Here is a 53,532-nt window from a genome sequence, read left to right on the forward strand (position 1 = left end):
CGACAACGCGATCAACTACACGCCCTCGACGTCCGAGCGCCCCGGCCTGATCACCGTACGCGTGCTGGCCGACCCCTTCGGCCACGTGCTGCTGCTGCAGGTGGAGGACAACGGCCCCGGCATCGCCGAGGCCGACCGCGAGCTGGTGTTCGAGCCCTTCTATCGCGTGCTCGGCAACGAGGCCGACGGCTCGGGGCTGGGCCTGCCGATCGTGCTGGAGATCGCGAACCAGCACCGCGCGCAGGTGAAGCTGGAGGACGCGCATCCGGGCAGGCATCCGCCGGGGGCGCTGTTCACGGTGCGCTTCGAGAGCGAGCAGCCCTCCTGAGGCGGGCGCGGAAACTGACTACGGCGCCGGCGCGGCGGGCTTCGCCGCTTCCTTGCGGATCTGCAGCCACTCGGGGTGGATCTGCCGCGCCATGCGCTGCGGCTCGCGCTCGCTGAGGCCGGCCGGCGCCAGGCCGAATCCGGCAAGGTCGCCGCGCGCCCAGAGAAAGTAGCCGGCATTGGCCAGCAGCAGTACGACGAGGATCAGGCGCAGCTTCATGGTGGCGAAGATCAGAAAGCCATGCCGCGGGGGCGTACGCTCACTTCGTCGCTGGAGATCAGCTGCAGGCCTGCGTCGGTGCGCACCTGCAGCTCGCCGCCCCAGGCCACGCCTTCGCACAGGCCTGCGGTGCCATCGCTGAGCGTCACCTCGCGCCCGCGCAGCACATCGCGCGCGGCAAAGCGTTCGGCAAAGGGCGCGAAGCCGCGGGATTCGAAGTCGAGCACCGTGCGCACCAGCGGCCCGGCCAGCTCGGCCAGCACTTCGGGCGCGGTGGCGCCGGGGCGCCACTGGTGCAGCCATGCCGGCGGCGTGCGCATGCCGTCGCCCTCGCGCGCGCCGATGTTGATGCCGATGCCGATCACGACGTAGCGCGACGCGTCCGGGCCGCCGTCGGAGGGCAGGGCGGTCTCGATGAGGATGCCGACCAGCTTTCGGTCGTCGACCCAGATGTCGTTGGGCCACTTGAGGCCGACCTTGTGCGCGCCCGAGGGATCGAGCCCCTCGGCCACCGCCACGCCGACGGCCAGCGACAGGCCCGACCAGTCGGCGGGCGCCAGCGGCATGCCGAGCGAGAAGGTGAGCGATGCGGCCGCATCCTGCTGCGCGCCGCTCTGCCATGGGCGCCCGAGGCGGCCGCGCCCGGCCGTCTGGCGCTCGGCCACGAGCAGCACGGGCTCGATGCGGCCCGCGCGCGCACGGCGCATCAGCTCGGTGTTGGTGGAGTCGATTTCCGCCACGGCCTCGACCGCGAAGCCGGGCAGCAGCGGCGCGACCGCCGCGGCGATCCGGTCCTGGAACCAGTCGGCGGTGCTGCTGTTGCTCATGGTCAGCCCTTGGCGGACTTGTCTTTCTTCGCGGATTTCTTTTCCGCTTTCTTTTCAGCCTTTTTTTCGGCCTTCTTTTCCGCCTTTTTTTCGGCCTTCTTGGTTTCCTTCTTCTCAGCCTTTTTCTTTTCGGCTTTTTTCTTTGCCTTCTTTTTGTTCTTTTTTTCCTCGTCCTCATCCTTCGGTGTCAGCAGCGTGCCGCGGCACTGCTCCGAGCCGCACCAGCAGGGAAATTCGGAAAGAAGCTTCGGCGTGTACGGCTCGTCGATGATCAGGCCGTAGTCGTAGTTGAGCTCTTCGCCGGCTGCAATGTTGCGCAGCGCCTTGATATAAACGCGCCCATCGACTTCGTCGGCTTCGCAGTTCGGCTCGCACGAGTGGTTGATCCAGCGTGCATCGTTGCCCTTGACGTTGCCGTCGATCACGCGGCCGTCGTCGATGTGGAAGTAGAAGGTGTGGTTCGGCTGGGTGGGGTCGTGCGGATGGCGTCGCAGCGCCTCCTTCCAGCTGATGACTTCGCCCTTGTATTCGATCAGCGTCTCGCCTTCGGCCAGATCCTGCACGGCGAACACGCCGTTGCCGTGGACGTCGGAGCGCCGCATCTGGATGCGGCGGCCGCCGGAACGCTCCTTGGCTTCCGCCTCGGGGAGCGCGGTGGCCTGCGAATCACGACCGGCCGGAAGTGGGGATTTGGAAGGCATCGCCGAAGTCTGTTAGTTTGAATATGCACACACATGCGCGTGTGCGCGTGCGCACGCGGAAGCCGCAGATTGTATGTGGCCCCCACGCTCCTGCACTGCGTGTCGTCGCTGCCCCCCGAGGGGGCCGCAGGCCGCCTCGGGGCGGCCCGGCGCCGGCCCGAATTTTTTTAGGAACTGTTGATGAAGACGTTGGTAATCGCAGAAAAGCCGTCGGTGGCGCAGGACATCGTCCGCGCTCTCACGCCGGTGGCAGGGAAATTCGACAAACATGACGAGCATTTCGAGAACGACAGCTATGTCGTGACCAGCGCTGTCGGTCACCTGGTCGAGATCCAGGCGCCCGAGGAATTCGACGTCAAGCGCGGCAAGTGGAGCTTCGCCAACCTGCCGGTGATCCCGCCGCACTTCGACCTGAAGCCCGTCGACAAGACCAAGACGCGCCTGAACGCGGTGGTCAAGCAGGCCAAGCGCAAGGACGTGACGCAGCTCATCAACGCATGCGACGCGGGGCGCGAGGGCGAGCTGATCTTTCGGCTCATCGAGCAGTATGCGGGGGGCAAGTCGGGGCTGAACAAGCCGGTGAAGCGGCTGTGGCTGCAGTCGATGACGCCGCAGGCCATCCGCGACGGCTTCGACGCGCTGCGCACCGAGAAGCAGATGCAGGGCCTGGCCGATGCCGCGCGTTCGCGCTCCGAGGCCGACTGGCTGGTGGGCATCAACGGCACGCGCGCGATGACGGCCTTCAATTCGCGCGACGGCGGCTTCTTCCTCACGACCGTGGGCCGCGTGCAGACGCCCACGCTGTCGGTGGTGGTGGAACGCGAGGAGCAGATCCGCAAGTTCGTCTCGCGCGACTACTGGGAAATCCACGGCACCTTCGGCGCCGAGGCCGGCGAGTACCCGGGCAAGTGGTTCAACCCCGACTGGAAGAAGGCGAACGCGCCGCTGCTGCCCAGCGGCGAGCCCGACCCCGAGCAGCGCGCCGACCGCGTGTGGAACGAGCAGGAAGCCCGCGCCATCGCCGATGCCGCGCGCGGCAAGCCCGCCACCGTCACGGAAGAGAGCAAGCCCACCACGCAGGCCTCGCCGCTGCTGTTCGACCTGACCTCGCTGCAGCGCGAGGCCAACAGCCGCTTCGGCTTCAGCGCCAAGACCACGCTGGCGCTGGCGCAGAGCCTGTACGAGCGCCACAAGGCGCTGACCTATCCGCGTACCGATTCGCGCGCGCTGCCGGAAGACTATCTTCCTGTCGTCAAGCAGACGATGGGCATGCTCGCCAACAGCGGCATGAAGCACCTCGCGCCCTTCGCCCAGCAGGCGATCGACGGCAACTACGTGAAGCCCAACAAGCGCATCTTCGACAACGCGAAGGTGTCGGACCACTTCGCCATCATCCCGACGCTGCAGGCGCCCAGCGGCCTGAGCGAGGCCGAGCAGAAGCTCTACGACTTCGTGGTGCGGCGTTTCCTCTCGGTGTTCTTCCCGAGTGCCGAATACCAGGTGACCACGCGCATCAGCACGGTGGAGCAGGGCGGCAGGAAGTACCCGTTCCGCACCGACGGCAAAGTGCTGGTGAAACCGGGCTGGCTCGCCATCTACGGCAAGGAAGCCCAAGATGATGAAAAGGAAGACGACAAGGACGGCAAGCGCCTCGTGCCGGTGAAGCCGGGCGAGATCGTGAAGGCCGAGGCGGTCGACACCAAGGGCCTGAAGACGCGCCCGCCGGCACGCTACTCCGAAGCCACGCTGCTCGGCGCCATGGAAGGCGCGGGCAAGACCATCGACGACGACGAGCTGCGCGAAGCCATGCAGGAGAAGGGCCTGGGCACGCCTGCCACGCGCGCGGCCACCATCGAAGGGCTGATCGCCGAGAAATACATCCTGCGCGAAGGCCGCGAGCTCATCCCCACGGCCAAGGCCTTCCAGCTCATGACGCTGCTGCGCGGCCTGGGCGTGGAGGAGCTCTCCAAGGCCGAACTCACGGGCGAGTGGGAATACAAGCTCGCGCAGATGGAGAAGGGCGCGCTCAGCCGCGACGCCTTCATGCGCGAGATCGCCGAGATGACGGAGCACATCGTCAAGAAGGCCAAGGAATACGACCGCGACACCGTGCCCGGCGACTACGCCACGCTGCGCACCCCGTGCCCCAACTGCGGCGGCATCGTGCGCGAGAACTACCGCCGCTACGCCTGCACCGGCAAGAGCGGCACGGGCGAGGACGCCTGCGGCTTCTCGTTCGGCAAGTCGCCGGCCGGGCGCACCTTCGAGGTGGAAGAGGCCGAGGCGCTGCTGCGCGACAAGCACATCGGCCCGCTGGAAGGCTTCCGCTCCAAGGCCGGCTGGCCCTTCACCTCCGAGATCGTCATCAAGTACGACGAGGAGGCGAAGAACTGGAAGCTGGAGTTCGACTTCGGCGACGACAAGAACGAGGAAAGCGGCGAGATCGTCGACTTCAGCGACCAGGACACCGTGGGCCCCTGCCCGGTGTGCGGCGCGCCGGTGTTCGAGCACGGCAGCAACTACGTCTGCGAGAAGTCGGTGCCCACCAATTCGCAGCCCACGCCGAGCTGCACCTTCAAGACCGGCAAGATCATCCTGCAGCAGCCGGTGGAGCGCGCGCAGATGGAGAAGCTGCTGGCCACCGGCAAGACCGACCTGCTCGACAAGTTCGTGAGCATGCGCACGCGCCGTCCCTTCAAGGCCTTCCTGACCTGGAACGCGGAAGAGGGCAAGGTGACCTTCGAGTTCGCGCCGCGCGAGGGAGGCAGCAAGTTCCCGCCGCGCAAGACCTTCGCTGGCAAGACCGCCGCCGCCAAGAAGACGGCAGCGGCGAAGAAGACGCCCGCGGCCAAGAAGGCACCGGCCGCGAAGAAGGCCGCAGCCCCGCGCAAGCCCGGCGCGGGCCTGAAGCCCAGCGACGCGCTGGCGGCGGTGATCGGCAACGAGCCGGTCGCGCGCACCGAGGTGGTCAAGAAGCTGTGGGACTACATCAAGGCCAACGGCCTGCAGGACGCCAAGGACAAGCGCTCGATCAACGCCGACGCCAAGCTCAAGCCGGTGTTCGGCAAGGACCAGGTGACGATGTTCGAACTCGCGGGCATCGTGGGCAAGCACCTCTCGGCGCCCTGAACCATGCTGCGCAGGCACTTCGCCACGAGCGTGGCACTGTCGATCGCGGTGCTCGGCGGCATGGGCACGGCGCACGCCGCCGCGTGGCCCGACAAGCCGGTCAAGCTGGTGGTGCCGTTCCCGCCCGGGCAGGCCACCGACATCTTCGCCCGCGCCCTGGCCGAACAGCTCGGCAAGCGGCTGGGCCAGCCGGTGGTGGTCGACAACAAGGCCGGCGCCGGCAGCAACATCGGCACCGAGTTCGTGGTGCGCTCGCAGCCCGACGGCTACACGCTGGCGGTGGCCGGCAGCGCGATGGCGGTGAACCAGACGCTCTACGCCAAGCCGGGCTTCGACCCGCGCAAGGACCTGGTCGGCATCTCGCTCGTCGCCAAGGTGCCGCTGGTGTTCCTGGCCACGCCCGAGAGCGGCATCCGCACCCTGGCCGAACTCACCGCGCGCGCCAAGGCCGAACCCGGCCGGCTGAGCTACGCGAGCGCCGGCATCGGCGGCACGCAGCATCTGTCGGGCGAGATGTACAAGGCGGCGGCGCATGTGTTCATCACGCACATTCCGTACCGGGGCAGCGGCCCGGCGCAGTCGGACTTCCTGGGCAACCAGGTGCCGCTGATGATCGACTCGGTGACGGCCGCGCTGCCGCACATCAAGTCGGGCCGCGCGGTGGCGCTGGCCGTGACCTCGGCCACGCGCTCCTCGCAGCTGCCCGACGTGCCCACCGTGCGCGAGAGCGGCGTGGCCGGCACGAAGAACTTCGAGGCGGTCGGCTGGCTCGGCCTGATGGCGCCGCGCGGCACGCCCGGCGAGATCGTCGAGCGCCTGAACCGCGAGGTGACCGACATCCTCAGGAGCGAGCAGATGGCCCACTTCATCCGCGAGCGCGGCTCCGAGTCCGCACCGACGACGCCGGCCGAGTTCGACCGCTTCGTGGCGAGCGAGATCGGCGTGTGGGGCGCAGCGGTGAAGGCCTCGGGCGCCAAGCCCGAGTAGGGCAAGGCTTCCCGGCCCGGCGCCAACAACCCTGTCGGCGCCGGGTGTGCTGTTACAGGCCGCTTTACGCGGTCGGCCTATAGTGGCCCCGGTCCAACCATCCAGGAGATTCCGTTGAAGTCGTCTTTCATCGCCGCCGCATTCGCGATCGCCATGGGCGTGCTGGCCACGGGTTGCGCCGGCACGGGTTCGGCCGGCAACGGCAATGCTGGCTCCTCCGCCGCCACGCCGACCAGCGGCAGCGGCGTCACGGTGTTCGGCACCATCGACGCGAGCGTCAGCGGCTACAAGAACAGCAGCAGCGCGCGCTGATCGCCGGCAGTTCGCGGCATGCATTCGTTCTAGCATTTCCGCCCGATAGCGTTCGACTCATGAAGGCAACCGCAGGCGAACATAAGCCGTCCTTCGTCATCCGGTATCTGGGTCCATTACTGCCGATCGGCTCCGCGCTCTTCGGCATTTGGATACTCTTTTCGGGCAGCTACACCTACAGGCCGGGGCGCGGCAGCCAGACAATCACACTACTGCCGCCGGACTCACAGTTGATGGGTCTGTTTTTCCTGTCCCTCGCTGTGCTGGTTTCGGCATTGGGCGCGTCCGGACGCAGGGAGCGCTGGCTGTTCTGGGGAGGGCTCACCGGAGCCGTGGTGTTCTTGGTCGCCGAGGGTCTTCGGCAATTGCTGAAGCTGGCGGTCTACGACCGATAGCGCCGGCTCGCCTCAGGCCACGCCCTTCAGGTAGCCGTGCAATGCGGCACGCAGCTGCCGTGACAGCGCCTGCAGGTCGGGCCGCCCGCCCGTGCCGATGTGCAGGTGCGCGAACAGGCCGTAGATGATGGTCTGGCACACGCGGGCGACTTCCTTCTTCTGGCAGTCCGGCGACAGGTCGATGGCCGCGTCGAGCACGCCCACCCACTCGGCCACGAAGCGGTCGTACATCTTGCGGTAGGCCTCGGGGCCCGAGAGGTGCCGCTCCAGCAGGTAGTGCGCGCCCCAGGCCAGGGGCTGCGCGCGGTGCGCCTCCAGCTGCGCGTCGATCACCGCGTCCACGATTTCCGCGAGCGGCCGGCCGGCATGCGCGGCGACTGCCGCGCGCATGTCCAGCAGCAGTGCCTTGGAGCGCAGGTGCAGGCACACGCGCGCCAGGTCTTCCTTGCTCGCGAAGTATTCGTAGAAGCTGCCGAGCCCCGTGCCGGCGACCGACACGATCTCGCGGATGGTGATGGCGGCGTAGCCCTTCTCGACCAAAAGCCGAACAAAGGCTTCCTGCAGCGCCTGCGAGGTGTGGCGCGCGCGGGACTGGCGCGGCTTGCGCCTGGGGGCGACGGCCGGGGCGCGGGCGGTCGCCATCAGCTGCACCGAACCCGAACACCTCGCGGGCGGGTTGTTCCTAGAATTTTTGGACCCATCGAACGGCATTCTGCAATGGCACACGACGAAAGCAACCAGCACGAATCCCATCCAGCCCATCGAGCCGTCTACACCGCGCAGGGCGAGGACGCATGGCTGCCCGGCCCCTCGTCGCGCGGCCCCTGGGACCCGCGCGCGCAGCACGGCGGCGCGCCCGCCGCGCTGCTGGTGCACGTGGCCGAGCGCGCCGCGCCGGGGCCTGGCTGGCAGCTGGCACGGCTCACGCTCGAGCTGGTGAAGCCGGTGCCGCTGGCGCCGCTCGTCACGCGCACGCAGGTGCAGGCCTCGCGCTCCACGGTGCGCGTGGGCATCGACCTGCTGGCGGGCGAGGTGCTGGTGGCGCGGGCGCACGCGCTGCTGCTGGCGAGCCAGTCGCTGGCGCTTCCGCCCGGCCTGCCGGGCTGGCCGCAGGAGCCGCTGCGGCCGCTGCCGCGCGACTGCACCGAACGCGTGCGCATCCCGGGCCTGCCCGAGGGCGTGTCGTTCTACGCCACGGCCATGGAAACGCGCGTGGCCGAGGGCGACTCGACCCGGCCGGGCCCATGTTCCGCATGGTTCCGCCTCGCGGTGCCGCTGCTGCACGGCGCGGCCACCTCGCCCGCCATGCGCGCCGCGGCGGCGGCCGACTTCGGCAACGGCCTGAGCTGGGTGCTGCCGGTCGATCGCTACCTGTTCACCAACGCCGACCTGAGCATGAACCTGTTCCGCGTGCCGCAGGGCGAGTGGATCGGCCTGCGCTCGGCCTCCGAGGTGCACGGCGGCGGCGCGGGCCTGGTCGTGTCCCACCTCTTCGACGAGCAGGGCGCGATCGGCATCGCCACCCAGACGCTGGTGCTGCGCGAACGGCCCGCCGGCGGCTGAATCGCCCACGCGGACAGAACCCAAGGAGACACACGCATGACCACCACCGGCATCCACCCCGACAACCAGGTCCCCGAACTCAAGGACTACAACGTCTACACCAGCGACCCCACGCTGCGCGGCGCGGTGGCGCGCGGCGGCGCGGCCTGGCGCGACGAAGAGCTGGTGCGCCAGGGCGCGGAGTACGGCGCCGAGGCCACGCTGCGCGCGGCTGAAGACGCCAACCGCCACGAGCCCGAGCTGCACACCCATTCGCGTACCGGCGAGCGCATCGACCAGGTGGCCTTCCACCCCGCCTGGCACACGATGATGGCCGTCGCCCGGCGCAACGGCATCGCCAACCTGCCGTTCTTCGACGAGCGGCCTTCGGCCTGGGTGGGCTACGGCGCGTCGCTGTACATGCACAGCCAGATCGAGTCGGGCTCGACCTGCCCGACCACCATGACCAAGGCCTGCATCCCGGTCGTGCGGCGCAACGCGGCGCTGTATGCCGCGCTGCGCGACAAGCTCGCGTCGAACGAACACGATGCGCGCGACATCCCGCTGGAGGGCAAGACCTCGATCACCGTCGGCATGGGCATGACCGAGAAGCAGGGCGGCAGCGACGTGCGCACCAACACCACGCGCGCTATGCCAGCTGGAAGTGGCCCGTGGGGCGAGGAGTTCCTCATCACCGGCCACAAGTGGTTCTTCTCCGCGCCGATGTGCGACGGCCACCTGGTGCTGGCCAAGACCGACGAGCATGGCTCCTCGTGCTTCTTCGTGCCGCGCTGGCGGCCCGACGGAAGCAGGAACGCAGTGCACATCCAGCGGCTGAAGGACAAGGTCGGCAACCGCTCCAACTCGAGCAGCGAGGTCGAGTTCAAGGACGCCTGGGGCGTGCTCGTGGGCGAGGAGGGTCGGGGCATCCCGACCATCATCGAAATGGCGACCGTGACGCGGCTGGACTGCGCGCTGGCCAGCGCCGGCTTCATGCGCCAGGGCTTCGCGCAGGCGCTGCACTACGCGCGCAACCGCCACGCCTTCGGCAAGGCGCTGGCCGACCAGCCGGTGATGACCGCGCTGCTGGCCGACATGGCGCTCGAATCGCAGGCCGCCACGCTGCTGGCGATGGGGCTGGCCTCGCGCTTCGGCTCGGCGGCACCGCTGGACACGGCCTGGCGCCGCCTGCTCACGCCCGCGGCCAAGTTCTGGAACTGCAAGCGCGCGGTGGCCTTCACCGGCGAGGCGATGGAGGTGTTCGGCGGCAACGGCTACGTCGAGGAGAGCCCGATGGGCCGGCTGTTCCGCGAGGCGCCCGTCAACTCCATCTGGGAAGGCTCGGGCAACGTGATGTGCCTCGACGTGCTGCGCGCCGTCTCGCGCAACCCCGACGACGTGCACCTCGTGCTCGACCAGCTGCAGGAAGTCGCCACCGGCGAGCCCCGCGTGCTGGACGCGCTGCAGTCCGTGCGCCGCATGACGCAGCTGCCGCCGCAGGAGCTGGAGCCGCAGGCCCGCCGCTTCACACAGCGCCTGGTGCTGGCCGTGCAGGCCTGCCTGATGCTGGAGCATGCGAGCGCGGAAGAGTCGGCCGCGTTCCTGTCGAGCCGCTTCGATCCCGACTGGGGGCCGGTGACGGGCATCAGTGCCGGCACTTCCGATCCGGCAGCGCTGCTGCGCGCCGCGTGGCGTTGAGACGCCGGCTCCAGCCGCCGAGAATCGCGCCCATGACCATTGCGGCAAGACCTGGACTTCTGGAGCGGGCGTATTTCAACCTCGTCGTCGTTCGCGCACCCTTGAGCGAGGTGGCACGCGCCTTCGACGACCATCCGCCCATGAAGGTGAAGGTGGCAGCCACGCCCTTCGTCTTTCCATCCCAGTCGTACAGCGGCGAAGGCTCGACCATGCTGCTCTGGGTGCCGGAAGCGGCGCCCCATCTCACGGCGTTCATGCCGCACGCCGCGTCGAGCGACTACTTCTTCCGCTCGTACTGCACCCGTTTCCTGTTCGATGTCGCCGAGGTGCGAAGCACCTCGCCGCAGGCGCAGGAGCCGATCAACTCGTTCGAGGTCGATGCGGACGGCAAGCCGAGGCGCATGGTGCGCGCGATGAAGGACGATCGCTGGGACTTCTTCCAGGAAGGCAGCCCGCTCGGCTTCGAACGGACCGAGCGCTATGCATCGAGGCTCATCAGGGACCGCCTGACGCGAGAGCTGGTGCTCGACTATCTGGAAGCCTGGGGCGCTCCCGTTCGCGACGAGGCTTTCTGGCGGACGAACATGCCGGCGGCCACCTTCGTCAGCCGGACCGAGTAGCCCGCCGATTTCCTCTTCAGCGCCGCAGCAGCGCCTGCCGCAGCACCCGCGCGGCGCGGTCGCGGATCTTGCCTGGGCCGGAGCGCGGCGTGGTCTTGGGCGCGACCTTGGCGGTGGCGCAGGCCCACAGGAAGTCGTGCAGGATGGGCGTGTCGTCCACCGTCTCGGTGCTGCCGTACTTGTGGAACTCGGGGTGCCACTGGGTCGCCGAGATGTAGCTGCGGCCCTTCTCTGGGCGGCGGCGGATGGCCTCGGGCACGCGGTCGGGCAGGCTCCAGGCCTCGATCTCGAAGCCCGGCGCGAGGCCCTTGATGCCCTGGTGGTGGATGCTGTTGACGCGCGCGGTGCGCACCTCGGGGTAGAGCTTCGACAGCCGCGTGCCTTGCACGATCTCGATCTCGTGGAAGTTCTGGTCGTAGGTCACCGGGTCGCGGTGCTTCAGCGTCTGGGGGTGGCCGTGCTGCTCCTCGATGTCCTGGTAGAGCGTGCCGCCGAAGGCCACGTTGATGAGCTGCAGCCCCCGGCACACGCCGAAGATGGGCTTGCCGGCCTGCTCGAAGGCCTCGACCAGCGCGAGGTCGTAGAGGTCGCGGATGCGGTCGCCGATCCAGGCGTCCTTCAGCGGCACCTCGCCGTAGCTGCCGGGCCAGACGTCGGCGCCGCCGTGCATCACCACGCCGTCGAGCCACTCGGCGTAGTGCGACAGCTTGGTGTCGCCGCGCGCGGTCTCGCCGGTGGGGCAGGGCACCATCACGACCATGGCGCCGGCGGACATGAGCCAGTGCGCGATCGACTGTTCGACGTACTGCAGGGTCTTGTTGGTGAAGAGCGAGCGGGCCGGGTCGGCATGCGAGAAGCAGGCGGACAGGCCGATCTTGAGCCTGGCGGAAACAGGTTGTGTCATCGCTGGACTGTCGTCGGTGGCAACCGGACGGATGATGCGGAAAGGAAAGTCCATTTTGGCTCGTTGGCCTCTCGCACGGGGTCGGACGACACGCCAAGTATGCTTTCAACGCTGCCCCAACGTACAAGGAAGACAAGCCGATGAAAACCATCAAGGGCCCAGCCATATTCCTGGCCCAGTTCGCGGGAGACACCGCCCCCTTCGACACGCTAGACGGCATCGCCGGCTGGGCCGCCGGCCTGGGCTACAAGGGCGTGCAGATTCCCAGCTGGGACGCCCGCCTCTTCGACCTGAAGAAGGCCGCCGAGAGCAAGACCTACTGCGAGGAAGTGAAGGGCACGCTGGCGAGCCACGGCCTGCAGATCACGGAGCTCTCGACCCACCTGCAGGGCCAGCTGGTGGCGGTGCACCCGGCCTACGACGCGGGCTTCGACGGCTTCGCGGCGCCCGAAGTGCGCGGCGACCCGGTGCGGCGCCAGAAGTGGGCCGTCGAGCAGATGCACTTCGCGGCCAGGGCCTCGGCCAACCTCGGGCTCACGGCGCACGCAACGTTTTCGGGCGCGCTGGCCTGGCCGTATCTCTACTCATGGCCGCCGCGCCCGCCGGGACTGATCGAGGAAGCCTTCGACGAACTCGCGCGCCGCTGGCGGCCCATCCTGGACGCCTTCGACGCCGCCGGCGTCGACGTGAGCTACGAGATCCACCCCGGCGAGGACCTGCACGACGGCGTGAGCTACGAGATGTTCCTGGAGCGCGTGAACAACCACCCGCGCGCCTGCCTGCTGTACGACCCGAGCCACTTCATGCTGCAGCAGCTCGACTACCTGGCCTACATCGACCACTACCACGAGCGCATCAAGATCTTCCACGTCAAGGACGCCGAGTTCAACCCGACCGGCAAGCAGGGCGTGTACGGCGGCTTCCAGAGCTGGATCAACCGGGCGGGGCGCTTCCGCTCGCTGGGCGACGGGCAGGTGGACTTCAAGGCCATCTTCTCGAAGATGGCGCAGTACGACTTCCCTGGCTGGGCGGTGCTGGAGTGGGAGTGCTGCATCAAGCACCCCGAAGACGGCGCGCGCGAGGGCGCGAAGTTCATCGCCGACCACATCATCCGCGTGGCCGACCGGGCGTTCGACGACTTCGCGGCGGGCGGGGTGGACGTGGCGGCGAACAAGAGGATGCTGGGGATCGGCTAGGCATCAAGCATGGTCGCCCTGCCTGGATGGGCGACCATCAGCCATCCGCAAACTCTCCCAGCGCCAGCAGGACGTTTTGCACCGCGTTGTCCTGATTTTTGGTTGCCCGATGGGCCAGACCGAGGGGGCGGGTGAGTTGCGGCTGCAGGTGCCGCGTCACGTATTCGCTGCGTTTGTCGCTCCTGGCATGCGGCTCCAGAGGAAGAATGGCGGCCGCGTGCCCTGCTTCGACCAGACTCTTGATGGCCTCAGGGTAATTCAGGTGCATGCGCGCCCGAGGGCTCAATCCGGCCTGGCCGAACCATGTGGCAATGAGCCGGTACATCTGCGTGGCCGGGTCGAAAGAAATCCATGGGCGCTCGGCGAGCCACTGCGGCGTGATGAGCTTGGGAGATTTCCAGCTGCAAGGCACGATGGCCACCATGGGGTCGTGGCGCCACGGCGTGATCTTCACGCCCGCGCAAGGGGCCTGGGGCATCGCGATGATGCCGACATCCAAAGTGCCCGCCTGCAGCCGCGCGATGGCCTCGACAGAGCTCAGGATCTCCACCGTGATGTCGACGCCCGGACTGCGCATGGCCAGGCGCGCCAGTAGCGCAGGCAAAAGATGAGCGCTGACACCGGCCGATGAGCCGATGCGAACGACAGCTTCGCGGCCTTCCGACTTCCGACGAACGAGGTCACTCAGTTCGTCTGCGCTGGCGAGCAGCTTGCGGCCCCCCTCCACCAGCGCCATCCCTGCGGGAGTCAGACGTAACTGCCTTCGCCCGCGCTCGATCAGTGAAGCGCCCAGCCTCGACTCCAGCTCCCGAATGTGGAGGCTGATCGTCGGAGGCGCCAGGTGCAACGCCTGTGCCGCCGCGGCCAGCGTCCCGAGATCCGCGATGGCCACGAGGGTCTGGACCTGATCCAGATTGAGATTTCTCATTCAGTTTTTCTGTGACTAGGCGATAGGAAATTCAACTTTACAAAGCAATCGCCCGAAATTGACACTACCGCATGGAGAAGAGGAACGGGGGGCGGCGTGAGCACTGATGTGTTTCTGGCGATTCTGCTGGCCGCGCTGATGAACGCGGCCTGGAACAGCGCGATCAAGATGGGGGGCGACAAGGTCGCGGTGATGGCGATGACGACGCTGTTCGGCAGTGTCATCTCTTTATGCGCGCTGCCTTTCATCGGCCTGCATGCTTCCACGGAATGGTGGCTGCTGGCGCTCTCGATCTGTATTCACACGGTCTACCACTTCGTGCTGCCCCTGGCCTACAAGCACGGTGACCTGGGGCATGTCTATCCGATCGCGCGCGGCGGCGCCCCCGTGCTCGTGACCCTGGCGGCCGCGATGGCGCTCGGAGAGCTTCCACCGCCCATCGGGGTCGTCGGCATCCTCTGCCTCAGCATGGGTGTGCTGGCTTTCGCCTTTCAGCACCGCGCCCAAGGAATCGGCCATCGAGGAACGACCTACGCCTTGGCGACCAGCCTGCTGATCGCGTCCTACACAGTCGTGGATGGCCTGGGCGCGCGCGGATCGGAGTCTGCGCTGGGTTTTGCGGTCCTCCTGACCATCGGCGACGGCCTGGCCACGGCGCTCGTGGTCCTGTGCTGGAAAGGGCAGGCCGCCTTCCGCGTTGACCGGCGCACGCTTTCGTTGAGCGCTGTTGCGGGAACCCTGCAGATAGGGGCGTACTGGATCGCGGTATGGGCGCTTGCGCAAGCGCCGATGGGACTCGTGTCCGCCTTGCGCGAGAGCAGCGTGCTGTTCGTCGCACTGATTTCCACCTATCTGCTCAAGGAACGGCTGGGGCTGCATCGCATTGCGTGCTCAGCGCTGGTCTTCGCGGGCATTTTGCTGGTGAAGCTCGGTCAATAGCCTGCACGGCCTTACTTGGCAAGGTTGAAGTGCAGCCTCCGTTGGAGGCGCGTGCAGCGGCTGCGGTGCGCAGACTGATCCACGAGGCGATCCAGACTTTCAGCTGAGCGATGCGCAGCGCTGAAGAACTATGGGAGCGACAACGGTACTGTCGACCACCAAGTTCGCCGGCCTGCAGCGGTGTATCGGGCCCTCGCGCTACAGCAGCCCGGCCAGCCGCCCGATCGCCCCGTCGATCTGCGCCTCGCCGATCAGCCCGTAGCCGAAGGCCAGGCCGTTGGGCGTGCCGGCCGCCAGCGGATCGAGCGCGAAGCGCGACAGCGGCGGCAGCGTGATGCCGGCCGCCGCGGCGCGCTCGACCACCGCATCGGCGCGCGTGCCGCCATGCAGCCACGCCGACAGGTGCAGGCCCGCGCTGGAGGGAATCACTTCCAGCCGGCCCGCGCCGTGGCGCGCCAGCGCGTCGAGCAGGGCGGTGCGCCGCGCGCCGTAGAGCTTGCGCATCTTGCGGATGTGGCGCGCGAGGTGGCCTTCGGCGATGAAGGCCGCGAGCGCGTCTTGCCCGAGCACGGGGCCGTGCCAGTCGGCCAGCTCGCGCGATCGCACCAGCGCCGCGCGGGCCCAGGGCGGCGCGACCACGAAGCCCAGGCGCAGCGCGGGAAAGAGGCTCTTCGAGAAGGTGCCGACGTAGAAGACCGACTCGGCGCGGTCCAGCGTCTGCAGCGCGTCGAGCGGGCGGCCGGCGAAGCGGAATTCGCTGTCGTAGTCGTCCTCGACGATCACCGCGTTGCGCTCGCGCGCGAGGGCCAGCAGCGCGGCGCGGCGCTGCGGCGACATCGCGACGCCGGTCGGGAACTGGTGCGAGGGCGTCACGCAGACCACGCGCGCCTCGGACGGGATTCTGTCCACGCACAGGCCCTCGGCGTCGGTGGGCACCGTCACCACCCTCGCGCCCGCCGCCAGCATGGCCTCGCGCAGCGATGGATAGAAAAGCTGCTCCACCGCGACCACCGTGCGCCCCGGCACGACCAGGATGCGCGCGAGCAGCCCGAAGGCCTGCTGGGCGCCGGCCGTGACCACGATGTCGTCGGCGGTGCAGCCGACCGCGCGGGTGAACGACACATGCCCGGCGATCGCCTCGCGCAGCGCGGGCTGGCCCTGCGGGTCGGCGTAGTCGGCCGTCTGATGCGCGATGCGGCGCAGGGCGCGGTCGCTCAGGCGGCGCCAGATGTCGAAGGGAAAGAGGCTCACGTCGGGCAGGCCGACGCGGAAGTCGTCGCGCGCGGGCTGCGGCTGCAGGGTGGGGGCGAGGTCGGCGCCGGGGACGCTCGCGGGCACGAGGCGAGGGTCGCGGCCGGCAGCCAGGGCTCTTTTGGGAGCAGCGCGCCGCCGGGACACCGGCAGCGTGTCGGCCACGTAGGTGCCGGCGCCGGGCCGCGCGAGCAGGTAGCCCTCGCCCAGCAGCAGGTCGTAGGCCGCCAGCATGGTGTTGCGCGACACGCCCAGCCGCTGCGCCAGCGCCCGCGTGGCGGGCAGGCGCGCGCCGGGCTGCAGCCGGCCGTCGAGGATGGCTGCGCGCAGCTGGCGGTGCAGCTCGCGCAGCAGGTCGCGCGAACCGGCGGGCGGCAGGCGGATGGCGAGTTCGAAAAGTGGCTCCATGAACTTTGCCGATTGTGGTTCTTTTGAAGAGCCAGTTGCAAACCTATTCTGGAGGCACTGAACACACTCGCCACGGAGTCCATCGTCATGAACAACACGGCTCTTTCCTCTTCCGCCCCTTCATCCTCGCCGCAGCCGGCCGGGCGCCTGCCGCTGAGCCTGGGCTGGCTCGCACTGGGCGCCTTCGCCATCGGCACCGAGAGCTTCATGGTCGCGGGCCTGCTGCCGGTGCTCGCGGCCGACCTGCGGATCGGCCCCGCGCACGCCGGGCAGCTGGTGCTGCTGTTCGCGCTGAGCTATGCGATGGGCTCGCCGCTCATGGCGGCGCTGCTGGCGCGCTTCGGGCGCCGACGGCTGCTGGTGGTGAGCCTCGCGGCCTTCTCGGGGCTGACACTGGCCGCGTCGATGGCGCACGGCTTCATGCAGCTGGCGCTGGCGCGCGTCGCGCTGGGGCTGGTGGCCGGCGTGTTCCTGCCGACGGCGAGCGCCGTGGCGGCGGTGATGGTGTCGCCCGCGCTACGGGGCCGGGCGCTGGCGATCGTGACCGGCGGCGGCACGGTGGCGGTGGCGCTCGGCGTGCCGCTGGGCGCGTGGATCGCAGGCTGGGGCGGCTGGCGCACGGCCTACCTGCTGATCGCGGCCGTGGCGGCGCTCGCCACCTGGGGCCTTGCGCTGGGGCTGCCGCGCGAGCTGTCGCAGGCGCCTGTCGAGCAAAAGCGCGCACCGGCCTTCGCCGTGGCGCGCGAACCGGGTGTGCTGCCGGGGCTGCTGGTCAGCCTGCTGTGGGCCACGGGCGGCTTCAGCTTCTACACCTACATCGCGCTTTTTTTCTCGCACACGCTGGGTTTCGGCGCTGAAGGCACGGGCGCGGTGTTCTTCGCCATCGGCGTGGCGGCGGCGATCGGCACCGCGGCCGGCGGCTGGGCCACCGACCGCTTCGGCGCCGACCGCATGGCGCAGGGCTTCGCGCTGATGCTGGTGCTGATCCTGGGCGGGCTGTCGTTCGCCGCGCAGATGCTGCCGCGCGGCCTGGCGCTGCCGGCGATCGTGGGGCTGTCGGCGCTCTGGGGCTTCGCGGGCTGGGGTTTCGGGCCGGCGCAGGCGGTGCGGCTGATCCGGCTGGCGCCGGAGCGCGCACCGATGACACTGTCGCTCAACGCCTCGGCGATCTACCTGGGCATCGCGGCGGGTTCGGGGCTGGGCGGGGTGGCGATCGACCTGTTCGGCGTCGGCACGGTGGGCTGGGTGGGTGCGGCCTGCCAGTTTGCCGGCCTGATGCTGCTGCTGCGCGCCGCACGCCGGGCGCGCGTGTCCGGCGCCGCTTCGTCAAAGCTATGTTTTCGATAGCAAAAAGCGTTTGCACCACGGCCCTTCGGGGCCTTTTTCTTTTCGGCGTTGTTTTAAGACAAGCAACTGTCATGCCCCGCAAGCTATAATGTCGGGTTCGTTTCGATACCACGGCGAAGAATTTCGTCAATCCCGCCTGCAAGCTGCGCTGCTTTCCGGATTCTCCGGCCTCCCGCTCGGCAAGCCGGCATTCACAGTGTGTTGGAGTGCCAGACCGGCGCCCATGATGGCCACCACTGCCGTCGTTCCTGTTGAAGCGAATCGCGCGTCCGTCTCGCGCTCCCGTACGCGGGCTGAAACAATCACACCAATTCAATCTCCAACACACATCGAACGAACGATTCAGAGGTAAGCACAGATGCCAAAGGAAGAACTGATCGAAATGAACGGCGCGGTAACCGAAGTCCTGCCGGACTCGCGCTACCGCGTCACGCTGGACAACGGCCATCAGCTGATCGCCTACAGCGGCGGCAAGATGCGCAAGCACCACATCCGCATCCTGGCCGGCGACAAGGTGTCGCTCGAGCTCTCGCCCTACGACCTGACCAAGGGCCGCATCACCTTCCGTCACCTGGAACGTCGCGGCCCGCCGCCGACGAACTCCGGCGGCTCCGGCAACAACAACGCACCCCGCCGCTGATACGCCACCGACACAAGGCCTTGCGACGCTCCCCAGGGGCGCCGCAAGGCCTTTGTCATTCGTGCGTCCTGCCGGCCACCGAACCATGACCACCCCCGACTCCACGGCCGACAACGGCAACAACGGCTTCGCCGCGCTGGCGCTCTCGCCGCAGATGCTGGCCAACCTCACGCAGCTCGGCTACACGCAGATGACGCCGATCCAGGCGGCAGCGCTGCCGCCGGCGCTGCTCGGCAAGGACCTGATCGCCCAGGCCAAGACCGGCAGCGGCAAGACCGCCGCCTTCGCCCTGGCACTGCTTTCCAACCTGAACCCACGCCGCTTTGCGGTGCAGGCGCTGGTGCTGTGCCCGACGCGCGAGCTGGCCGACCAGGTCACGACCGAGATCCGCCGCCTCGCGCGCGCCGAGGAGAACATCAAGGTGGTCACGCTCTGCGGCGGCGTCGCGCTGCGCGGGCAGGTGGCCAGCCTGGAGCACGGCGCGCACATCGTGGTGGGCACGCCGGGGCGCATCATGGACCACCTCGAGCGCGGGAACCTGGACCTGGAAGCGCTCAACACCCTGGTGCTCGACGAGGCCGACCGCATGCTCGACATGGGCTTCTTCGACGACATCGTGAAGGTGGCGCGCCAGTGCCCTTCGGCCCGCCAGACGCTGCTGTTCTCGGCCACGTACCCGGAAGGCATCGCCAAGCTCGCGCAGCAGTTCATGAAGAACCCCGAGCAGATCGCCGTGCAGTCGCAGCACGAGGGCAGCAAGATCCGCCAGCGCTGGTACGAGGTGGCCGACAACGAACGGCTGCATGCCGTGAGCCTGCTGCTCGACCATTTCCGCCCCGTCAGCACGCTGGCCTTCTGCAACACCAAGCAGCAGTGCCGCGACCTCGTCGACGTGCTGCGTGCCCAGGGCTTCAGCGCGCTGGCGCTTTTCGGCGAGCTGGAGCAGCGCGAGCGCGACCAGGTGCTGGTGCAGTTCGCCAACCGCAGCTGCTCGGTGCTGGTGGCCACCGACGTGGCGGCGCGCGGGCTCGACATCGCGCAGCTCGAAGCGGTGATCAACGTCGACGTGACGCCCGATCCCGAAGTGCACATCCACCGTGTCGGCCGCACCGGCCGCGTGGGGCAGCAGGGCGCATCGGAAGGCCTGGCGCTGAACCTGGCGAGCATGGACGAGATGGGCAGCGTCGGGAAGATCGAGCAGCTGCAGGGCCGCGAATCCGAATGGCACCCGCTGGCCGAGCTCACGCCGGGCAAGGGCGCGCCGCTGCAGCCGCCGATGGCCACGCTGCAGATCGTGGGCGGGCGCAAGGAGAAGATCCGCGCCGGCGACGTGCTGGGCGCGCTCACCGGCGACTGCGGCTATGCGAAGGAGCAGGTCGGCAAGATCAACGTCAACGAGTTCTCGACCTACGTGGCGGTGGACCGCGCGATCGCGGCCGAGGCGGTGCGCAAGCTCTCCGCCGGCCGCGTGAAGGGCAAGTCGGTCAAGGTGCGGCTGCTGGAACAGTAGCCGCCTGCGGCGAGGTCGGCGCCACGGGCGCATCGAGCGCCGGGGCCGTGCCGGCAGGAACCTCCTGCCGCGCCAGCTTCGCGGCCAGCCGGAACGCAACCATCACCGCCAGCAGCCCGAAGATCGACGAGCCCACGGCCTGGCCGATCAGCACGCCGGCCGCGCCGTAGTGCGAGCCCCACCAGGCGAACGGAATCGTGCCCAGCGTGGCGCGCCCCCAGTTGAACGCGGTCGACAGCAGCGGGTGCCCGAGGTTGTTGAACGATGCGTTCGCCACGAACAGCCCGCCCGCGAAGAAGAAGCTCGCGGCCAGCCAGCTGCAGAAGAGCGAGATCAGCTGCGCCGCCTGCCCGTCGGCCGAGAACGCCCGGATGATCACGCCCTGCCCGAGCGCGAGCACCAGCCACGCCACGGCCACCGACACCACCATGAAGAGAAGGCTGTCGCGCAGCCCCTCCTGCACGCGGCGGAACTGCCCCGCGCCCAGGTTCTGCGCGAGGATCGGCCCGACCGCGCCGCTGAGCGCATAGACCAGCCCGAAGGCCACCGGCGTCAGCCGGTCGATGGTGGCCGCGCCCGCCACCGCCGAAGGCCCGAACTGCGCGACCGAATGCGTGACGAAGGCCGCGCCCACCGGCGTCGCGAGATTCGTCAGCACCGCCGGAGCCGCCACCGTGCCGAGCGCGCGCGCATCGTCGGCGAGCCTGCGCGGCTCGAAGCGCCCGAGCATGCGGTGCCGCACGGTCACGCCGTGCAGGCCGACGGCCGCGAGCACGACGCGCGAGACCACCGCGCTGATGGCCGCGCCGTCGAGCCCCAGGCCGAAGCCGAAGATCAGGATCGGGTCGAGCGCCGCCGTCACGAAGGCGCCGCCGAGCGTCACCGTCATCGCGCGGCGCGCATCGCCGATGGAGCGCAGCAGCGCCGAGGTCGCCATGCCGATGCCCAGCAGCGGCAGCGTGTGCACCGTCACCGAGAGGTAGCGGTGCGCGAGCCGCGCCGTCTCGCCCTCGGCGCCGAGCGCGTGCAGCGCCGGGTGCAGGAAGAACGCGGTGCCCGTGCCCGCCACCACGGCCAGCGCCGTCATCAGCACGAGGCTCGACGTGGCGATGCGGCGGGCGTCGTCGCCTCGGCCGGCGCCCACGGTGCGCGACACCACCGCCGCGATGCCGATCGTCAGCCCGATGCACAGCGACGCATGGAAGAAGCCCACCACGCCCGCGAAGCCGATCGCCGCGGCGATCTCCTTCTCGCCCAGCAGCGAGATGTAGAACAGGTTGATGAGGTCGACCGCGAACACCGCGATCAGCCCGATGGCGCCCGTGCCGGCCATCACGCAGACGTGGCGCATCAGCGAGCCCGAAACGAAGCGCGCGCGCCCGATACCACCCGCCGTTGCGGTTATTGGCATGTGAAATTCCCGATGTGGCCTAATTGCAGGTTCGAACATCACTTTTACCCGAGCTTTTCATGCCCAAGACATTCCGTACCGAAGCCGAACGCGTTGCCACCCCGAAGCCGACGCCGCTGCCCGGCTACACCGTGCCGCGCTCCGGTGGCGGCCAGAAGGTCAGCCTCGAACGCGGCACCGCCACGCGCAGCAAGAAGAACCCCGGCAAGCGCGCCAAGAAGGGCGGCTGATCCGGCCTTCGGCCAGCCGGCTCGCCGAAAGAGCCACCACGAACGCGCCCCGGGCGCGTTTTGTCATTGGGGCGCACCGCCCCGAGCCTTCCCCCGAGACTCGCGATGTCCGACGACAACCAGATACTCATCCCGCCCTCGTTCTTCGCGGTCTACACCGACGCCCGCCAGCGCCTGAGCGAGCCCATCGGCGTGGTGCGCGAGCGCTACGAGATCTGCGAGGACCTCGCCAGCCATCTCGTGGGCCATGCGCAGATCCAGCACCACACCGAGGTGCCGGTCGAAAACGAGATCCTGCGCCGCATCCACGCCGGACTGGCCGCGCCCGAATCGGGCGTCTCGCCAACCGAGGCCACGTGGGTGGTGCGGCGGCTCGCAGAGTTGCTGGGCTGGGAAGATCCGGAACTGCCCGAGCCCGGGTCAGAAGCCGGCTGAGTCCGTCCGGCGCTCAGCGCGCCGCGAAGCGCTCCACCAGAAAGTCGACGAAGGCGCGCGTCTTGGCTGCGAGGTGACGCGAGGGGTACACGGCGTACACGGGCGTGCGGTCGGCCTCCCACTCCTGCAGCACCGCCTCGAGCCGGCCCGCGGCCAGCTCCTTCTCCACGTAGATACGCGGGATCAGGCTCAGGCCGAAGCCCGCGAGCAGGGCGTCGCGCACGGCGATGCTGGAGCCGACCTTGTAGCGCCCGTCGATGGGCACCGCAACGCTGCGGCCGGCGCGCGTGAAGGTCCACTTGTTGGCGTGGCCGGAGAGCGTGAACTGCACGCACTCGTGGCTCTTCAGGTCGGCGGGCTGCTGCGGCCGGCCGGCAGCGTCGAGGTAGGCGGGGGCGGCGCACAGCACGTGGTCCATGGTCATGAGCTCGCGCGCGACGAGGCTCGAATCCTCCAGCCGGTCGCTGCCGCGGATGGCCAGGTCGTAGCCCTCGCCGATGATGTCGACGCGCGCGTCCTGCAGGTTCAGCTCCAGCCGCAGGTTGGGGTGCCGGCCCATGAACTCCGGAATGGCCGGCGACAGCAGCGTGAGCGCGAGGGTCAGCGGCGCGCTCACGCGCAGCACGCCGCCGGGGCTGCTGCCCATGGGCGCGAGTGCGGCATCGGCCTCGGCGAGCTCGTCGAGGATGCGGGAGAGCCGCTCGTGGTACGCGGCGCCGGCCTCCGTCAGGCTCATCTGCCGCGTGGTGCGATTGATGAGCCGCACCTTCAGGTGCGCTTCCAGCTCGGCGATGTTCTTGCTCACCGCCGCGGGCGAGAGCCCCATCTGCCGCGCGGCGCCTGCGAAGCTGCCCGTGGCGGCGGCGGTGCGGAAGACTTTGAGCGCGGTGAGGTGGTCCATGCCTGATTGACGACTGACGGTAAAGAATCAATTCATTATTCGAACATTCACAACCAACGGTCAACTCACTAGATTCGAGGCATGACCAGCCGCACCACCGACATCCTCCTGACCGCCACGGCGCCCGCCATCTGGGGCAGCACCTACATCGTCACGACCGAGCTGCTGCCGGCGAACTACCCGCTGACGGTGGCGCTGCTGCGCGCGCTGCCCGCGGGCCTGCTGCTGCTGGCGATCGTGCGGCAGCTGCCCGGGCGCGCGTGGTGGGGGCGCATCCTGCTGCTCGGGGCGCTGAACTTCTCGGTGCTGTGGGCGATGCTGTTCCTCGCGGCCTACCGGCTGCCGGGCGGCGTGGCAGCCACCATCACCTCGGTGCAGCCGCTGATGGTGGTGTTCCTGGCCAGCGTCTTCCTGGGCTCGCCGGTGCGTGCGCTGTCGGTGGTGGCGGCGATGGTCGGCATTGGCGGGGTGGCGCTGCTGGTGCTGACGCCGAACGCGGCGCTCGACGCGCTCGGCATCGCGGCCGCCATCGCCGCCGCGGTGTCGATGGCCTTCGGCACGGTGCTGAGCCGGCGCTGGCAGCCACCGGTATCGGCGCTGACCTTCACAGCGTGGCAGCTCACAGCGGGCGGCCTTCTGCTCCTGCCCGTGGCGCTGCTGCTGGAGCCGCCGCTGCCCGCGCTCACGCTGCACAACTGGATCGGCTTCGGCTGGCTGGGCCTGGTGGGCGCCGCGCTGACCTACATCGTGTGGTTCCGCGGCGTGGCGCGGCTGGAGCCTTCGACCATCGCGCCGCTGGCATTCCTGAGCCCGGTGACGGCGGTGATCCTGGGCTGGGCGCTGCTGGGGCAGGCGCTCTCGGCGTGGCAGGTGCTGGGCATCCTCGTCGTGATCGCGAGCATCTGGCTGAGCCAGCATGCGCAGCGCGGCTCGCAGCCGCCGAAGGTGCGCACCGCGCCGGCGGGCGCGCGCTGATGAAGGAAGGCCAGGCAGCGACCGAAGCCCTCGGCCTAGTTGTCGATGATCTTGCGCGCGAAGACTTCGAGGTAGTCCATCAGCCGGTTGGCGCCCGCAGTGGCGGCAGCCTCGTCGCCGGTCGCGATGCCCCGCGCCAGCTGCAGGTGCGCGTTCGCGCCTTCGACGATCTCGCCCTCGTGCTGGTAGGCGTACCAGAAGCGCCGGCACTGGACGATGGGCGGGATCACCGCGCGCACCGCCGAGTCGTTGTGGCTCGCCCGGTGGTTGACGAGGTCGAGCGCGCGGTCGGCCTGCATGTAGTCGTTGAGGTCGCCCCGGCCCGCGGCCTCGACCATCATCTCGGCGCAGCGCACGATCTCCTGGCGCTGCTGCGCGGTGGCGCGGCGCGCCGAGCAGGCGGCGATCAGCAGTTCGAGCACGCGCCGCGTCTGGATCACGTCGAGGTGGTCGGCGAGGTCGATGGTCGACACCAGCAGCCCGCGGCGCGGCTGCTGCACGATGAGGCCGATGGACACCATGCGCATCAGCGCCTCGCGCACCGGCGTGCGGCCCAGCCCCGTGCGCTCGGCGAGTTCGGCCTCGACGATCTGGCTGCCGGGCTGCAGCTGCATGGTGGACAGCAGCGTCTCGATGGCGTCGTAGGCCTCGTCGGCGGCACGGCGCTTGGGCCGCGCGCGGGCGGCGGGCACAGGGGCTGTCTCTGCTTCTTTCTTCTTCGGTGCTGTCTTCGGGGAGGCCATGGTCTCGTTCTGCGGATGCGGCGGCGCCGTCATTGTCGGGCGTCCGCGCCGCCGACGACTTCCCCGAGGCCCGCGAGCGTCGCGATGCGCACCGGCGACAGCGGCGGGCGCGGCACGGGCGGCGTCCACCCGAAGAGGAACTGCGCGGCGTCGCCGCACACGCGCCCCTGGCAGGCGCCCATGCCGCAGCGGCGGTGCAGCTTGGCGTCGGTCCAGCCGCTGCAGTCCTGCAGCGCGGAGAAGGGCACGTCCTCGCAGCGGCACACGAGCGTGTCGGGCCGAGGGAGCGCCCGGATGCCGGCATGCAGCGCGAAGCCGCGGTGCAGCTGCGCGGCGAAGGCATCCCAGCGGGCGCGCTCGCCTTCGTGCGCGGCGGCGGCGCGCTCGTCGCCCACCGCCGCATGGCCGGCGATGCTGCCCTGCGCCAGCGCGCGCTCGCTGCCGCCGAAACCGGTGCACTCGCCCGCCGCGTAGATGCCCGGCACGCTGGTGGCCTGCCGCGCATCGACCTGCAGGCCGCGCGCGCTGAAGCCGTCCGAAGCCAGCGCGCAGCCGAGCATGCGGCCGAGCTGCGTGTTCGGCACCAGGCCGAAGCCGCAGGCGATGCGGTCGCAGGCGATCTCCACTTCCTTGCCGTTGCCCTGACGCAGTCGCACCGACTCGACCTGCACGGCGCCACCCGCCGAAACGACGTGCGACGAGGTGCGATAGCAGGGGTCGGCCAGCGCGACGGCCTGCGCCGCCTTGCCCGGCCAGCGCGCAAGGCTGGCGCCGAAGCGCGCGACCGAGGCGAACGAAGCCTGCTCGGCGATGCGCAGCACCTCGGCGCCCGCCGAACGCGCGGTGGCTGCGGCGGCGAGCAGCAGCGGTCCGCTGCCCGCGACGACGATGCGCTCGCCCTCGACCGGCAGGCCGGCCTTGATGAGCGCCTGCAGCCCGCCCGCGCCAGTCACGCCGGGCAGCGTCCAACCGGGAAAGGGCAGCAGCAGTTCGCGCGCGCCGGTGCAGAGGATCAGCTTGCCCCATCGCATGCGCACGGCGCCATCGGCGTCTTCGAGCAGCAGCTCGCCGGGCGAGGGCGCAGCGACCACGCGCGTGCCGCTGCGCACGCGGATGTTGGCGTGGCGTTCGAGTGCGTCGCGCCACTTGCGCGCGGCAGGCGGAAGCTTCGCGCCGGGGCCGTCGCGCCAGATCTGTCCGCCGGGCGCGGGGTTGTCGTCGATCACGACGATCGATGCGCCGCTTCGCGCAGTCGCCACGGCCGCCGCCATGCCGGCCGGACCGGCGCCGACGACCAGCACGTCGCAACGCTCGGGCACGACGCCGCTCATTCCGATGTCTCCACGCGCATGCCCTCGGCGCACACGGTCTGGCAGGCGAGCCTGCGCCGGCCGTCGACGAGCACGCGGCATTCCTGGCACACGCCCATGCCGCAGAAAGGCGCGCGCGGCTGGCCGCCGACGGAAATGCGCGCCACGCCCGTGCCGCCGGCCACGCGCAGCGCGGCGGCGACCGAGCTGCCGGTCTTCACGCGGACCAGGCGGCCGTCGATGTTCAGCAGGGTGTGGGCACTCATGCGGCCTCCCGCAGGCCGCGAGGCTCGTAGGGCGTCGCGTCGAAACCGGGCGTCGCACCGGTCATCAGCGCGGCGAGCAGGTGTGCGCTGCCCGGCGCCGTGGTCACGCCCAGGCCCTCGTGCCCGACGGCGAGCCAGAGCTTCTCGCGCCACGGATGCTTGCCGAGAAGCGGAAGCCCGTCGGGCGAGGCCGCGCGCATGCCGGTCCACGAGCGCAGGGCGTTGAGGTTCGCGAGCCCTGGCAGGTAGTCGAGCGCGCGCTGGAGCATGCGCGCGAGCATCGGCGCTTCCACGGCCGCGTCGGTGGTGTCGAACTGGCGCGAGGAGCCGATCAGCAGCTGCCCCGTGGGACGCGGCTGCACGTTGAAGGCGACCGAGTCGCCCTCGCTGTGGTGCGCGCTGGTCACATAGCCGAGTTCGACGAGCTGATGATGCACCGTGCCCGGATAGCGGTCGGTGATGAGCAGGTGGCCCTTCTTCGGGCGTATCGGCAGCTCGGGGCACAGCGCGGTCGCCTGGATGCCGTTGGCGAGCACCACGCGCGGCGCGGTGCGCCGGCTGCCGTCGGCCAGGCGCAGCGTGCCTGTTTCCTCGATGGCATCGACCTTCGCCTGCTCGACGCGGATCGATGCCGCATGCTGCGCGAGCAGCCAGCGCGCCGCGTTGGGTGCGTAGAGGATGCCGTCGCCCGGCACTTCGAGCGCGCCGGCGAGGCCCTTGCGCAGAGCGGGCTCGGCGGCCGCGAGCTGGTGCGCGTCGAGCAGACGGCTGTCGATGCCGTCGGCGCGCAGCCGCTGCAGCTTGCGCTCGGCCTCGGCCATCTCCTCGTCGTTGGCGGCGATCCACAGCGTGCCGCAGGGGCTGTAAGCGCAGTCCTCGCCCATGCGCGGCGCTAGTTCGCGCCATTGCGCGATAGAGCGGCGGCTCAGTTCGAGCTCGGCCGGGTTGTCGTCCATCACCACGAGGTGGCCCATGCCCGCGCCGGTGGCGCCGCCGATGCCCGCGTCGAGCACCAGCACCTTCGCGCCCGCATCCGCGAGCGCATGCGCGCACGCGGCGCCGACGATGCCGGCGCCGATGACGATGACGTCCGCGTCCATTGCGCCCGTCGTGCCCGTGGTCAGAGCCGGATGCCCCAGCCGAAGGGATCGGCGTCGTCGATCAGCAGCGTGGCCTCTGCGCTGATGTGCGCGCGGCCGCGCAGCGTGGGAATGACGCGGCCTTCGCCGTCGAGCGCGTAGCTGGCCTCGAAGACGCTGCCGATCACGCTGGCCTGCTTCCACACCTCACCCGGCGCGAGCTTGCCGTCGGCCGCGAGGCAGGCGATCTTGGCGCTGGTGCCGGTGCCGCAGGGCGAGCGGTCGTAGGCGTTGCCGGGGCAAAGCACGAAGTTGCGGCTGTCGGCGCCTTCGCTGTCGTCGGCGAAGAGTTCGATGTGGTCGATCTCCGCGCCGTCGGCACCGGTGATGCCCTGTGCCGCCAGGGCCCTACGCAGCGCGGCGGTGTAGTCGGTGAGCGCGGCGAGGTTGTCGCTCGCCACGCGCTGGCCGTGCTCGCTCACGAGGAAGAACCAGTTGCCGCCCCAGGCCACGTCGCCGCGCACGATACCGTGGCCGGGCAGCTCGACCGCCGCCTGCCGCAGGTGCCGATAGGCGGGCACGTTGCGCACGCTCACCGAGCCGTCTTCGTGCAGCGTGGTGGTCACGGTGCCCACGGGCGTCTCGATGCGGTGCTCGCCGATGCCGATGCGCCCCATGTGCGCGAGGCTCGCGACCAGCCCGATGGTGCCGTGGCCGCACATGCCGAGATAGCCGGCGTTGTTGAAGAAGACGACGCCCGCGGCCGCGTCGGCCGAGACCGGCTCGCACAACAGCGCGCCCACCACCACGTCGCTGCCGCGCGGCTCCAGCACGGCGGCGGCGCGCCACTTGTCGTGCCGCTCGGCGAGCAGCGTGCGGCGCTCGGCCATGCTGCCCTTGCCCAGGTCGGGGAAGCCCCCGATCACCAGGCGCGTGGGCTCGCCGCCCGTGTGTGAGTCGATGACCTGGATGCGGTGCATGTCGTTCTTCGCCTTGCCTCAGTAGCTCGCGATGGGCACGGGTGCCGCGTTCTTGAAGGTGAACACGGTGATCGGCGCCTGCTTCATGTTGCCCTTGTCGTCGTAGGCGTAGGTGGCGGCCACGCCCTTGTAGGTGGCCTTGTAGAGCTCGGCGCCGACCTTGTCGGGGTCGATGGAGTTGGCCTTCTTCATCGACTCGCCGATGAAGAGCACCTGGTCGTAGTACGAAGCGGCGTACGCGTCGGGATCGACGTTGAAGCGCTTCTTGAACTTCTCCTTGAAGGCCGGGCCGCTCTGCGCCTTCTCGAGGATGGAGCCGCCCTGCGCGCAGAACACCAGGTCGTTGACCGCGTCGCCGCCGAGCTTGCCGGTGGCGGGGCTGCAGACGGTGTCGCCGCCCAAGAGCTTGCCGGGCACCGCGAGCTGCTTCATCTGGCGCGCCATGGGCGCGGCCTGCGGCGCGTAGCCGCCGAAGAAGATGGCCTCGGGCGCCTTGGCCTTCATGTTGGTGAGGATGGCGGTGAAGTCCACGGCCTTGTCGGTGGTGAACTCCTGGCCGACCACGGTGAGGCCCTGCTTCTTCGCCTCCTTGGTGAATTCCTCGGCGAGGCCCTGGCCGAAGGCGGTGCGGTCGTCGATCACGCCGACCTTCTTCAGCTTCATCTCCTTGGCCGCATACACGGCCATGGCGCCGCCGATCTGGTTGTCGCTCGCGATGATGCGGTAGAGGTTCTTGTAGCCGCCCTGCGTGACCTTCGGGTTGGTGCCCACGGTCGAGACCATGGTGCCGCCGTCGCTGTAGACGCGCGAAGCCGGGATGGCCACGCCCGAGCAGTACGGGCCCATGACGAACTTCACGCCGTCGTCCACGAACTTCTGCGCCACGCTCACGCCGGTCTTGGCGTCGCACTGGTCGTCTTCGGAGACCAGCTCGAACTTCAGCGTCTTGCCGCCGACCACGAGCTTCTTCGCGTTGAGCTCCTCGACGGCGAGGCGCACGCCGTTTTCATTGTCCTTGCCCGCGAAGGCGTTGGGGCCCGAGAGAGGACCGCTGTGGCCGATCTTGACCACCTGCTCCTGCGCATGCGCCTGGCCGGCGAGGGCCAGGGCCGCGAGACCGAGAAACGAAACCATGCCTGCTTTTGTCTTCATGCTTCTTCCTGCTGGGTTGGGGACGATGAAAAACACGCGGCCGGCAGCCGACCGGTAAGCCGGTGCCGGCGCGCCGTCGGTTTATTGCATGACCGACTGGTATTGAACAGGCCTCGTCGCGAGCGCCTTCTTCACGATGCCTTCGACATACTCGCGCTCGGCGCCGACGAGCGGCAGGCGCGGGCGGCGCATGTGCTCGGTGCCCACGCCCACGAGCGCGTCGATGAGCTTGAGGTTCTGCACCAGCTTGGTCGACACGTCGAGGTGCAGCATCGGCGTCATCCACTGGTAGAGCTTGAGCGCCTCGGCGAACTTGCCGGCCTTCATCAGGTCGTAGAGCGCCACCGTCTCGCGCGGAAAGGCGCAGCCCACGCCGGCGAGCAGGCCGTCGCAGCCCAGCGCCAGGCCCTCGTAGGCGAGGTCGTCGACGCCGAGGAACAGCTGGTAGCGCTCGCCCACGGTGTTGCGCAGGTCGGTGATGCGGCGGATGTCGTCGGTGCTTTCCTTGATGGCGGCGATCCATTCGCAGTCGGCCAGCTCGACCATGTGCGCAGGCTTCAGGTCGACGCGGTAGGCCACCGGGTTGTTGTAGACCATGATGGGTTTCTGCGCCGCGTTGGCGATGGTGCGCACGTTGAGCATGGCTTCGCGCGCATCGGCCACGTAGATGACCGAGGGCATCACCATGAAGCCGGCCACGCCGAGCCTGTTGGCGCCGTCGACGTAGCGCAGCGCCTCGCGCGTGCTGGTCTCCGAGACGTTGGCCAGCACCGGGATGCGGCCGTCGGCGGCTTCGAGCGCGATCTTGGCGACCTGCAGCTTCTCCTCCAGCGTCAGCGTGCTGGCCTCGCCGAGCGAGCCGCAGGTGACGAGGCCGTGGATGCCGTTGCGGATCTGGAAATCGATGTGCCGGGCGGTGCCCTCGGCGTCGATGCTCTCGTCGGCGTGGAACTTGGTGGTGACGGCGGGAAAGATGCCCTGCCAGCGGGGATTGCTCACTTGATCGCTCCTTCGGATGTGCGGTGGAAAGCACCGGACTCTAAATATATTAAGGATATACGGTCAAGATACTTTTGGGGCAAGCGCTCTTTTGCGTCGTGTTCTTCTGTGATACGGAGGGGGCGCAGGGCGCGAAAGCCCTGCGCAAGGCCGGCCCGCCTACTTGTGGCCGTCGGCGGGACGCAGCACGCCGCGCTGGAGCGTGACCGGCTTGCCGATCGGCGGCGCAGTCTTCGTCTCGACGGTGCGCAGCCTGCCGTCGTCCATGCGCACGCCGACCTCGTAGACGGTGACGGTGCGCACGTGCTTCTCGATGGCGTTGCCCGCGAAGCCGCCGCCGACCGCGCCCAGCACCGTGGTGGCGACGCGGCCGTTGCCATGGCCGAACTGGTTGCCGACGAGGCCGCCGACCACGCCGCCCGCGACGGCGCCGACACCGCTGGTCTTCTGCTCGCGCTGTACCGGCCGGACCGACTCGACGCGGCCGCAGACCGCGCACGGTGGCGCTGCGCGCGTGGCGGGCGCGGGCTCGGCTGCCGCAACGGCCGTCGAATTCACGGGAGCGGGCGCTGACTGCGGCACGGCGGCCATCGGCTGAGGAGCGGCGCCGGCGCCGACCGCGGGCGGCGGCATCGCAGGCGCGGGCGGCATGGCTTCGGGCTTGAAGTCGTCGGGCGCCGGGGCAGTCGCCGCGGTAGCGGCAGCGGCCAAGGGTGTGGCGGCGGGCGCCGCCGTTTCCTGCCCCTGCCTGTGCAGCAGCACCCCGCCGAGCGCCGCGACCGCGATGACCAGCACGCCGATCACGGCCCAGAGCACCTTGGGCGATTTGCCTGCGTGCACGGCCGCAGGCTGTTCGAGGGGCGATGTCGAATTCATGAGATTTCCTTTCAGCCCCGGCGCAGGGCGGGGGCACCGCCAGAGCATGGCTTCGGGGCACGCGAAGTTCAATCCGCCGGCGTCCTACAAGGCACCTCCAGCAAGATGCGCCGCCACAGAGCGGTCAGCCCGCCCGGGCCATGGCCGCGATCGGCTCCAGCGCCAGCAGGGTCAGCTGCCCGTAGCCGACGTGCAGCCAGCCTTCGGCCTGCATGTGCTGCAGCGCGAGGTTGCAGCGCTGCCGCGAGACGCCGGCGATGGCCGCGAGCTCGTCCTGCGCGATGGGCAGGTGGATCAGCCCGAGCGGGTTGTTCAGCGGATGGGCCAGCCCGCACAGCGCATTCGCCACGCGCGCGGGGCCGCGCATCAGCCGCACGTCGCCCACGTGGTCCATGAAGTAGTGCAGGCGCTCGTTGATCTGCGCGTAGATGAAGTCCTTGAACGCCGGGTGCTCCTGCAGCAGGCGGGCGAAGTCGTCCAGCGGCAGCAGCGCGACCCGGCTGTCGCGCAGCGCCACGTAGTCGGCATGGCGGGGCTTGCCGCGCAGCAGCGCGCCCTCCCCGAACCAGCAGCCCGGCAGGATGCCGCCGAGCGTGGAGCTGCGGCCGTCGGCGGCGAGCACCGAGGTCTTGAGCAGCCCCTCCATCAGCCCGAACCAGGCCGACGGAATCTCGCCGCGCCGCCCCAGCAGCTGGCCCTTCGATACCCGGTGCTCGCGCATGCGCTCCATCACCCGCTTGCGCAGCAGCGCAGGCAAGGCAGCGCTCCACGACGACAGGCGCAGCAGCTCGTCCATGCCGAGGCCCGCGGGTTCGTCCGCCTTCGGGCGCCTCGAAGGAAGGGCCGCCGGCGCCCGCCGACGAGATGCGCCCGGCGGCTCGTGAGGCGGCCCTTGCGAGGGCTCCTGTGGCTTCTTTTGCAACGGGCAAACCCTTAATTCAAATGTCTCATTTCCAACAGTATCGCCGCCGCATCCACCGAACAATCCGGCCCGAACCGCCCGCCGGGCGGCTTCCGGATGCCAGCTACACGATGCACGATTCGCCCCCTTCCGACGCCCACGGCCAGCTGCTGTGGACACCCTCGGCCAAACAGGTCCGCGCCAGCGGACTGCATGCCTACCAGCAGTGGCTGGCCGAACGCCACGGCGTGCCGGCGGGCGGCTACGAGGAGCTCTGGCAGTGGTCCGTGGACGCGCTGGAGCCCTTCTGGCAGTCGATCCGGGAGTACTTCGGCGTGGTGGGCGAGGGCGATGCGCAACCGGTGCTCGCGCAGCGCGAGATGCCCGGTGCGCAGTGGTTTCCCGGCATGCGGCTGAACTACGCCGAGAACGTGTTCCGCAGGGTGGGCAACGACCCGGCGAGCCCCGCGATCATCTCGCGCAGTGAAGACGCGCCGCTGCGCACCATGTCGTGGGCCGAGCTGGAGCGCGACGCCGCCGCGCTGGCCGGGCAGATGCGCGCATGGGGCATCGGCCCCGGCGACCGGGTGGCGGGCTACCTGCCCAACTGGCCGGAGACCGTCGTCGCCTTCCTGGCCTGTGCCAGCATCGGCGCCATCTGGTCGAGCTGCGCGCCGGACATGGGCCCGGGCGTGGTCCTCGACCGGCTGCGCCAGATCGAGCCCTGCCTGCTGCTGGCGACCGACGGCTACCGCTACAACGGCAAGCGCCACGACCGCGGCGCCCAGGTGAAGGAACTGCTGGCCGAACTGCCCAGCGTGAAGCGCGTGATCCACGTGCCGGGCCCGGGCGACGAGGCCCCGGCACCCGACTGGCGCGACCGCGTCGACTGGGCCGACGCGCTGCGCGAGGACGCGCCGCCGCGCTACGAACGCCTGCCTTTCGACCACCCGCTGTGGATCGTCTATTCGTCCGGTACCACCGGCCTGCCCAAGGCGATGGTGCACGGCCATGGCGGCATCGTGCTCACGCACCTGAAGACCATGGCGCTGCAGCACGACCTGCGCGCGGGCGACCGGCTGCTGTTCCTCGGCAGCACCGGCTGGATCGTGTGGAACCTGCAGGTGGGCGCGCTTTTGACAGGCGCGAGCATCGTGCTGTTCGACGGCAACCCCGCCTGGCCCGACGCCGGCGCGCTGTGGCGCTTCATCGGCGAGCAGGGCGTCACGCTGTTCGGCTGCGGCGCGGCCTACCTGGCCAACTGCATGAAGGACGGCCTGCGCCCGCGCGACATCGCGAACCTGGAGCGGCTGCGCGCCATCAACGCGACCGGCTCGCCGCTGCCGGTGGAGGCCTATCTCTGGGTCTACGACGCCGTCAAGCCCGACCTCTGGCTGGCCTCGATCAGCGGCGGCACCGACATCGCATCGGGCTTCGTGGCCTGCGCGCCCAGCCTGCCGGTGCACGCCGGGGAGATCCAGTGCCCCGAGCTCGGCGTGGCGGCGTACGCATTCGACGACGCCGGCCGGCCGGTGGTCGACGAGGTGGGCGAGCTGGTCATCACCAAGCCCATGCCCTCGATGCCGCTGTACTTCTGGAACGATCCGGAGAACCGGCGCTACCGCGAGAGCTACTTCGAGACCTTTCCTGGCGTCTGGCGCCACGGCGACTGGATCCGCTTCACGCCGCGTCGCAGCGCGGTGATCTACGGGCGCTCCGACAGCACCATCAACCGCTTCGGCATCCGCATGGGCACCGCCGAGATCTACCGCGTGGTCGAGCAGCTGCCCGAGGTGCGCGACAGCGTCGTGGTCGACCTCGAATACCTGGGCCGTCCCTCGTTCATGCCGCTGTTCGTGGTGCTGCAGCCGGGCATGGCGCTCGACGCGGCCCTCGTCGAGCGCATCCGCGCCGCCATCCGCACCAAGGCATCGGCGCGCCACGTGCCCGACGACGTCGTGCAGGTGGACGAGATCCCGCGCACGCTCAGCGGCAAGAAGATGGAAGTGCCCCTGCGCAAGCTGCTGCTGGGCACGCCGGCCGAAAAGGTGGCGAGCCCCGACAGCATGCAGAACCCGCGCAGCCTCGCGTTCTTCATCGACTACGCCCGCCGGCGCGCGGCGGCCTGATTCCCCGGCAGCCTCCCGGGGCCGCCTTCGTTTTCCCCCAGCCCTTTCGCATACACACAACTCAAGGAGACACAGCACATGCAACGACGCCACTTCCTCAACGCCATGGCAGGCGCCGCCGCCGCCGGCGCACTGACGCCCTTCGCCGCCCTTGCGCAGGCGCTGGAGCAGGTGAAGGTCATCTACGGCTTTCCCGCCGGCAGCGCCGGCGACAGCGTGGCGCGCCGCGTGGCCGAGAAGCTCGGCGGCACGCCCTACAGCAAGAACCCGGGCTACGTGGAGAACAAGCCCGGCGCGGGCGGACGCATCGCGCTGGAGACGCTCAAGGCCCTGCCGGCCGACGGCTCGGTGCTGGCGCTGGCGCCCGTGTCGGCGCTGTCGGTTTATCCGTACATCTATCCGAAGCTCTCGTACAAGCCCGAGGACGTCACGGCCGTGTCCATCGGCGCGGTGATGTTCCACGGCCTGGCCGTGGGCCCCTCGGTCCCGGCGGAGGTCAAGACGCTCAAGGACTTCCTGGCCTGGGCCAAGGCCAATCCCGACAAGGCCAGCTACGGCTCGCCAGGCGCCGGCTCCATGCCGCACCTGCTGGGCGCGCTGCTGGGCATGCGCGCGGGCGTGGAGATCAAGCACGTGCCCTACCGCGGCACCGTGCCCAGCATCACCGACCTGGTGGGCGGCCAGATCGCGGCAGCCATGAACCCAAGCGGCGACTACCTGCAGTACGTGAAGGCCGGCCGCATCCGCGTGCTGGCCACCTCCGGCAAGAAGCGCTCGCCATTCCTGCCGACGTGCCGACCTTCACTGAGCTGGGCTACCCCGACGTGACCTCCGAGGAATGGTTCGGCTTCTACGCGCCGGCCAGGACGCCCGCCGCCACCATCGCCACCGCCAACGCGGCCATCACCCGGGCGCTGAAGGACAAGGCCGTGATCGACGCGCTGGCCCTGGTCGGCCTGGTCGCGAACGGCAGCACGCCACAGGACATGGCCGCCGACCAGAAGGCCGAGTACGAGCGCTGGGGGCCGCTGGTGAAGCAGATCGGGTTCACTTCGGAGTCCTGAGCGCGGAGTCCTGAGCAGCCTCCTGCGAGGCGATGTCGGCACCCGCGAGGAATCGCTTCGCCTCGCCTCGCATGCCCTGCGAGATGACCTCCCAGGTGCGCGCGGGAAAGTCCGGCGGCAGCAGCGCCTCGACCTCGCCCAGCGCGGCCTCCACCGATGCCACCAGCTCGAGCATCGCGTTCCACACACCGATGCCGCCGTTCTTCATTGCCAGGCCATGCCAGTGGCGGGCCTGGATGGTCTGGAACACGTAGTGCGCATTCCTCGAGCGGATCGCCATCGCCAGGCCCGCCCTGCGCGGCTGGAACTGATTGGCGCCATCGCCGAAATACGGCCACATCGAGATGACGTCGTACAGCGGCGTCATCTCGTAGGCGTCGCCGCGCTGGAGATGGATCGAGAAGTTCTTGGCATGCCCGTCGGTGGCCGCGAGCAGGAAGAAAGCCAGCTGCGCGAGCAGGAAGCGCGCGCCGTCCTCGGCGCTCCTGCTGCCTTGCAGCAGCTGCAGGCACTTCGGCATGCCGGGCCCGCCGTGCTGCTCGTACTTCTTTTCCGACGGCAGGCCCAGGGCCTGGCAGAAATCTTCCTGCGGCAGGCGTGCGATCCAGGTCCTGCCGTCCATCCACTCGCGGTCGAAGCGCTCCACGACCAGCACCGTCTGCCCGCCGAAGGTGGCCATGGAAGTCGGTGCCACCGGCAGGCCGAGGGCCAGCACGATCTGCGCGCACAGCCATTCGTTCTGCACCGAGTCGGAGGCGTCCACGCGCCTGGAGCCGCCGATCAGCCCGAGCGGCAGCTTCACGATGTGCGTGGTGGGCGTGGCGCCATGCGGCCGGCACCACGCGCCATTCCAGCGGGTCAGCGCCGTCTTTTCCTGCGCGCCGGCCAGCGAGATGCGAAACAGGTCTTCGTCGCGCATGCCTTGCGGCGCGTCTTCGGACGGCACGGCCTGCAGCAGGTCGGCGATCTGCGCCTCGTCCAGCGGCTCGCAGTCGATGGCGTTCCAGCCTTGCGGCATGGCGCCTTCGGGCACGAGTTGAACGGCGCCGACACAGTCGCGGCCGATGGCTTCGAGCAGGCCGAAGGCCGTGGCGTCCTTGAGCCGGAAGCGGTTGCGCAGCCGCGCGCGAATCCTGTCGTTGTCGGGCAGCAGGTTGTCGAAGTAGTTGCGGACCACCTCGCCGCGAACCTCGAGCGCGCTGTTGAGCGGGATCGACAGCGACAGCGATCGCCGCCGCGGCGATTCGGACCAGGCCGGGTCGTAGCGGAAGGAATGGGCGCCGCGTTCGACGATCCAGGTGCCTACGCGCTCTCCGTTCATCCAGGCGTCGAGGGCCTGCGTCACCACGACTCCCTCTTGGGCCGGACGACGAAATTCCGGCGCGAGGTGGGCTTGACGTCCTTGCCGGGGTTCAGCGCCTGGAGTGCGCGAAGCGATTCGCCCGGCGCCCCTGGCGATTCGGCTTCCAGCCGCACCAGCACCGACTGGTCGCTCATCGGCGTGGCGGTCCATGGGCCGGGCGGAAGCTTCACGGCGTCGTACAGCGCGGGCTCTTCCGCGGCCACGGGCACTGGACTGGGCGCTGCTTCCTCACGCAGGCTGAAGGAGGCGCCCAGCGCCGACAGGAGCTTCATCAGCTGCTCGAAGCTGACCGCGCCGGGGTTCGCCTCGATTTCCGCGATGCGGGCCTGGCTGACGCCGATGAGGGCGCCGGCCTGTGCCTGCGTCAGGCCGCGCTGCTTGCGCAGGGCCTTGAGATGCGGGCGCAGCTGATCGACGAAGCGCAGGGGATATTCCATTGCGCCTGCAGAATATCGGCCTTGTCTTGTTTTGTCAAAATATCGGTTTTGGCGTATTTTTCTTCAATATAAGTTCAGGCTTGTAATTTCCCTGCCATCAGTCGATCTTCGCCCCCGACGCCTTCACCACCGCCCCCATCGCATCCCAGTCCGCGCGCAGCAGCTTCTGGAACTCCTCCGCGCTCTGGCTGCGCGGCTCCACGCCCAGGCGCTTGAAGCGTTCCTGGATCGCGGGGTCGGCCAGCACCTTGTTGGTCACGGCGTTCAGGCGCTCGACCTCGGCCTTGGGCGTGCCGGCCGGTGCGAGCAGGCCGATCCACGAATCGAAGGCGTAGCCGGGCAGACCGCTCTCGGCCACGGTGGGCAGCTTGGGCAGGAAGGGGCTGCGCGACTGGCCGGTGGAGGCCAGCAGCTTCATGCGCGCGTCCTCCTGGAAGCCCATCACGCCGATGCTCGACGAGATCACCGCCTGCACGCGGCCCGCGAGCACCTCGTTGACGGCCTCGCCGGTCGACTTGGTCGGGATGTGCGTCATCTGCAGGCCGGCCTTCGCGAGGAAGGAGGCCATCGCCAGGTGCGTGGCGCTGCCGTTGCCGGCCGAGGCGTAGTTGTACTTGCCGGGGTTGGCCTTGACCTCCTTGATGAAGTCGGCCGTGCTCGACACGCCCATGCCGCTGGACACCGCCAGCACGTAGCCCGCGTTGCCGACGTTGGCGACGCCGACGAAGTCCTTCAGCGGGTCGTAGCTGAGCTTGCTGTAAAGGAAGCCCGCGATGTTGTGGCTCGCCGCGGCGAGGACCAGCGTGTTGCCGTCGGCCGGCGCGCGCGCCACGATCGCCGCGCCCACGGTGCCGCCCGCGCCCGCGCGGTTCTCGACGATGGCGCTGGCGTTCAGCGCGGCGCCCAGCTCGTTGTTGAAGGCGCGCGCCACCGTGTCCTGCACCGCGCCGGTGCCGAAGGGCACGACGATGTGGATCACGCGCTGCTGCGCATGTGCGGGAGCGATGCTGCAAAGCGCCGCTGCAGCGGCAATCGCGGTGAATGAACGTCGGGTGAGTCGGGTGGAGGTCATCTGCGTCGCCACTTTCTTGGTCATCGTCAACAGGAAGGAAACGACTTCAGGCGCGCGCCGCCGGCAGCCAGCGCTGCACCAGCTTCACGAAGTAGCTGGCGCCGATCGGGATGATCTCGTCGTTGAAGTCGAACGAGGTGTTGTGGATGATGCAAGGGCCGGGCCCGTGGCCGTCGAGCCGGTGGTCGCCGTCGCCGTTGCCAAGAAAGGCGTAGCAGCCGGGCCGCGCGAGCAGCATGTGGGCGAAGTCCTCGGCGCCCATCACGGCGGGGAAGTCGTCGGTGACCATGTCGTCGCCCACCACCTCGCGCATCACGCTGGCGGCGAAGCGCGCCTCGGCCGGGTGGTTCACGGTCGGCGGCGACGAGCGCTTGAAGAACACCTCGGCCGTGCAGCCGTGTGCCGCCGCCACGCCCGCTGCCACTTCGCGCAGGCGGGCTTCGAGCTTGTCGATGGCGTCGATGGAGAAGGTGCGGATGGTGCCGCCGACGGTGGCGACGTCGGGAATCACGTTCGGCGCATCGGAGCCCTGCAGCTGCGTGACCGCGAGCAGCGCGCGCTCGGTGCTCGGGATGGTGCGCGCCACGATGGTCTGCAGCTGCTGCGCGAGCGTGACCACCGCCGCCACCGGGTCGATGCCGGTGTGCGGCATCGAGGCGTGCGTGCCGCGGCCGCGCACGGTGATCATGTAGGTGTTGCTCGAGGCCATCAGCGCGCCTTCGTTGAGCGCGAAGCGGCCCACGTCGCCCACCGGGAAGTTGTGCAGGCCGAAGACGGCGTCGCAGGGGAAGCGCTCGAACAGGCCCTCGTCGATCATCTTCTTCGCGCCAGCCTTGCCCATCTCCTCGGCGGGCTGGAAGATGAAATTCACCGTGCCGTCGAAGTCGTCGGGCCCTTGCTGCGAGAGGTGCCAGGCGGCGGCCAGCAGCATGGTGGTGTGGCCGTCGTGGCCGCAGGCGTGCATGCGGCCGGGGTGCGTCGACTTGTGGGCGAACTCGTTGGCCTCGTGCAGCGGCAGCGCGTCCATGTCGGCGCGCAGGCCGATGGTGCGGCTGCCCGTGCCCTTGCGCAGCACGCCGACGAGCCCCGTGCCCGCGATGCCGCGGTGCACCTCGATGCCCCACTCGGCGAGCAGCTTTGCGACCTTGTCGGAGGTGCGGTGCTCCTCGAAGCCGAGCTCGGGATGGGCGTGGATGTCGCGGCGGATCTCGACGAAGCGGGCGGCGTTGGTGATGAAGGAATCGGCGATGTTCATGGCGGGGCTGCTGGCAGCGGACTCGTTCGATGGAAGAAGAAGCGAACGATTCTGGCGCAGCAGCCCGCTGCGCGCACGCCGGATCAACCGCCGGCCAGGCTGCTACGCAATTCGCCCTTCCTGCCGCAGCCTCGCGCCGATGCGCCGGATCTCGGCCTCGCCCTGCTCGAGCGCGGCCTTGCTGGTGTGCACCGAGTAGTAGCCCATCACCAGCTCGTGCGGATGCTTCTGCGCCGAGCCCAGCACGAAGGCCGTGTCGCCGTGCGCCACGAAATCGATGGCCGCGCCCGATTCCTCGAACACCGCGAGCTCGCCCGCGGCGACGGGGCCGCCGGTGCCGCCGGTGTCTTGGCCCGCCTCGAGCGCGCCCCCGCTCACGGCGATCCAGCCCACCGTGTGGCCGGCCGGCGGCACGTAGGTCCAGCGTTCGCCGTCCTTGAGCTTCACGGCCAGGTAGTTCATCGGCGAAGGCGCGGCGACGGGGCTCTGCGCCGCGCCGTAGCGCCCGAGCAGCACGCGCGCCGGGCCTTCCTGCGGCACCTGCGAGGGCGCGAGGTACATGCTCTGCGCGGGCGCGTTCTCCTCCGAAGGCGGCAGCGCTACCCACAGCTGGAAGCCGCTCACGCGCTCCACGCCCGGCGCGGGCGCACCGGTGTGCCACACGCCGTTGCCGGCGCGCATCCATTCGACGCCGCCGCCGTGCAGCGTGCCCTGCTCGCCGGTGGTGTCCTCGTACTGCGTGTCGCCTTCCATCAGCCAGGTCAGCGTGGCGATGCCCGAGTGCGGATGCAGGCCGAAGCCCTTGTGGCCGCCGGTCACGTCGAAGCCGAAGAGGTCGAGGAACACGAAGGGCTTGAGGAATTCGCCCAGGTCGCCGGGGCTCATCAGCCGCGTGATGCCGCCGTGGCGCGAGCCGCGCGTGCGATAGACGATGCCGCGGGCGCTCGTTTCGATGGCCGTGGTCGTCATGCGGCCTCCCTCGCGCTCTTCAGCGCCTTCGCCCACCACGCGATGTCGTCGAGCAGCGTGGTGGCCGCCTGCGCCAGATGCGGGAAGTCGGCGAAGCTCTTGCCCTGCTGCCAGATGCCCAGGAACTCGACCATGCCGATGTGCACCGCGTGGCGCACCGGCGCCATCTGCATCTCGACCGCCACCAGCCGCAGCTGCTCGATGGCGCGCGCCGCGCCCACGCCGCCGTAGCCCACGAAGCCGATCGGCTTGCGGATGAACTCCTTGTAGGCCCAGTCGATGGCGTTCTTCAGCACCGCGGCGGGGCCGTGGTTGTATTCGGGCGTGACGACGATCAGGCCGTCGAAGGTGGCCAGCTTCGCCTGCCAGCGCTGCGCGGCCTCGTTCTTCACCGGGCCCCAGGCCGGCGCGCCGGCTTCGTCGAAAAGAGGCAGCGGGTGGTCGCGCAGGTCGACCAGCTCGAAGGCCAGGTCGGTGCGCTGCTTCGCGATCTCATGGATCCACTGCGCGGGCTTCTCGCCGAAGCGGCCTTCGCGGGTGGAGCCGAGGATGATGCCGATGCGGGGTTGTTGTGCGGTCATGGGGTACTCCGTGGGTTTGGAAGAAGAAGGAAGAGAAGTTCAGGCGGCCGAAGCCGGCTGCGGCACCGGCCGCAGCCGCCAGGCGACGAAGCCCGACAGCAGCGCCAGCACCACGGCCGGCGCGGGGTTGCCGCCGATCAGCAGCAGGTGCGTGGCGACGGCGCAGACCATGGTCGCGAACAGCAGCAGGCCGCCGAGGAAGCCGGTCGCGGGCACGAGCAGCAGCACCGCGCCGCCGACCTCGACGAGGCCGGTCACATAGCGGAACCACTGGCCGAAGCCGATGGCGTCGAACACCTGGACCATCTGCTGCGCGCCGGCCAGCTTGGCCGCGCCCGCGGCGCCGAAAGCCAGCGCCAGCAGGATGCGCACGCCCCAGACGATGCGGCGCTGGGTAGGAGAAGCAAGGGATGAAGTAGTCATGGGCTCAAGGTTAGGCACGCACCCATTGATCGACTAGGCGGTAGAGTCGGATTGCACTCGTCCACGAATTGAAGGAATCAGCCCGCCATGTTCGACCTCAACGACGCCGCCGTCTTTGTCCAGGTGGTGCGCCACGGCAGCTTCGCCGAGGCAGGCAGGCGCCTGGGCCTGCCGCCCAACACCGTGAGCCGGCGCATCCAGCAGCTCGAGTCGCAACTGGGCACCCGGCTGATGCAGCGCTCCACCCGCAAGCTCACGCTGACCAGCGCCGGGCAGGATTTCCACGACCAGTGCGCCGGCCACATCGACGGGCTCGCCGCCGCCGGGCAGGCGCTGGCGGCGGGCGGCCAGGAACCCAGCGGCCTGGTGCGCGTGGCCGCGCCGGCGGATTTCTTCGATTTCTTCCCGATGGAATGGGTGGCCGGCTTCCTGGCCGAGCATCCGCTGGTCAAGCTCGATTTCGCGCTCAGCGACGCAGCCGCCGACCTGATCGCCGAGCGCATCGACGTGGCCTTCCGCGGCGGCGTGCTGCGCGATTCGGGCTACGTGGGCCGGCGGCTGGTCACCCGCAGCGCCGGCCTGCTGGCGAGCCCCGCCTACATCGCCCGGCGCGGCGAACCGAAGAGCCTGCAGGACCTGGCCCGGCACGACTGCGTGACCCCGTCGACACCCACCGGCCACACCACCTGGCGCCTCACCGGCCCCGACGGCGTGGAAGAGGAAGTGCAGGTCACCGGCCGCTTCACCGGCAACACCGCCCAGGCGCTGCGCAGGGCCGCGCTGGCCGGACTCGGCATCGCGCAGCTGCCGCCCGCGATGGCCACGCGCGACGAGCAGGCGGGCCAGCTGGTGCGCGTGCTGCCGCAGTACGAGTACGCCGGGCGCGGGCTCAACGTCGTCTACCCGAGCCGCAAGCATCTGCCGCTGGCGGTGTCTGCGTTCATCGGGCTGGTGATGGGGAAGCTCGACCAGATGGACGTGCTGAAATAGCCGCGCGGCCCTCCAGGCCCTCGGGAAAGGCCCGGCCGCCTGCGCCTTCGGGTTTCGTCCGAGAATGCGAGCCCATGAAAATCGCAAAAGACACCGTCGTCACCATCAAGTACAAGGTCTCCGACGCCCAGGGCAAGCTCATCGAGGCCAGCCCCGAGCCGATGGCCTACCTGCATGGCGGATACGAGAACACCCTGCCCAAGATCGAGGAAGCGCTCGACGGCAAGGAAAAGGGCTACCAGACCGTGCTGAACCTCGCCCCCGCAGACGCCTTCGGCGAGCGCGACGAGTCGCTGGTGCGCAGCATCCCCAAGACCGACTTCCCGCCCGGCGTGAAGGTCGGCGGCCAACTGCAGGGCAGGCTAGACGACGGCCGCGAGCACGTCTTCACCGTGATGAAGATCAAGGGCCCGGTCGTGCTGCTCGACGGCAACCACCCCTGGGCCGGCAAGGCGCTGAAGTTCAGCCTGCAGGTGACGGACGTGCGCGCGGCGCAGCCGGTGGAGATCGAGCACCGGCATGTTCATGGGGCGCATGGGCACCATCACTGAACGGGCCGTGTCGGCCCACGAACTTGACTAGCTTTTCTTCCAGAACCTCGCCGCATCCTCGATCTTCACGAGCGCCTTGCGGCTGGCCTTCGCCCCGGCCTCGCGCCGCGCGGTGAACCATCCCACGGCGAACCATGCACGCGCATCGCGCTCGGCGGCCTCGCGGTACAGCGCGAGCGCGACGGCCTCGTCGTTGAATTCGCCCAATGCGTCCTGCGCCGGGTGCAGGGCCTTCAGGTAGCGGCCCGCGGCGCCGTCGTCTTCCTGCTTTTCGTCGAACAGCGGCGCCACGGACTCGGCAAGGTAGCGCAGGCGCTTGAGGCGCTTGCGCACGCGGTGCTGGGTTTCGGTGTCCAGCGATTCGAAGCGCTCGCCGTCGCGCAGCACCTGCTTGTGCAGGCGCTGCAGGCGCTTGCGAAGCAGGCGGCGGGCTTCGTTGGCGTTGGCCGGGGCTGATGGCGGATCGCCTTCCGTAACCGGTTCGGATTCGGCCGGTTTCGCCGCGGTGAAGCCGATCAGCGAGACGAGCACGTTCTGGAAGGCCGGTGCGCGCACGATGTCGCCGGGCGAGGGCGCATCGGCTGCGGCGGCATCGTCGGCGGCCAGCGGATCGAAGTCGGGCGCGCCGGCTTCGCGCAGGCGCGGCTGCGCCAGCTTCACCACCTGTTCGCGGTCGCGCAGTGCGCCGAGGGCGCGGAAGGCGTCGACGAGCGGGGGCTCCCATTCCGCGGCCTGGGCGACGCCCGAGGCGGGGTCGAGATCGGCGAGCTCGCGCAGGGCCGTGCGCAGCCGGCGGATGCCGATGCGCAACTGGTGGATCTGCTCCTCGTCGGTGCTGCCCGCGGCGATCTCGCTCGCGTTCGGCAGCATCTGCGCAAGGCACGACGCGACCACGGCCCGCCGGATGGCCAGGCCGTCCGGATGCCGATCGGCGAAGCGCGGCGGCTCGGCCTTCACTGCTTCCACAGTCTCCTGCGCCGCAAGCAGCCGCGCGCCGCGCTCCGCCTTCGACACGGTGCTGAACCACAGCCCGTGCTGCTGCGACCAGCGCCGCGCAAGCGAGACCAGGCCCTGCACGTCGCCGCGCTTGAGTTCGAGCTCGAGCTCGCACACCGGCGATTCGCGCTGCTCGGGCGTGCCGGCGTGGGCGACGACCTTGCCGACGTCCAGCGCCATCTCGATCACCGCGCCGCCCGGGCCGGCGACGCGAACGTCACGCGTGAGCCGCACGATGTCGGTCGATTGCCGCTCGACCAGCGGCGTGCCGTCGGCGAGGAGCTTCGCGAGCCGCTCGCCCACGGGCGTGCCGTGGTGGCGCTGCGGATCCATCTGCGGCGCCGGTCCTGCCGTGCCGAGTTCGACGTTGTGCTCCAGGCGGTGCAGGGCGTTGTCGCCGGTGGCCTTCACGGTCTGCACCCAGCGAGGCCCTTCCTTGCGCAGCCGCAGCACCACGCCGTCGGCGGCCAGGCGCTGGTCGGCGGTGTCGAAATAGCGGGCCTGCAGGCGGGTGCGCTCGACGGTGCCGCGCCTGAGGGCGGCTTCGACGGCCTTCAGGCGGCCGGCGGGGATGCAGAACTTGAACTCGATTTCCATGATGGCAGCCATGATGCCCGGTCCGTTTCGCCCCTTGCAATCGCGGTCGCATCGTCTGGATCGGTAGCTTCGAAAATTTATGTGGACGCCGTCCATTTGATTTGCTATCGTTTGTGGACGGCGTACACAAAACGCCGGGCAGCACCTCCACAAACCTCTTTTCATCGACAGGACGACACCATGGCCACCAAGCAGATCTTCGTGAATCTCCCCGTCAAGAACCTCGACAAGACCAAGGCGTTCTTCGCCGCCCTGGGCTACACCTTCAACGAGCAGTTCACCGACGCCAACGCCGCGTGCATGGTCGTCCAGAAAGACAGCATCCACGTCATGCTGCTGGTCGAGGAGTTCTTCAAGACCTTCACCACCAAGAGCATCGCCGACACCGCCAAGAGCACCGAGGTGCTGCTGTGCCTCTCGTGCGAGAGCCGCGCCGAGGTCGACGAGCTGGTGGCCAAGGCCAAGGCCGCCGGCGGCACCACCCCGACCGAGCCGAAGGACTACGGCTTCATGTACGGCCACGGCTTCCAGGACCTCGACGGCCACCTGTGGGAACTGGTCTACATGGACCCGAACGCCGCCGTGACGCACCAGAACCCCTGAGGCAGCGCCGCCGCACAGGACCCGGACGATGCCGATCGTTCCATACGCGCTCTTCACTGTTGCACGGAAAGCCCCTGGCGGAAGGCGGCGCCGCCCCGATATTCCATCCACCGGCACGGCATCATCGGCCGCGCCCCCCATGGAAAGGAATATCCGCATGTCCGACAACAACAACGACAACAGGAGCCCCGTCGTCCAGGTCAAGCCGCTCGGTTTCCCGTGGCAGACGATCGACCCGTTCCTCTTCTGCGTCTACCACGACGACGCCTACCCGAAGGCCAACGGCCGCATGGGCCCCGAGGCCTCGCTGGCCGGCCGCCAGATCGGCCAGGACTTCAGCCGCAAGGACGGCTGGAGCATGTACCACGGCGAGACGGTGCCGGGCTTTCCCTCGCACCCGCACCGCGGCTTCGAGACCGTGACCATCGTGCGCAAGGGCCTGGTCGACCACTCCGACTCGCTGGGCGCCACCGCGCGCTTCGGCGGCGGCGACGTGCAGTGGCTCACGGCCGGCAAGGGCATCGTGCATTCCGAGATGTTCCCCCTGCTCGACGCCGACGCGGCCAACCCGCTGGAGCTGTTCCAGATCTGGCTCAACCTGCCGGCGAAGAGCAAGATGGCCGAGCCGCACTTCACGATGTTCTGGTCGGAGGCCATTCCTCGCTTCGTCTCCGACGACGCGAAGGGCGGCCGCACCGAGGTCGCCGTGATCGCGGGCCGGCTCGGCGACGACCCATCCAGCGGCCGGGCCCCGATCCAGCCGCTGGCGCCCCCGCCCGATTCCTGGGCCGCGCAGGCCGATGCCGACGTGGCGATCTGGACGCTGAAGATGACGCCCGGCGCCCAATGGACGCTGCCCGCCGCCGCCGCCGCCGGCGAGGGCACGCGGCGCATGCTGTACTTCTTCAAGGGCGCGACGGCGCGGGTCGGCGGCGAGCAGGTGCAGGGCCCGGCGGCCGTCGAGTTGCGCGCGGACGTAGCCGTGGAAATCGTCAACGGCGACGCGGAAACCAGCGAGTTCCTGGTGTTGCAGGGCCGACCGATCGCCGAGCCGGTGGCGCAGTACGGCCCGTTCGTGATGAACACACAGGCCGAGATCAGCCAGACCATGGCCGACTACCGCCGCACGCAGTTCGGCGGCTGGCCCTGGGAAGACCCGGCGCCGGTACACGGCCACGACGCGCCGCGCTTCGCCCGGCATCCGGGCGGGCGCGAGGAGCTGCCGGCGGAAGCGGCTGGAAAGCTCGCCTAGAAAGTCTTGAGGATCTCGACGCTCGGTGCCGTCATGCGCGGCACGAACTCGATGACCTCGGTGCGCGCCACCCCGCCCTGCACGAAGGGGTCGCGCGCCAGCACCGCCTCCAGGCCCTCGCGGTCGCCCGAGCGCGCGAGGATCACGCCGCCCTGGCGAGGCACCTGCCGACCCGAGGCCACGAAAAGGCCGCTTTCGTAGTGCTTCTTGAGCCAGACCATGTGCGCATCCATCAGCGCGTCGACCTCCTCGAGCGGACGGATGTAGGTGAGGGTGACGATGAACATGGGCGCGGCGGCGGTGAATTCGGAAGCCCCGATCCTATGGCCTCGGCAAGGCGCGCGCCGGCCGCAGGTGTGCGCGGTCGTAACCGGCATCACGCCGGGCACGTATTTCTTTCCTGCTCGGCTTACTCGATCGCCACGCCGCCTTCCTTCACCAGCCTCGCGAACTTCGCCGTCTCCTCGCGGATCTGCCGCGCCATCTCTTCCTGCGTGCCGCCCAGCGGCTCGGCGCCGATGGCCTGCATGCGCTGCGCGAACTCGGGCGAATGGATGATCTTCACCATCTCGGCGTTCAGGCGCGCCACGATCTCCTTCGGCGTGGCCGCCGGCGCCAGCACACCGAACCAGGTGCCGATGTCGAAGCCCTTGAGCCCCGCCTCCTCCAGCGTCGGCACGTCCGGCAACACCGACGAGCGCCGCGCCGTGGTCACGGCCAGCGCGCGCAGCTTGCCGCCCTTGATGTGCTGCAGCACCGGCGTGATGGTGTCGAAGGACATCGCCACCTGCCCGCCGAGCAGGTCGGTGGTGAGCGGCCCGCTGCCCTTGTAGGGCACGTGCAGCAGCTTCGTGCCGGTGCTGGCCTGGAACTGCGTGCCTATCAGGTGCTGCGCCGTGCCGTTGCCATTGGAGCCGTAGGCCAGCTTCTCGGGCGCGGCCTTGGCGAGCGCCACCAGCTCGGCCACGTTCTTCGCGGGCGTGTTCGCGGCGTTGATGACCAGCACGTTCGGCACCATGGCCACCACGGTGATGGGCGCCAGGTCCTTCTGGAAGTCGTAGGGCAGCTTCCTGTAGACGCTGGTGGCGATGGTGTGGTGCACCGCGCCCATCAGCAGCGTGTAGCCGTCGGGCCTGGCCTTCGCCACGTAGTCGGCACCGAGCGTGGCGCCGGCGCCCGGCTTGCTCTCGACCACGACCGGCTGGCCGAGCGACTGCGAGAGCTTGTCGGCCAGCGCGCGGGCCAGCACGTCGGTGGTGCCGCCGGCCGGGAAGGGCACGACGAGGCTGATCGGCCGCGTGGGCCAGCCCGGAGTGGCCTGTGCCTGCTGCGCGAAGGCGAGGGCGGTGGCGCCCAGCCCCACTGCGATGACTGCGGCCCGCAGCACGGTGCGGCGCGCGTTCGATGAAGCGTTCATGTCTTGTCTCCGGCTCGTTGTAGTGGTGCGCGCATCGAGGCGCGCGGATACCGTGGAATCGCTTGTTCGCCCGGGTGGCGGATCAGGCCGCCAGCCGCAGCGGCTCGGCCGCTATGTGCGCGCACACCGCGCGCGTCACCTCTTCGGTGGTCGCGTTGCCGCCCAGGTCGCGCGTGTGCAGGGCGGGGTTGGCCGTGACGTGCTCCACCGCAGCCATCACGCGGCGCGCGGCCTCGGTCTCGCCGAGGTGCTCCAGCAGCATCACCACCGACCAGAAGGTGCCCACCGGATTGGCGAGCCCCTTGCCCATGATGTCGAAGGCCGAGCCGTGGATGGGCTCGAACATCGACGGGTAGCGCCGCTCGGGGTCGATGTTGCCGGTGGGCGCGATGCCCAGGCTGCCCGCGAGCGCGGCCGCGAGGTCGCTGAGGATGTCGGCGTGCAGGTTGGTGGCGACGATGGTGTCGAGCGTGGCGGGCCGGTTGACCATGCGCGCGGTCATCGCGTCCACCAGCTCCTTGTCCCAGTGCACGTCGGGGAACTCCTTCGAGACCTGCAGCGCGATCTCGTCCCACATCACCATCGCGTGGCGCTGAGCGTTGCTCTTGGTGACCACGGTGAGCAGCTTGCGAGGGCGCGAGCGCGCCAGCCTGAAGGCGAAGCGCATCACGCGCTCCACGCCGGCGCGGGTCATCATGCTCACGTCGGTGGCGGCCTCGATCGGATGGCCCTGGTGCACGCGCCCGCCGACACCGGCGTACTCGCCTTCGGAGTTCTCGCGCACGATCACCCAGTTCAGGTCTTCCGCCCTGCAGCGCTTCAGCGGCGCGTCGATGCCCGGCAGGATGCGCGTGGGCCGCACGTTGGCGTACTGGTCGAAGCCCTGGCAGATCTTCAGGCGCAGGCCCCACAGCGTGATGTGGTCCGGGATGTGCGGATCGCCCGCGGAGCCGAAGAGAATCGCGTCCTTGCCGCGCAGCGCGTCGAGGCCGTCGGCCGGCATCATCTCGCCGTGCGCGCGATACCAGTCGCCGCCCCAGCCGAAGTCTTCGAAGCTGAAGTTCAGCGCGCCGCCGGAGGCCTGGGCCAGCGCCTCCATCACCTGTCGGCCTGCGGGGATCACTTCCTTGCCGATGCCGTCGCCGGGAATGGTGGCGATGCTGTAGCTGCTGCTCATCGTCGATGTCCTTCTTTGTGTGCGTGTAGGTGCTCTGTCGGGCTCCCACTGTAGGATCGGCCGCGTCGAACGATTCACGCCGGAAGTGAATCCATCGTTAACCTGAATTCAACAATCGGATCAACCATGGCAGCCCCGGTACAGCCCGCCGACCTCGGTTTTTTCTCCACGCTCGCGGCCAGCGGCAGCCTGAGCGCGGGGGCGCGCGAGCTCGGCATCAGCACGCCCGCGGTGAGCAAGCGGCTCGCGCAGATGGAATCTCGCCTGGGCGTCACGCTGGTGAACCGCACCACGCGGCGCATGAGCCTCACGCCCGAGGGCGAGCTCTACGTGGCGCACGCGCGCCGCATCCTCGGCGAGATCGACGACATGGCGCAGCTCCTCGGCGGCGCGAAGGGCGAGCCCCAGGGGCTGCTGCGCGTGAACGCCACGCTGGGCTTCGGGCGCAGCCATGTGGCGCCGCTGATCTCGAAGTTCGCGAAGAAGCATCCGCAGGTGGAAGTGCAGCTGCAGCTCTCGGTGAACCCGCCGCCGCTGACCGACGACGCCTTCGACGTCTGCATCCGCTTCGGCGCGCCGCCCGAGGCCCGCGTGATCGCGCGGCGCATCGCGTCGAACCGGCGCCTCCTGTGCGCCTCGCCTGCATATCTCACGCGCGCCGGGCAGCCCAAGGTGCCCAACGACCTCACGCGGCACCGCTGCATCGGCATCCGCCAGGGCGACGAAGCCTACGGCATCTGGCGTCTGAGCAGCGGGCGCGGCACCGCGCAGCGCACCGAGGCGGTGAAGACGCGCGGGATGCTCAGCACCAACGACGGCGAGATCGCGGTCAACTGGGCGCTCGACGGCCACGGCATCCTGATGCGCGCCGAGTGGGACATCGCGCGCTACCTGCGCAGCGGACGCCTCGTGCAGGTGCTCGCGAGCTACCGCACGCCCGACGCCGACATCTACGCGGTGTATCCGCAGCGCCACCAGCTGTCGGCGCGCGTGCGAACTTTCGTCGACTTCATGGCCGCCGCGCTGGGCAAAGACGACATGCCGCCCAGGGCTTGAGCGTCGATCCGACAGGCGCGGGCGCGCGTTTCTGCTACGGTGGATTCGAACCGATCGACCTTCGACGAAAGGCCCCGCCCATGCCATCGCGCAACCCGCAAATCCTGCCGCCCGCCTTCGTGCCGCCTTACCTGCTGAGCCGGCTCGCCGAAAGCGCCAGCCCGCCGCTGAGCGAGCGCGCGGTGAGCACGCTGACCATCGACCGCGAGCACCGCGCGCTGCGCGGCCTGGTGCCGCCGGCGGTGGTCTCGAACATCACCGGCACGCCGGTGCGCCCTGCGCGGCCCAATTCGCCCGAGCGCGCCATCCACGACGCGGGCCACACGACCGAACTGCCCGGCAGGCTGGTGCGCACCGAAGGCAGGCCCGCCACCGGCGACATCGCGGCCGACGAGGCCTACGAGCACCTGGGCGCGACCTGGCGGCTGTACCGCGAGGTGTACGAGCGCGACTCCATCGATGGCGCGGGCATGCCGCTGACCGGCAGCGTGCACTACGGCAGGAACTACGACAACGCGTTCTGGAACGGCGCGCAGATGGTGTTCGGCGATGGCGACGGCGAGGTGATGAACCGCTTCACCATCGCGGTGGACATCATCGGCCACGAGCTCACGCACGGCGTGATCGACCACGAGGCCGCGCTCGTCTACCAGGGCCAGCCCGGCGCGCTCAACGAATCGATCTGCGACGTGTTCGGCGTACTGGTGAAGCAGCACGTGCTGAAGCAGACCGCGCAGCAGGCCGACTGGCTCATCGGCGCCGGGCTCTTCATGTCCAGCGTGAAGGCCAAGGCCCTGCGCTCGATGGCCGAGCCGGGCACCGCCTACGACGACCCGGTGATCGGCAAGGACCCGCAGCCCGCGCACATGAAGGACTTCGTCGTCACCTCGCAGGACAACGGCGGCGTGCACATCAACTCGGGCATTCCGAACCGCGCCTTCCACCTGGCGGCCGTCGCCATCGGCGGGCCGGCATGGGAGAGCGCAGGCCGCGTCTGGTACGACACCTTGCGCGACAGACGCCTGCGCAACGACGCCGACTTCGAGGCCTTCGCGACGCTCAGCATCGATGTGGCGTCGCAGCGCTTCGGCGCCGGCAGCGCGGTCCGCAAGGCGGTGGCCGACGCCTGGCAGGCCGTGGGGGTGATCGCGCCATGATCCGCCTGCCGCCGCTGAACGAGGCGACCACCGTGCGCGTGACGCGCGAGGGCGGCCTGGCCTACCTGCCGGGCCTCGCGCAGCCGCGCAGCTTCCAGCTCGGCGAGTGCACGCAGGAGTTGCGCCAGCGGATCGGCGATGCGCTGCAAAGCGCCGTGCCGCGCGCGCAGCAGCCGCCCGGCGCGACGGTGTCGGGCGGCGACCAGCGCTTCTACCGCGTCGAGGTGCTCGTGCGCAGCGCGGGCGAGCAGCAGGACATCTTCGTGAGCTTCGAGGTGCCCGAGGCCGAGGCGCCGGAGGCGCTGGTGCACCTTTGGAAGGAAGCGGGCAGGCGCTGAAGAGGCCTCTAGGCACCGCCTAATACGATCGACGCGATCAGCCACACGTTGGCCGCGCCGATCACGCCGAACAGCAGCCACGCCAGCGACTTCACCACCGGCCCGTTGGCGAAGCCGCCCATCAGCGCGCGGCTGCTCGTGAAGCGGATCAGCGGCCACATCGCGAAGGGCAGCTGGAAGCTCAGCACCACCTGGCTGAGCACCAGCATCTTGCCCACGCCGCCATCGCCGAACCACCACACGCCCAGCCATGCCGGCCCCAGGGCCAGCGCGCGCGTGATGAGCCTGCGCTGCCAGCACGGAATCTTCAGGTCGAGGAAGCCTTCCATGATGATCTGGCCCGCAATGGTGCCGGTGAAGGTCGAACTCTGTCCCGAAGCAAGCAGCGCGATGCCGAACAGCGTGGCCGCGACCGCACTGCCGACGACGGGCTCCAGCAGCCGGTAGGCGTCGTCGATCTCCGTCACCTCCCGGTGGCCAGTGGCGTGGAAGGCGCTGGCCGCCAGCACCATGATGGCCGCGTTGACCAGCAGCGCGAGCGAGAGCGACACCACCGCGTCGAGCGTGCAGAAGCGCACCGCCTCGCGCCGCGCGGGCTCGGTGTCGGCGATCAGGCGCGTCTGCACGATGGACGAATGCAGGTACAGGTTGTGGGGCATCACCGTCGCGCCGACGATGCCGATGGCGAGATACAGCGCGCCTGGCTGGTGCAGCCGCTCCAGGCTCGGGCCGAAACCCATCGCCACGCCGAACCAGTTGGGCGGCGCCATCGCCAGCTCGACCACGAAGCAGGCCGCGATGGTGCCCACGAGCCCCAGCACGATGGCCTCCACGCGGCGGAAGCCCGCGCCCTGCAGGCCCAGCACCAGCAGCGTGTCGAAGGCGGTGATGGCGATGCCCACCGGGATCGACACGCCGAACAGCAGGTGCAGCGCGAGCGCGCTGCCCAGCACCTCGGCGAGGTCGCAGGCCACGATGGCCAGCTCGGCGCCCAGCCACAGCAGGCGGTTGACGCGCGGCGAGTAGTGTTCGCGGCAGGCACGCGCCAGGTCCTTGCGCGCGACGATGCCCAGCCGCACGCACAGCGTCTGCAGCAGCATCGCCGCCAGGCTCGCGAGCAGCACCACGAACAGCAGCCCGTAGCCGAAGCGCGAGCCGGCCTCGATGTCGGTCGCCCAGTTGCCCGGGTCCATGTAGCCGACCGAGACGAGCAGGCCAGGGCCCGCGTAGCGCATCAGCTTCTTGAAGAAGGGCAGTTCCTGCGGGACGGCGACGCTGCCCTTGACTTCGGAAGGGCAGAAGGGCGCGGTGGCCGTGCGAGGGAGCGGGAAGAACATGCGGGCGATGATAGGGACAAGGCCGCGGCGTTGTCGCGGACCTGACCGGTACGGTCGCGCCAAATCTCTTAGATTCGACCGCTGTCATTCATCACTCATCCAATCGGAGACTTTTCAATGATCCACGTCGTCGCCGTCATCACCGCCAAGCCGGGCCAGCGCGCCAAGTTGCTCGAGGCCTTCGCCGAGAACCGCGCGGCCGTGCTGGCCGAGGCAGGCTGCATCGAGTACGGCGCCACGGTCGATGCGCAGGGCATCCCCACGTCGAAGGCCAGCTTCGGCCCCGACACCTTCGTCGTGATCGAGAAGTGGGAAACGCTGGCGCACCTGCAGGCGCACGCGGTCGCGCCGCACATGAAGGCGCACGGCGAGAAGACGAAGGAGCTCACCGCGGGCAAGCTGATCCACGTGCTCGAGCCGGTCTGAGGCACTCCGCCGTCCGTTCGCCCTTCTCCGCACCTTCCGGTTTCGCGGCATCACGCATTCGCGCGCGGCGCGATGCGTGCTACCGTCGCGCCGGGAGCACGCGCCACCGATGCACCATGCATGCGTCGCGGGCCTCGTGAAGATGCAGAGAGGGGACCGAAGGGATGGCGATCTTTAGTTCGCAGCAGGGCCGGCATTTGCGC

General features: G+C 69.5%; 55 protein-coding genes and 2 pseudogenes (2 of these 57 cut by a window edge). 27 read left to right on the forward strand and 30 right to left on the reverse strand.

The window, feature by feature from the left end:
* A protein-coding gene (locus ACHMXA_RS02730; RefSeq protein ID WP_176665295.1) for a sensor histidine kinase crosses the window boundary here: on the forward strand, positions 1-328 show its 3' portion. 1,115 nt of this gene lie to the left of the window's left edge; the window shows 328 of its 1,443 coding nt (coding positions 1,116-1,443); its start codon lies off the left edge, out of view; the stop codon is at positions 326-328.
* A gap of 18 nt (positions 329-346) precedes the next feature.
* Here the strand turns inward: ACHMXA_RS02730 and ACHMXA_RS02735 are convergent, their stop codons facing one another.
* The 3 genes and pseudogenes from ACHMXA_RS02735 to ACHMXA_RS02745 all read right to left on the reverse strand — a co-directional run.
* Positions 347-547 carry a sporulation protein gene (locus ACHMXA_RS02735; RefSeq protein WP_176665296.1) on the reverse strand — a complete coding sequence of 67 codons (201 nt, stop codon included), beginning with the start codon at positions 545-547 and terminating at the stop codon, positions 347-349.
* A gap of 11 nt (positions 548-558) precedes the next feature.
* Positions 559-1,374 carry a biotin--[acetyl-CoA-carboxylase] ligase gene (locus ACHMXA_RS02740; RefSeq protein WP_395318262.1) on the reverse strand — a complete coding sequence of 272 codons (816 nt, stop codon included), beginning with the start codon at positions 1,372-1,374 and terminating at the stop codon, positions 559-561.
* 335 nt (positions 1,375-1,709) lie between these two features.
* Positions 1,710-2,075 (reverse strand): annotated as a pseudogene (locus tag ACHMXA_RS02745) (SET domain-containing protein); the annotation flags it as partial.
* 180 nt (positions 2,076-2,255) lie between these two features.
* Between ACHMXA_RS02745 and ACHMXA_RS02750 the strand changes: the two are divergent.
* The 4 genes from ACHMXA_RS02750 to ACHMXA_RS02765 all read left to right on the forward strand — a co-directional run bounded on the left by ACHMXA_RS02750 (position 2,256) and on the right by ACHMXA_RS02765 (position 6,898).
* A complete protein-coding gene (locus ACHMXA_RS02750) occupies positions 2,256-5,204 on the forward strand; it encodes a DNA topoisomerase III (RefSeq protein ID WP_395318264.1) in 2,949 nt (982 codons plus the stop codon).
* A gap of 3 nt (positions 5,205-5,207) precedes the next feature.
* On the forward strand, positions 5,208-6,191 hold the full coding sequence (locus tag ACHMXA_RS02755) for a tripartite tricarboxylate transporter substrate binding protein (protein WP_395318267.1): 984 nt from the start codon (positions 5,208-5,210) through the stop codon (positions 6,189-6,191).
* A 114-nt stretch (positions 6,192-6,305) separates the two neighbouring features.
* The gene (locus ACHMXA_RS02760) at positions 6,306-6,503 is read left to right on the forward strand and encodes a hypothetical protein (protein WP_395318269.1); all 198 of its coding nucleotides are present in this window, start codon (positions 6,306-6,308) and stop codon (positions 6,501-6,503) included.
* Positions 6,504-6,562: 59 nt separating this feature from the next.
* Positions 6,563-6,898 (forward strand): hypothetical protein, encoded by a 336-nt coding sequence (locus ACHMXA_RS02765; protein ID WP_395318271.1) that lies wholly within the window; start codon positions 6,563-6,565, stop codon positions 6,896-6,898.
* Between the two features lie 12 nt (positions 6,899-6,910).
* Here ACHMXA_RS02765 and ACHMXA_RS02770 read toward each other — a convergent pair whose 3' ends face one another.
* A complete protein-coding gene (locus ACHMXA_RS02770) occupies positions 6,911-7,540 on the reverse strand; it encodes a TetR/AcrR family transcriptional regulator (protein WP_395318273.1) in 630 nt (209 codons plus the stop codon).
* Between the two features lie 75 nt (positions 7,541-7,615).
* Here ACHMXA_RS02770 and ACHMXA_RS02775 point away from each other — a divergent pair, with 75 nt between their 5' ends.
* Genes ACHMXA_RS02775 through ACHMXA_RS02785 form a run of 3 tightly spaced genes read left to right on the forward strand, consistent with a single transcriptional unit; the run spans position 7,616 to position 10,758 of the window.
* Positions 7,616-8,461, forward strand: a complete 846-nt coding sequence (locus tag ACHMXA_RS02775; protein ID WP_395318275.1) for a thioesterase family protein — start codon at positions 7,616-7,618, stop codon at positions 8,459-8,461.
* Positions 8,462-8,497: 36 nt separating this feature from the next.
* Positions 8,498-10,138, forward strand: a complete 1,641-nt coding sequence (locus ACHMXA_RS02780) for an acyl-CoA dehydrogenase family protein (protein WP_395318277.1) — start codon at positions 8,498-8,500, stop codon at positions 10,136-10,138.
* Between the two features lie 32 nt (positions 10,139-10,170).
* Positions 10,171-10,758, forward strand: a complete 588-nt coding sequence (locus tag ACHMXA_RS02785; protein ID WP_395318279.1) for a hypothetical protein — start codon at positions 10,171-10,173, stop codon at positions 10,756-10,758.
* Positions 10,759-10,774: 16 nt separating this feature from the next.
* On the opposite strand, the gene ACHMXA_RS02790 is transcribed toward ACHMXA_RS02785, so the two are convergent.
* Positions 10,775-11,662 (reverse strand): gamma-glutamyl-gamma-aminobutyrate hydrolase family protein, encoded by an 888-nt coding sequence (locus tag ACHMXA_RS02790; RefSeq protein ID WP_395321211.1) that lies wholly within the window; start codon positions 11,660-11,662, stop codon positions 10,775-10,777.
* Positions 11,663-11,802: 140 nt separating this feature from the next.
* Between ACHMXA_RS02790 and ACHMXA_RS02795 the strand changes: the two genes are divergently transcribed.
* Positions 11,803-12,858, forward strand: coding sequence for a sugar phosphate isomerase/epimerase family protein (locus ACHMXA_RS02795; RefSeq protein WP_395318281.1), 1,056 nt, complete (start codon positions 11,803-11,805; stop codon positions 12,856-12,858).
* A 37-nt stretch (positions 12,859-12,895) separates the two neighbouring features.
* Here the strand turns inward: ACHMXA_RS02795 and ACHMXA_RS02800 are convergent, their stop codons facing one another.
* Positions 12,896-13,786: a LysR family transcriptional regulator gene (locus ACHMXA_RS02800; protein WP_395318283.1), complete on the reverse strand. Its 891-nt coding sequence runs from the start codon at positions 13,784-13,786 to the stop codon at positions 12,896-12,898.
* A 96-nt stretch (positions 13,787-13,882) separates the two neighbouring features.
* On the opposite strand from ACHMXA_RS02800, the gene ACHMXA_RS02805 reads away from it, so the two are divergent.
* Positions 13,883-14,725 (forward strand): EamA family transporter, encoded by an 843-nt coding sequence (locus ACHMXA_RS02805; protein WP_395318285.1) that lies wholly within the window; start codon positions 13,883-13,885, stop codon positions 14,723-14,725.
* 198 nt (positions 14,726-14,923) lie between these two features.
* On the opposite strand, the gene ACHMXA_RS02810 is transcribed toward ACHMXA_RS02805, so the two are convergent.
* Positions 14,924-16,384 carry a PLP-dependent aminotransferase family protein gene (locus tag ACHMXA_RS02810; protein ID WP_395318287.1) on the reverse strand — a complete coding sequence of 487 codons (1,461 nt, stop codon included), beginning with the start codon at positions 16,382-16,384 and terminating at the stop codon, positions 14,924-14,926.
* An 87-nt stretch (positions 16,385-16,471) separates the two neighbouring features.
* Here ACHMXA_RS02810 and ACHMXA_RS02815 point away from each other — a divergent pair, with 87 nt between their 5' ends.
* The 3 genes from ACHMXA_RS02815 (at position 16,472) to dbpA (ending at position 19,881) form a co-directional block, all read left to right on the forward strand.
* Positions 16,472-17,731, forward strand: coding sequence for an MFS transporter (locus tag ACHMXA_RS02815; RefSeq protein ID WP_395318289.1), 1,260 nt, complete (start codon positions 16,472-16,474; stop codon positions 17,729-17,731).
* 358 nt (positions 17,732-18,089) lie between these two features.
* A complete protein-coding gene (gene infA, locus ACHMXA_RS02820; RefSeq protein ID WP_176665307.1) occupies positions 18,090-18,371 on the forward strand; it encodes a translation initiation factor IF-1 in 282 nt (93 codons plus the stop codon).
* A gap of 85 nt (positions 18,372-18,456) precedes the next feature.
* Complete coding sequence (gene dbpA / locus ACHMXA_RS02825; RefSeq protein ID WP_395318291.1) at positions 18,457-19,881, forward strand: ATP-dependent RNA helicase DbpA; 1,425 nt, start codon at positions 18,457-18,459, stop codon at positions 19,879-19,881.
* Here the strand turns inward: dbpA and ACHMXA_RS02830 are convergent.
* A complete protein-coding gene (locus tag ACHMXA_RS02830; RefSeq protein ID WP_395318293.1) occupies positions 19,856-21,292 on the reverse strand; it encodes an MATE family efflux transporter in 1,437 nt (478 codons plus the stop codon). The genes dbpA and ACHMXA_RS02830 overlap by 26 nt on opposite strands.
* 59 nt (positions 21,293-21,351) lie before the next feature.
* Between ACHMXA_RS02830 and ACHMXA_RS02835 the strand changes: the two genes are divergently transcribed.
* Entirely contained in the window at positions 21,352-21,522 is a 171-nt protein-coding gene (locus tag ACHMXA_RS02835) for a hypothetical protein (RefSeq protein WP_164546861.1), read from the forward strand.
* Between the two features lie 105 nt (positions 21,523-21,627).
* The gene (locus tag ACHMXA_RS02840) at positions 21,628-21,957 is read left to right on the forward strand and encodes a hypothetical protein (RefSeq protein ID WP_395318295.1); all 330 of its coding nucleotides are present in this window, start codon (positions 21,628-21,630) and stop codon (positions 21,955-21,957) included.
* 13 nt (positions 21,958-21,970) lie between these two features.
* Here the strand turns inward: ACHMXA_RS02840 and ACHMXA_RS02845 are convergent, their stop codons facing one another.
* A complete protein-coding gene (locus ACHMXA_RS02845; protein WP_395318297.1) occupies positions 21,971-22,858 on the reverse strand; it encodes a LysR family transcriptional regulator in 888 nt (295 codons plus the stop codon).
* Between the two features lie 81 nt (positions 22,859-22,939).
* On the opposite strand from ACHMXA_RS02845, the gene ACHMXA_RS02850 reads away from it, so the two are divergent.
* Positions 22,940-23,833, forward strand: a complete 894-nt coding sequence (locus ACHMXA_RS02850) for an EamA family transporter (protein WP_395318299.1) — start codon at positions 22,940-22,942, stop codon at positions 23,831-23,833.
* Between the two features lie 35 nt (positions 23,834-23,868).
* Here the strand turns inward: ACHMXA_RS02850 and ACHMXA_RS02855 are convergent, their stop codons facing one another.
* From ACHMXA_RS02855 to ACHMXA_RS02895, 9 genes are all read right to left on the reverse strand, one after another.
* On the reverse strand, positions 23,869-24,609 hold the full coding sequence (locus ACHMXA_RS02855; protein WP_395318301.1) for a GntR family transcriptional regulator: 741 nt from the start codon (positions 24,607-24,609) through the stop codon (positions 23,869-23,871).
* Entirely contained in the window at positions 24,606-25,907 is a 1,302-nt protein-coding gene (locus ACHMXA_RS02860; protein WP_395318303.1) for an FAD-dependent oxidoreductase, read from the reverse strand. The genes ACHMXA_RS02855 and ACHMXA_RS02860 overlap by 4 nt, the downstream gene beginning before the upstream one ends.
* Complete coding sequence (locus tag ACHMXA_RS02865) at positions 25,904-26,152, reverse strand: (2Fe-2S)-binding protein (RefSeq protein WP_395318305.1); 249 nt, start codon at positions 26,150-26,152, stop codon at positions 25,904-25,906. Before ACHMXA_RS02865 ends, ACHMXA_RS02860 begins: the two co-directional genes overlap by 4 nt.
* Complete coding sequence (locus ACHMXA_RS02870) at positions 26,149-27,252, reverse strand: NAD(P)/FAD-dependent oxidoreductase (protein WP_395318307.1); 1,104 nt, start codon at positions 27,250-27,252, stop codon at positions 26,149-26,151. The genes ACHMXA_RS02865 and ACHMXA_RS02870 overlap by 4 nt, the downstream gene beginning before the upstream one ends.
* Before the next feature lie 20 nt (positions 27,253-27,272).
* A complete protein-coding gene (locus tag ACHMXA_RS02875; protein WP_395318309.1) occupies positions 27,273-28,211 on the reverse strand; it encodes a 4-hydroxyproline epimerase in 939 nt (312 codons plus the stop codon).
* A gap of 18 nt (positions 28,212-28,229) precedes the next feature.
* Positions 28,230-29,363 (reverse strand): branched-chain amino acid ABC transporter substrate-binding protein, encoded by a 1,134-nt coding sequence (locus ACHMXA_RS02880; RefSeq protein WP_395318311.1) that lies wholly within the window; start codon positions 29,361-29,363, stop codon positions 28,230-28,232.
* An 81-nt stretch (positions 29,364-29,444) separates the two neighbouring features.
* Positions 29,445-30,362, reverse strand: a complete 918-nt coding sequence (locus ACHMXA_RS02885) for a dihydrodipicolinate synthase family protein (RefSeq protein ID WP_395318313.1) — start codon at positions 30,360-30,362, stop codon at positions 29,445-29,447.
* Between the two features lie 159 nt (positions 30,363-30,521).
* Positions 30,522-31,238, reverse strand: a complete 717-nt coding sequence (locus tag ACHMXA_RS02890) for a glycine zipper 2TM domain-containing protein (protein ID WP_395318315.1) — start codon at positions 31,236-31,238, stop codon at positions 30,522-30,524.
* A 124-nt stretch (positions 31,239-31,362) separates the two neighbouring features.
* On the reverse strand, positions 31,363-32,034 hold the full coding sequence (locus ACHMXA_RS02895) for a Crp/Fnr family transcriptional regulator (RefSeq protein ID WP_395318317.1): 672 nt from the start codon (positions 32,032-32,034) through the stop codon (positions 31,363-31,365).
* A gap of 236 nt (positions 32,035-32,270) precedes the next feature.
* Here ACHMXA_RS02895 and ACHMXA_RS02900 point away from each other — a divergent pair, with 236 nt between their 5' ends.
* Both ACHMXA_RS02900 and ACHMXA_RS02905 read left to right on the forward strand, forming a co-directional pair.
* Positions 32,271-34,268, forward strand: a complete 1,998-nt coding sequence (locus tag ACHMXA_RS02900; protein WP_395318319.1) for an acetoacetate--CoA ligase — start codon at positions 32,271-32,273, stop codon at positions 34,266-34,268.
* A gap of 105 nt (positions 34,269-34,373) precedes the next feature.
* Positions 34,374-35,332, forward strand: a pseudogene (locus tag ACHMXA_RS02905) (tripartite tricarboxylate transporter substrate-binding protein).
* Here ACHMXA_RS02905 and ACHMXA_RS02910 read toward each other — a convergent pair.
* From ACHMXA_RS02910 to ACHMXA_RS02940, 7 genes are all read right to left on the reverse strand, one after another.
* Positions 35,316-36,680: a HipA domain-containing protein gene (locus tag ACHMXA_RS02910; RefSeq protein WP_395318321.1), complete on the reverse strand. Its 1,365-nt coding sequence runs from the start codon at positions 36,678-36,680 to the stop codon at positions 35,316-35,318. The pseudogene ACHMXA_RS02905 and the gene ACHMXA_RS02910 sit on opposite strands and share 17 nt — an antisense overlap.
* The gene (locus ACHMXA_RS02915; protein WP_395318323.1) at positions 36,674-37,132 is read right to left on the reverse strand and encodes a helix-turn-helix domain-containing protein; all 459 of its coding nucleotides are present in this window, start codon (positions 37,130-37,132) and stop codon (positions 36,674-36,676) included. The genes ACHMXA_RS02910 and ACHMXA_RS02915 overlap by 7 nt, the downstream gene beginning before the upstream one ends.
* Before the next feature lie 97 nt (positions 37,133-37,229).
* Positions 37,230-38,228: a tripartite tricarboxylate transporter substrate-binding protein gene (locus ACHMXA_RS02920; protein WP_395318324.1), complete on the reverse strand. Its 999-nt coding sequence runs from the start codon at positions 38,226-38,228 to the stop codon at positions 37,230-37,232.
* A 22-nt stretch (positions 38,229-38,250) separates the two neighbouring features.
* Positions 38,251-39,459, reverse strand: coding sequence for a M20 aminoacylase family protein (locus tag ACHMXA_RS02925; RefSeq protein WP_395318326.1), 1,209 nt, complete (start codon positions 39,457-39,459; stop codon positions 38,251-38,253).
* A gap of 102 nt (positions 39,460-39,561) precedes the next feature.
* Positions 39,562-40,428: a pirin family protein gene (locus ACHMXA_RS02930; RefSeq protein WP_395318328.1), complete on the reverse strand. Its 867-nt coding sequence runs from the start codon at positions 40,426-40,428 to the stop codon at positions 39,562-39,564.
* Positions 40,425-41,009 carry an NADPH-dependent FMN reductase gene (locus ACHMXA_RS02935; RefSeq protein ID WP_395318330.1) on the reverse strand — a complete coding sequence of 195 codons (585 nt, stop codon included), beginning with the start codon at positions 41,007-41,009 and terminating at the stop codon, positions 40,425-40,427. The genes ACHMXA_RS02930 and ACHMXA_RS02935 overlap by 4 nt, the downstream gene beginning before the upstream one ends.
* A 39-nt stretch (positions 41,010-41,048) precedes the next feature.
* Positions 41,049-41,432 carry a DoxX family protein gene (locus tag ACHMXA_RS02940; RefSeq protein WP_395318332.1) on the reverse strand — a complete coding sequence of 128 codons (384 nt, stop codon included), beginning with the start codon at positions 41,430-41,432 and terminating at the stop codon, positions 41,049-41,051.
* A gap of 87 nt (positions 41,433-41,519) precedes the next feature.
* On the opposite strand from ACHMXA_RS02940, the gene ACHMXA_RS02945 reads away from it, so the two are divergent.
* Positions 41,520-42,422 (forward strand): LysR family transcriptional regulator, encoded by a 903-nt coding sequence (locus ACHMXA_RS02945; RefSeq protein WP_395318334.1) that lies wholly within the window; start codon positions 41,520-41,522, stop codon positions 42,420-42,422.
* A 74-nt stretch (positions 42,423-42,496) separates the two neighbouring features.
* Positions 42,497-42,973, forward strand: coding sequence for a peptidylprolyl isomerase (locus ACHMXA_RS02950; protein WP_176665329.1), 477 nt, complete (start codon positions 42,497-42,499; stop codon positions 42,971-42,973).
* Between the two features lie 27 nt (positions 42,974-43,000).
* Here ACHMXA_RS02950 and ACHMXA_RS02955 read toward each other — a convergent pair whose 3' ends face one another.
* Complete coding sequence (locus tag ACHMXA_RS02955) at positions 43,001-44,578, reverse strand: CHAD domain-containing protein (protein ID WP_395318336.1); 1,578 nt, start codon at positions 44,576-44,578, stop codon at positions 43,001-43,003.
* A gap of 168 nt (positions 44,579-44,746) precedes the next feature.
* Here ACHMXA_RS02955 and ACHMXA_RS02960 point away from each other — a divergent pair, with 168 nt between their 5' ends.
* Together ACHMXA_RS02960 and ACHMXA_RS02965 are read left to right on the forward strand one after the other, a co-directional pair.
* Positions 44,747-45,169, forward strand: coding sequence for a VOC family protein (locus tag ACHMXA_RS02960; protein ID WP_019653755.1), 423 nt, complete (start codon positions 44,747-44,749; stop codon positions 45,167-45,169).
* Positions 45,170-45,326: 157 nt separating this feature from the next.
* Entirely contained in the window at positions 45,327-46,421 is a 1,095-nt protein-coding gene (locus ACHMXA_RS02965) for a pirin family protein (RefSeq protein ID WP_395318338.1), read from the forward strand.
* Here ACHMXA_RS02965 and ACHMXA_RS02970 read toward each other — a convergent pair.
* From ACHMXA_RS02970 to ACHMXA_RS02980, 3 genes are all read right to left on the reverse strand, one after another.
* On the reverse strand, positions 46,418-46,708 hold the full coding sequence (locus ACHMXA_RS02970) for a YciI family protein (RefSeq protein ID WP_093195879.1): 291 nt from the start codon (positions 46,706-46,708) through the stop codon (positions 46,418-46,420). The two genes, ACHMXA_RS02965 and ACHMXA_RS02970, sit on opposite strands and share 4 nt — an antisense overlap.
* Positions 46,709-46,830: 122 nt before the next feature.
* Entirely contained in the window at positions 46,831-47,838 is a 1,008-nt protein-coding gene (locus tag ACHMXA_RS02975; RefSeq protein WP_395318340.1) for a tripartite tricarboxylate transporter substrate binding protein, read from the reverse strand.
* A gap of 82 nt (positions 47,839-47,920) precedes the next feature.
* The gene (locus tag ACHMXA_RS02980; protein ID WP_395318342.1) at positions 47,921-49,015 is read right to left on the reverse strand and encodes a tartrate dehydrogenase; all 1,095 of its coding nucleotides are present in this window, start codon (positions 49,013-49,015) and stop codon (positions 47,921-47,923) included.
* Between the two features lie 126 nt (positions 49,016-49,141).
* On the opposite strand from ACHMXA_RS02980, the gene ACHMXA_RS02985 reads away from it, so the two are divergent.
* From ACHMXA_RS02985 to ACHMXA_RS02995, 3 genes are all read left to right on the forward strand, one after another.
* Positions 49,142-50,071, forward strand: a complete 930-nt coding sequence (locus ACHMXA_RS02985; protein WP_395318344.1) for a LysR family transcriptional regulator — start codon at positions 49,142-49,144, stop codon at positions 50,069-50,071.
* Positions 50,072-50,151: 80 nt separating this feature from the next.
* Positions 50,152-51,228 (forward strand): M4 family metallopeptidase, encoded by a 1,077-nt coding sequence (locus ACHMXA_RS02990; RefSeq protein WP_176665336.1) that lies wholly within the window; start codon positions 50,152-50,154, stop codon positions 51,226-51,228.
* A complete protein-coding gene (locus ACHMXA_RS02995) occupies positions 51,225-51,566 on the forward strand; it encodes a protealysin inhibitor emfourin (protein WP_395318346.1) in 342 nt (113 codons plus the stop codon). The genes ACHMXA_RS02990 and ACHMXA_RS02995 overlap by 4 nt, the downstream gene beginning before the upstream one ends.
* An 8-nt stretch (positions 51,567-51,574) precedes the next feature.
* Here the strand turns inward: ACHMXA_RS02995 and ACHMXA_RS03000 are convergent, their stop codons facing one another.
* Positions 51,575-52,903 carry an Nramp family divalent metal transporter gene (locus ACHMXA_RS03000; RefSeq protein WP_395318348.1) on the reverse strand — a complete coding sequence of 443 codons (1,329 nt, stop codon included), beginning with the start codon at positions 52,901-52,903 and terminating at the stop codon, positions 51,575-51,577.
* A gap of 117 nt (positions 52,904-53,020) precedes the next feature.
* Between ACHMXA_RS03000 and ACHMXA_RS03005 the strand changes: the two genes are divergently transcribed.
* Both ACHMXA_RS03005 and ACHMXA_RS03010 read left to right on the forward strand, forming a co-directional pair.
* Entirely contained in the window at positions 53,021-53,329 is a 309-nt protein-coding gene (locus ACHMXA_RS03005; RefSeq protein ID WP_395318350.1) for a putative quinol monooxygenase, read from the forward strand.
* Positions 53,330-53,493: 164 nt separating this feature from the next.
* Positions 53,494-53,532, forward strand: the start of a protein-coding gene (locus ACHMXA_RS03010) for a hypothetical protein (RefSeq protein ID WP_395318352.1). It continues 555 nt past the right edge of the window; only the first 39 of its 594 coding nucleotides appear in the window; the start codon lies at positions 53,494-53,496; its stop codon lies off the right edge, out of view.

Origin of the sequence: Variovorax sp. UC74_104 (assembly GCF_044055375.1) — a bacterium.
Taxonomy (GTDB): Bacteria; Pseudomonadota; Gammaproteobacteria; order Burkholderiales; family Burkholderiaceae_C; genus Variovorax.

Bases quoted from the DNA above. Each gene is read 5' to 3' on its own strand.
- ACHMXA_RS02750 (WP_395318264.1), top strand. From the start codon at position 2,256: ATGAAGACGTTGGTAATCGCAGAAAAGCCGTCGGTGGCGCAGGACATC.
- ACHMXA_RS02785 (WP_395318279.1), top strand. From the start codon at position 10,171: ATGACCATTGCGGCAAGACCTGGACTTCTGGAGCGGGCGTATTTCAAC.
- ACHMXA_RS02800 (WP_395318283.1), bottom strand. From the start codon at position 13,786: ATGAGAAATCTCAATCTGGATCAGGTCCAGACCCTCGTGGCCATCGCG.
- infA (WP_176665307.1), top strand. From the start codon at position 18,090: ATGCCAAAGGAAGAACTGATCGAAATGAACGGCGCGGTAACCGAAGTC.
- ACHMXA_RS02980 (WP_395318342.1), bottom strand. From the start codon at position 49,015: ATGAGCAGCAGCTACAGCATCGCCACCATTCCCGGCGACGGCATCGGC.
- ACHMXA_RS02965 (WP_395318338.1), top strand. From the start codon at position 45,327: ATGTCCGACAACAACAACGACAACAGGAGCCCCGTCGTCCAGGTCAAG.
- ACHMXA_RS02790 (WP_395321211.1), bottom strand. From the start codon at position 11,662: ATGACACAACCTGTTTCCGCCAGGCTCAAGATCGGCCTGTCCGCCTGC.
- ACHMXA_RS02755 (WP_395318267.1), top strand. From the start codon at position 5,208: ATGCTGCGCAGGCACTTCGCCACGAGCGTGGCACTGTCGATCGCGGTG.
- ACHMXA_RS02830 (WP_395318293.1), bottom strand. From the start codon at position 21,292: ATGCCAATAACCGCAACGGCGGGTGGTATCGGGCGCGCGCGCTTCGTT.
- ACHMXA_RS02975 (WP_395318340.1), bottom strand. From the start codon at position 47,838: ATGAACGCTTCATCGAACGCGCGCCGCACCGTGCTGCGGGCCGCAGTC.
- ACHMXA_RS02740 (WP_395318262.1), bottom strand. From the start codon at position 1,374: ATGAGCAACAGCAGCACCGCCGACTGGTTCCAGGACCGGATCGCCGCG.
- ACHMXA_RS02880 (WP_395318311.1), bottom strand. From the start codon at position 29,363: ATGAAGACAAAAGCAGGCATGGTTTCGTTTCTCGGTCTCGCGGCCCTG.
- ACHMXA_RS02925 (WP_395318326.1), bottom strand. From the start codon at position 39,459: ATGAACATCGCCGATTCCTTCATCACCAACGCCGCCCGCTTCGTCGAG.
- ACHMXA_RS02960 (WP_019653755.1), top strand. From the start codon at position 44,747: ATGGCCACCAAGCAGATCTTCGTGAATCTCCCCGTCAAGAACCTCGAC.
- ACHMXA_RS02900 (WP_395318319.1), top strand. From the start codon at position 32,271: ATGCACGATTCGCCCCCTTCCGACGCCCACGGCCAGCTGCTGTGGACA.
- ACHMXA_RS02845 (WP_395318297.1), bottom strand. From the start codon at position 22,858: ATGGACCACCTCACCGCGCTCAAAGTCTTCCGCACCGCCGCCGCCACG.
- ACHMXA_RS02875 (WP_395318309.1), bottom strand. From the start codon at position 28,211: ATGCACCGCATCCAGGTCATCGACTCACACACGGGCGGCGAGCCCACG.
- ACHMXA_RS02865 (WP_395318305.1), bottom strand. From the start codon at position 26,152: ATGAGTGCCCACACCCTGCTGAACATCGACGGCCGCCTGGTCCGCGTG.
- ACHMXA_RS02850 (WP_395318299.1), top strand. From the start codon at position 22,940: ATGACCAGCCGCACCACCGACATCCTCCTGACCGCCACGGCGCCCGCC.
- ACHMXA_RS02795 (WP_395318281.1), top strand. From the start codon at position 11,803: ATGAAAACCATCAAGGGCCCAGCCATATTCCTGGCCCAGTTCGCGGGA.
- ACHMXA_RS02955 (WP_395318336.1), bottom strand. From the start codon at position 44,578: ATGGCTGCCATCATGGAAATCGAGTTCAAGTTCTGCATCCCCGCCGGC.
- ACHMXA_RS02840 (WP_395318295.1), top strand. From the start codon at position 21,628: ATGTCCGACGACAACCAGATACTCATCCCGCCCTCGTTCTTCGCGGTC.
- ACHMXA_RS02770 (WP_395318273.1), bottom strand. From the start codon at position 7,540: ATGGCGACCGCCCGCGCCCCGGCCGTCGCCCCCAGGCGCAAGCCGCGC.
- ACHMXA_RS02915 (WP_395318323.1), bottom strand. From the start codon at position 37,132: ATGGAATATCCCCTGCGCTTCGTCGATCAGCTGCGCCCGCATCTCAAG.
- ACHMXA_RS02870 (WP_395318307.1), bottom strand. From the start codon at position 27,252: ATGGACGCGGACGTCATCGTCATCGGCGCCGGCATCGTCGGCGCCGCG.
- ACHMXA_RS02970 (WP_093195879.1), bottom strand. From the start codon at position 46,708: ATGTTCATCGTCACCCTCACCTACATCCGTCCGCTCGAGGAGGTCGAC.
- ACHMXA_RS02775 (WP_395318275.1), top strand. From the start codon at position 7,616: ATGGCACACGACGAAAGCAACCAGCACGAATCCCATCCAGCCCATCGA.
- ACHMXA_RS02995 (WP_395318346.1), top strand. From the start codon at position 51,225: ATGATCCGCCTGCCGCCGCTGAACGAGGCGACCACCGTGCGCGTGACG.
- ACHMXA_RS02945 (WP_395318334.1), top strand. From the start codon at position 41,520: ATGTTCGACCTCAACGACGCCGCCGTCTTTGTCCAGGTGGTGCGCCAC.
- ACHMXA_RS02735 (WP_176665296.1), bottom strand. From the start codon at position 547: ATGAAGCTGCGCCTGATCCTCGTCGTACTGCTGCTGGCCAATGCCGGC.
- ACHMXA_RS02780 (WP_395318277.1), top strand. From the start codon at position 8,498: ATGACCACCACCGGCATCCACCCCGACAACCAGGTCCCCGAACTCAAG.
- ACHMXA_RS02860 (WP_395318303.1), bottom strand. From the start codon at position 25,907: ATGAGCGGCGTCGTGCCCGAGCGTTGCGACGTGCTGGTCGTCGGCGCC.
- ACHMXA_RS02920 (WP_395318324.1), bottom strand. From the start codon at position 38,228: ATGACCAAGAAAGTGGCGACGCAGATGACCTCCACCCGACTCACCCGA.
- ACHMXA_RS02855 (WP_395318301.1), bottom strand. From the start codon at position 24,609: ATGACGGCGCCGCCGCATCCGCAGAACGAGACCATGGCCTCCCCGAAG.
- ACHMXA_RS02940 (WP_395318332.1), bottom strand. From the start codon at position 41,432: ATGACTACTTCATCCCTTGCTTCTCCTACCCAGCGCCGCATCGTCTGG.
- dbpA (WP_395318291.1), top strand. From the start codon at position 18,457: ATGACCACCCCCGACTCCACGGCCGACAACGGCAACAACGGCTTCGCC.
- ACHMXA_RS02835 (WP_164546861.1), top strand. From the start codon at position 21,352: ATGCCCAAGACATTCCGTACCGAAGCCGAACGCGTTGCCACCCCGAAG.
- ACHMXA_RS02990 (WP_176665336.1), top strand. From the start codon at position 50,152: ATGCCATCGCGCAACCCGCAAATCCTGCCGCCCGCCTTCGTGCCGCCT.
- ACHMXA_RS03000 (WP_395318348.1), bottom strand. From the start codon at position 52,903: ATGTTCTTCCCGCTCCCTCGCACGGCCACCGCGCCCTTCTGCCCTTCC.
- ACHMXA_RS02895 (WP_395318317.1), bottom strand. From the start codon at position 32,034: ATGGACGAGCTGCTGCGCCTGTCGTCGTGGAGCGCTGCCTTGCCTGCG.
- ACHMXA_RS02890 (WP_395318315.1), bottom strand. From the start codon at position 31,238: ATGAATTCGACATCGCCCCTCGAACAGCCTGCGGCCGTGCACGCAGGC.
- ACHMXA_RS02810 (WP_395318287.1), bottom strand. From the start codon at position 16,384: ATGGAGCCACTTTTCGAACTCGCCATCCGCCTGCCGCCCGCCGGTTCG.
- ACHMXA_RS03005 (WP_395318350.1), top strand. From the start codon at position 53,021: ATGATCCACGTCGTCGCCGTCATCACCGCCAAGCCGGGCCAGCGCGCC.
- ACHMXA_RS02935 (WP_395318330.1), bottom strand. From the start codon at position 41,009: ATGACCGCACAACAACCCCGCATCGGCATCATCCTCGGCTCCACCCGC.
- ACHMXA_RS02985 (WP_395318344.1), top strand. From the start codon at position 49,142: ATGGCAGCCCCGGTACAGCCCGCCGACCTCGGTTTTTTCTCCACGCTC.
- ACHMXA_RS02765 (WP_395318271.1), top strand. From the start codon at position 6,563: ATGAAGGCAACCGCAGGCGAACATAAGCCGTCCTTCGTCATCCGGTAT.
- ACHMXA_RS02950 (WP_176665329.1), top strand. From the start codon at position 42,497: ATGAAAATCGCAAAAGACACCGTCGTCACCATCAAGTACAAGGTCTCC.
- ACHMXA_RS02930 (WP_395318328.1), bottom strand. From the start codon at position 40,428: ATGACGACCACGGCCATCGAAACGAGCGCCCGCGGCATCGTCTATCGC.
- ACHMXA_RS02815 (WP_395318289.1), top strand. From the start codon at position 16,472: ATGAACAACACGGCTCTTTCCTCTTCCGCCCCTTCATCCTCGCCGCAG.